This is a genomic window from Winogradskyella costae (assembly GCF_013403865.1).
GTDB lineage: Bacteria > Bacteroidota > Bacteroidia > Flavobacteriales > Flavobacteriaceae > Winogradskyella > Winogradskyella costae.
This window is the reverse complement of record NZ_JABFDK010000001.1, coordinates 1095757-1153427: the sequence shown is the minus strand read 5'-3', so window position 1 is coordinate 1153427 and position 57671 is coordinate 1095757. Positions and strand designations below refer to the sequence as shown.

Sequence of the window (57671 nt, the reverse complement as noted above, 5' to 3'; positions counted from 1 at the left end):
TACCATTGAGTCAATACTCGTAACATTTTGGTAGTTTTTATCTACACCTTTTAGGGTGGCGATAAGATTTTTATTTTCAGATTTAATAAAAATACGTTCTTCAATAATTTCGGAAGATGCTACAATACCTTCAATTTTTAAAAGGGAAGTATAATCATTTTCAGACCATTGAAACGATTTACCTTCCGAAGGTATCAATTTCAAATCTGGATCTATAAAAGTAGAAAAATTAAGACTATAATCTTTTAATCCGGCAAATACAGATAAGACAATAAAAAGCGCCGCTGAAGCAATAATAACTCCACCAGAAGCAATTAAAGTCATTATATTAATAGCATTATTACTGCTTTTAGAAAACAGATAACGTTTTGCTATATATAAAGGAAAATTCACTTAAGATTTTTTACGCTTACCTAGTAAATCAGGATTTTCTAAAGGATTATCTTCTCCTTTTAAGGAACGCTCAATACCATCAATATATTCTAAAGAGTCATCAATAAAAAATTCTAATTGAGGCATACGCCTTAGTTGGTGACGTGTACGTTGCGCCAACTCGTGCCTAATAAGAGGCTTATTAGATGTAATACCTTCGAGTAAAGGCTTTGCTTCTTTATTAGGAAAAATACTAAGATAAACCTTTGCTACAGAGAGATCTGTAGTGACATTTACTTTACTTACTGAGATAATAACACCTCGCAAACCACCATCAGTAGCCGCTTTTTGTAATACTTCTGCTAAATCTTGTTGGAGGATGCCTCCTATTTTTTTCTGTCTTTGTGTAAATTCTTCCATGATGATTATTATAACTAATCATCTGCAAAAGTAGAGGTTATTTAAGGATTATCTTATTTTTGAGTGTAAATAATTAATGAGATGTTCGCTTTTGCGAAAACTGAAACGGATATTTCCTTTTTTTAAGGGAACGAAAAAAAAATTATTCATGAAAAAAATAGAACATATCGGAATCGCAGTAAAGGATTTAGAAAAATCAAATTCACTTTTTAAAGCCTTATTTGGCGAAGACCATTATAAGATAGAAGATGTTGAAAGTGAAGGGGTAAAAACTTCATTTTTTAAATGTGGTCCTAATAAAATTGAATTGCTTCAGGCTACTAATGAGGATAGTCCGATTGCAAAATTCATTGAGAAAAAAGGAGAAGGCATGCATCATATTGCTTTTGCGGTTGATGATATTGAGCAAGAAATAGAGCGTTTAACGAAAGAAGGTTTTACCATGATTCATAAGCAACCAAAAAAAGGTGCCGATAATAAATTAATTGCTTTTTTACACCCAAAATCCACTAATGGAGTTTTAATTGAGCTTTGTCAAGACATAAAGGAGTAAAAATTCTTTGACAGTTTTAAAATATGTAGTAATATTGCAGACTCTTTTAAATAAGAGTAAAGATTAACAGCAATGTTAATTGGTCCCATAGCTCAGTTGGTTAGAGCACCTGACTCATAATCAGGTGGTCCTTGGTTCGAGCCCAAGTGGGACCACTAGTAAAACCAAGCCTTACAGAGATGTAGGGCTTTTTTTATGGATTATAAATGATTATAGAGCGTAAAGGCTTTGCTTAAAAATTAAATCATCCCTCCAAAAAACACATGACACCCTATAAATGCGATTACGGATAAAATAATACCAATTAAAAAAACATTAAACGACTTTCGAAGTAATTTGAATTTACGATCTATTGTTTTCCCTAAATGGTAAGTGTCTGTTGCAATGGTTTTATATAACTCATCGCCTTCATTCATTAAATTGGTAATGTTATTTACGTACTCATCTTCTTCCATATCATGAAAGTTGCCGTAAAACATTAAGTTTTTCGTCTCACTTTTTCCATGCACTAATTCTGGGCGTGTTGCAAAAATCGCAAATGCGATTGAAGCTAGATTCGTGAACAATATCATTACTACGGGAAAGATTAGATGAGGATCTGTACTTAATTGACTCATTACCGTACCTAGAATTAATGATAAAATTAAAGCGTTTATGGATATTAAAATATTAGATTTTGTATCTATCATTGTGTTCAGAGTATACTGATTTTTAGATAACAATCTAAATAATGTTTCTACTCCTCTTTCAGACCTTGGTGCAACTTTCGCCAATTTCTTTTTTAATTGTTTTAAGGAGTCTTTATCAATATCTAATTCTTCCATTAAATATTTATCCTCTGCCTTTACTTTTGATTTATCTCCCATAGTTGGATGTTTTATAAATTAGACCATATTTAAAAGTATGGTCTTTTTACAAATTTACGACTACTTAATTCTTAATCAATAATAGAAATAACAATTGCTCAGTTATATGATGTATAATTCTAGAATTAATAAGTAAGTAAAACAGAAATAGGGTACAATGACTTTAGTAAAAGTGATATTGAATGATTCAAACCTAATTTCCTTATCCTTTTCAAACTGCAGAACTACTTTATCTGCAATATTTGTAATCATTTTTTTGGATAAGCACCTTTCCATTCAATAAAAAGTAAATAAAGAAAATCAACATTTTTAGCACTGTTATGAGCTAATTCATCGCGATGCTTTTCTAACTTTTCTTTACTGCACATCGTTGCTATAAACTCATCAAAAGAGCTTGCTGTGTCACCACTTCTTCCTAATTGACTAAACGCAAATCAATCAACTACCATTCTAATGCTCAAGTGCGCTGATGCTATCTGGTGATTTCAGTTCTGGATACAATGCCTTCACGACTTTTGTAACAATATGATAGGTGTTTTCTGCAAAATGGCTATGATAAAAAAGTACAAACTAGTCCTTAAATAAAGGTGAAGGGATTATAAAATTAGGGTAGAGAAAATTAAGTGTGGGAACCGATTCTACCCTATTTATTAAAGCCTCAAATTATTTTTACTTTGGATTTGTAAACACCAATCTGTCATCTATGTATGATTATGACGTAATTTTCTTATTCACTATTGCAGCAACTACAATTCCGAAAAGAATATGCCCTATTAAACCTCCCATTAGGATCACTATCATATTACCAGAAGGAGTTGGCATTGTAGGGAATATTTGCATCATTAGACCCATACTAATTTGAGCCATGACAAAGGCAATTATTCCAAATACAACCCCTTTTCCTAAACTTGAAGTGATTTTCGTTAGCCAGTCTTTGATAATAAAACTATATATTAAGGCAAAAATAATTCCAATCATAAAATGCATAATCCAACCGATGGCGACCGAAGCGCCCATTGTTGTCGCTAACATTTTTGGAGGTTCCATTTTAGGCATTCCTAGTTGTGCTGCTATCATCATCATAGCGCTCATTGCTATTGTTGCTACTATTCCGGCAACAACACTTCGTAAAAATTTGTTATTCATAATTTTAGTTTAAAATATTAATCGAAAAAGGCCTTGAGTTCTTTTTTAAGGTTGTCCCATTGGTCAGCATCTCCAGAAATGATTTGGCTAACTTCTTTTAATTTTGAAGTTCCAAAGCCAACAGCTTCCTTCAGTCCGATATGTGGTGGTAGAGATAAGTCTCCACTACTTACAACTGCATCAATAATAAATGGCTTGGTACTTACTTTTGCGATCTTTATGGCATTTTCTATGTCTTTAGCTTTTTCTACTCGGACGCCTTCACCACCGCACAAACGAGCGTAGTCTGCAAAATTGACATTCTGCTGCTCTAAAGCATCCAAAGCAGGTGCGAGTCCAACTTCTTCCATTTCCAATTTCACAAAACTTAACTGAGAATTATTGAGAATAAGGATTTTAACAGGAAGATTATATCTTACAGCCGTAATAAAATCTTGCATTGCCATATTGAACGCTCCATCTCCAGAGATACACCATACTTCTCTACCAGGATTGGCCATTGATGCTCCCATAGCTGCAGGAAGTCCGACAGCCATAGAGCCATGATTAAATGAGCCCATAATTCTTCTATTGGTATGAAATGAAATATGGTGTGCAGCCCAAATGGCCGAGGTGCCTGTTTCAACAGTAAAAATGGCATCGTCTGAAGCATATTCATTAATATAACGTGTAAATATTTGTGGATGTAACGGTTCGTTATCGCGGTCTGGCGAAGCTTCCTCTAATTTACTTTTTTTCCATTTGGTGAATTTTTCGTTTAATGTTGAAAGGAATTGGTCATCAGTTTTTTCTTCAACTAATGGAGTTATTGCTTTCACAAAAGTATTTACATCACTGTGTACACCAATGTTTACACTTGTTCTATTTCCTATATTTTCTTCTCTTATGTCAACCTGAATAGTCTCTGTATCGTGAGGTAAAAAATCAGTGTACGGAAAATCAGTAGCGAGCATGAGCAACAAATCACATTTCATCACCGCATTATAGCCCGTTGGGTTCCCAATTAGTCCTGTAAGTCCAACCGTATTTTCTGTATCGTGGTCAAATATGTCGGTTGCTTTTAGCGTATGTGTAATGGGCGCTTTTAATTTTCTAGAAAGTTCAAGGATTTCGCTTCTGGCTTCTCTGCAACCATGACCTGCAAGAATAGCAACCGTCTTGGCATTATTAATGGCTTCTACGGCTTTCTTGATGGAGTCGTTACCAGGCATTAAAATAGCATCAGAATTATAAATAGGACGCAACATTTGTTCGTTTTCTGCTTCCATTCCAGCAACATCTGCAGGAAGCTCAATTCGGCAAACTGTTTTCCGGGAAACCGCAATCTGAATAGCACGTAAAATGACACGTGGTGCCATTTCTGGTGTTTTAATAATAGCTTGATAATCACAAACATCATCATATACTTTTGTAAGATCGACCTCTTGAAAATAATTTGTCCCCTGTTGTATTTGGGGAACTTGTCCTGTAATAGCGATTACTGGTGTTCGTGCTTTTTTAGCATTATAAAGTCCATTAATTAGATGTAAGGCTCCAGGCCCTACTGTTCCGGCACAGACAGCAAGCGAACCTGTAGATTCACTATCTCCAAACGCTGCAAATGATGCGTTGCCTTCATGCTTAAAGCCAATCCAATTAACGTCATCCGTTTTTTCGATAGCTTTTACAAAAAAGTTGAGGGCATCACCCGTAACACCATAGATATTTTTAACTCCTGTTGCTGTGAGTATTTCCAATAATTGTTCTGATACGTTTTTAGACATAGTTTTTTTTTTAATAAATGGTAAATAAGCCACCATTTGTAGTTAATATTATAAAGGCTGCTATAAAAAATATAATGTCATAATGCCAACCAAAGCCTTTTTTAGCGTAAAATCCTGTTTTCCACTCAAAAATTTTCTTATAAATGGCTCCAAGCATTATCAACATAATTAATAAGGCGCCCACTTGCGTGAAAATCCCTAAAATAATTGAGGCAGCAGCAAGCATTTCTACGATGCCCACTGCCATAGCGGCCGGCGCGGGCATTCCCATACTTTCTCCACGTTCTTTAGGATTGGTTGCGTGGCTCTTGCCGCTACTAAAAAACACCACTCCAACACTAATTCGAAGTAATAAAAGCGCTACAGGGCTTAAGAAGGTGACATCTATTAGTTCCATAATGCGACTTTTTACTGTTAGATTATCTAATAAATTTTATAGAATTGATTTGTTTAAAATTATATCAAATCAATTCAAATCAATGTAATGTTTAGTAACTCATCTTATTGACGCATATCAGAAAGAAAAGAGCTGTATTGCATTGTCCTCGTTAAATGATTTAAACAGCATCTCTATCGATACAATTTCTTTACAAATGCTCCTATGCTTAAGCCTTGTATAATTATTGAAAATAAGACGACTACATAAGTAATATATAAAATCAGCTCGCTCGATAGATCATTTGATAAGCTTAAGGCAAGGGCAATTGATATTCCGCCACGTAATCCTCCCCATGTTAATACAGCGACTGTTTTTATTGGCTTCTCTGCGTTGTGTTTTAGAAGTGAATAAGGAAGTAAAACAGAAATAAAACGGGCTACCAATACAATGACAATAGTAAGAACACCCAATAGCAAATGTGTGAGGTCAAATTTTAGCAAATGAATAGCCAATCCGATAAGTACGAATAAGATACCGTTAAAAACATCATCTAAAATTTCCCAAAAAGAATTGATGGCTTTTTGTACAGCGTTTTTATCTTCATTGACGTGGATTTTGTTTCCTATTAATAAACCGGCAACAACCATCGCTAACGGTGCCGATATATGCAGCATAAATGCGCCTGCCGTTCCTCCCATAACTACAGCAAGTGTGATCATTACTGCTAACTGTGGGTTTTCTTTTAATGATTGAATGCATTTTAAGCCAAGAAAACCGATGAGTAATCCGTAAAGTAATCCGCCTACTGCTTCTTCTAGAAATAATGTGCCTATTTCTGTTCCTATTTCAGTTGAACTGTGTTCGCCTGTTGCAGTAGCAATTAATAATATACCAGAAAAAACAACAACACCAATACCATCATTGAACAAGGATTCTCCTTCTATTTTTATACCTAAACTTTCAGCAATATTTGCTTCTTTTAAAATAGCCATCACGGCAATTGGATCGGTAGGTGAAATTAAAGCACCAAATAAAAGTGCGTGCAGAAAAGGCAATTCTAAACCAATCCATTGTGCGGCAAAAAATACTAAACCACCAACTATAAATGTAGATATGAGAACACCTAACGTTGCAAACAACAAAATTGATTTTTTCTCTTTTTCGAGTGCGGCGAGGTTAACATGCAGTGCACCTGCGAACAATAAAAAACTTAAAATACCATTGAGTAATAGTGTTTTAAAATCGGCGTTAACAATAATATCACAAAAGAATCTATAAAATTCTGGAAAAACAGATTCGCTTAACATTATAGGAATGATTAAGAGTAAGCTTAAAATCATCAACCCAATAGTTGTTGGAAGTTTTAACCACTTATAATTGATGTAGTTAAAAAGTGCTGCGATTGTAAATACAATACTGAAAGATTCGAACATGTTATTTTGATTTTGTATTAATATATTTCCCAACAAAAACACCGATAACAATGGCAAGGTAAAATTGCCTATGATGTTAATTTATAACTGCAACATAAGCAGAGTTAAAATCACTTAACATAAAATGAATAGGCGTTAAGAGAAAATTACAAATATTTAAAAGGGAGATTAACTATTTGCAATTCCGCATTAACCTTATTTACTGTATCTATCTATTGTTTAAATTATAACACTTTCATTTTAAAAGTGCTGTATTCTACTTTGAATATTATACTACTTTTTGGCTAATATTTTGAGTTTATATATAGAAAGTACAGAAAGAAGTACTGCAATAACAACAAGCATCATTACTGGTTCTGGTCTTGCAAAGAACTCCATTGCTAAACCGCCAATCATTGTTGCCAATAATAAAAAATAGGCCAATTTCCCTAAGTTATTTGTGTTCTTAATAGTATATATGATGAGAAGAATCGCAATTACGAGTTCCACGCTACCTGTAAACACTCTAAAAATATCTGGATCTATCGGTACTAACGATTTAAACTGTTCAAATCCTTTGACGCTTTTTTCAATTCCTACTAATTTTGGAATTGCAAAAAATAGCATAAGCGCAGCGGCTATTAAATTACTTGCTTTATTCATTGTTTTCATTTTTAGTTTGTTTAATATGTTTTATTCTTAAATTAAATTTACATCTGTAATGACCTCTAAAAGTGCAGGTCCATTATGTTCATTGAGTTTTTTCATTGCTGGTATTAAATCTTCCAGCTTTTCTACACGAATTCCTAAAGCACCACAATTTTCTGCATATTTTGCAAAGCTTGGATTGGTTAGTGATGTCTGCCACACGTCAACTTCTGCTGCACGTTGCTCTTTTGAAATTTTTCCTAGTTCAGAATTATTAAGTACAATGTGTTTAATATTCATATTGTATTTTACGAGCGTATTTATTTCAGCTAAATACTGACCTAATCCAGCATCTCCAGAAACAGACCAAATAGGTCTTTTATTACCTTCTGCTGCCCAGGCACCCATTGCCGCAGGCAAAGCGAAACCAATAGATCCTAAATATCCAGACATTAATATGGATTGACTTGTAGGCTCAAAATATCTTCCGAAGGAATAGGTATTGTTTCCTACATCTACAGCGATAACTGCATCTTTAGGTGTAATTTTATTCATTGCATCAAACACAGAAATTGAACTTAGTCCATCACCACAATCTTTCAGTCTACTCACTTTTTCTTCTTTCCAAAGGGACCATCTTTCTTCAATTTCTATACGTTGGTTTGTAGTATTAATCGTATGCTTTGTTTGCGCTATAATTACCTTAAGCGTTTCTGAAATTTCACCCCAAAGTGCAACATCAACTTTATGGTGCTTGCTTAACGCCATTGGATCAAAATCAACTTGAATGATTGGTTTTTTGGGTGTTATACCTGTATGGTTAGAGAAGGATGCGCCAAAAACTAACAATAAATCACTTTCATTCATAAACCAAGAAGCTATTGGTGTTCCGCTTCTTCCTAGTACACCACAGCCTAAAGGGTGATTATCTGCTATTAATCCTTTTCCTTTAAATGTTGTAATAATTGGGCAGTTTAATAATTCGGCGTAAGCGATTATAGCATCCATTTGAAAACGGGCGCCGTGACCTACAATAATGACAGGGCGTTTGGCTTTGTTTAATAAATTCACTGCCTCATCAACCATCTCTTTTGGAGGTGAAATATTGAAAGGTGTGATTCTATTTTCTGGTGTTTGTGCTTTTGCATTTTCTGGTTTTTCAGTAAAGGCTACCTCATCTGGAAATGTTAAATGAACCACATCTCTTTTTATTAAAGCAGTTTTAATTGCAAGAGACATCAATTCACTATGGTTAGAGTTTAAATGCACCGCGTGATTAAATTGGGTAACATTATCAAAAGCTTTTACTAAGTCTACTTCTTGAAAAGCGCCTGTTCCTACTACTTGCGTATTAATTTGTCCTGAAAGTGCTAAGAGTGGTGCTCTGTCAACCTTTGCATCCCACATTCCTGTAAACATATTTGTCGCACCTGGACCAGCGATACCAAAGCAGGCTGCGGGCTTCCCAGTTAACTTAGCATAGCCAGATGCTGCAAATGCAGCTGCACCTTCGTGCCTAATTCCAAAAAATTGTAGTTTTCCTTTTTCCTCTTGCCTTCTCATAGCATCTGCTACTGCTAGATTACTATGACCTACCATTCCAAAAACGGTATCGACTCCCCAATTCACCATTGTCTCCATCATTACATCTGAGATCGTTTCTTTGTGTGGCTCCTCTTCTGGAATCGCTACGTAAATAGCCTCTCCTTCTTCCTTTACTTCAAAGTTTTTAATTCCATCATCAAACCCTCCAGGTGACTGTCCGTTGCAAGGGTCAAAATCCCAACCGTGCCAAGGACAGCGCAACATGCCGTTTTCAATAGAACCTTCGCCTAGAGGTCCTCCTTGATGTGGACATTTATTATCTAATGCTGAAAATTTTCCTTTATAATGTGTTAAACAAATACCTTGGTGACCAGCAGTTACTGTTTGTACACGACCGTCTGGAAGCATTTTTCTATCGTCTAGAACCTTATACCATTTTTGTTTTTTCATAATAAAATTGATTTAGTTAGATCTGATTTTAAAACTGAATTTGATGAATATTCACAGATCTAACGGAATATATAATCAATAAAATAAGCCCAAACGTGGATACAACTATGACTGAAATTTCCAAAGATGTTGAAATATTGTAAATGTCATTACTACCGGTTATAACTCCTATTGAGAGTTATAACCGGTACTACATTTGTATGTATCGTTAGCTGTTTTTTAGCACATTTATTGCTTCTTCAAAAAAGGCTACACCTTCAGATTCTACGATTGTATCTGCATTAAGAACCGCACCTTTAAAGTCACCAGATTTCCATTCTCCAGATGGTAATTTCGGTAATTGTGAAGTGTCTATTGTACCACCATTTTTGTATCCAGAGATATATAAATAATGTTTGTCGCTAATAGCATCAGGAATTGCCAAACCTAATCCAATAGTAACATCAGAATCAGGTAATGCATTATAAATGCCAGAATCAAAGTGATGTGGCCAAACTCTAATTGATGTATTAAGATTATAGTTTTGATCTATTTTTTCAAGAACTGATTGCGCTAAAACACGTAGGTTTTTGAGTGCATTCAGTTGGTCAGAATCTAACAATTCAAACGTAAAAGAATTGTCGATTGCATAAGGTAAATCGTAGTGAAACGCGTAATGATATGTTTTATTTAAATGGGCTTTAGACGTGTCCGATAACCAACTTAAAACTTCAGCATGCATAGCACCATCTAACTCAAAAGTTGTAGTTCCTTTATTAGATTTCCATTGTAATGCGAACTTTTCATAATCTAAACATAATTGATCTCCATTCTCTGAAAGTGTATGCGTACAAAGACTTCCATTTTCTTTATCAAACCCTAAGTTAGTATGGCTATCGTCTGGTTGTTTTTCTAAAAAGCTTATTCCTGCTGCAGCTAAATATTGAGCCGCTAAATGCATTTGTTTTTCCATAGTCTGTTTTTTTATCTTATTCCTGCGTAATTAATTCCTGTAAGTTGATGTATATCTCTATCGTATGTTGACAAATCTTCTTGGTTAAATTTTGTAACATTATCATAACCACAAGCACGTGCAATAACTCTAATTAAATCGTTGCTTGCTTCAAAGTAGTTTTGTAATTGTTTAGCTGAAGAATCGATAATCAATCTGCTACGCAACGATTCTTTTTGAGTCGCAATCCCGACAGGACAATTATTACTGCCACAAGCACGCATCCCTAAACACCCAATAGCTTGTAATGCCGAATTAGATACCGCAATAGCATCTGCTCCCAACATCATGGCTTTTGCAAAATCTTCAGCGACACGTAGACCTCCTGTAATAACTAAAGTGACATCCGTTACACCAACTTTATCCATGTAAGCTCTTGCTCTCGCTAATGCCGGGATGGTTGGCACATTAATATGATCTCTTAAAATAGTAGGAGCAGAGCCTGTTCCTCCACCACGACCATCGAGAATAATATAGTCGACACCAACATCGAGTGCAAATTGAATGTCTTTTTCTATATGACTTGCTGCGATTTTAAACCCGATAGGAATGCCGCCTGTACGTGCTCTTACTTTATCTGCAAATACTTTAAAATCTTCAACAGTATGAAAATTTGGGTTTGCAGCTGGTGAAATTGCGGTTTCTCCTTCTTTTAATCCGCGAACTGCTGCAATTTCAGCACTTACTTTATTGCCTGGTAAATGTCCTCCTGTTCCTGTTTTTGCTCCTTGACCGCCTTTAAAATGAAAGGCTTGTACGTTATCTAATTTATCCCAAGAAAACCCAAATTGAGCGGATGCTAATTCGTAAAAATATTTAGAATTACTCGCCTGTTCCTCGGGTAACATGCCGCCTTCACCAGAGCAAATTCCTGTTCCTGCTAATTGTGCTCCTTTTGATAAGGCTATTTTTGCTTCACGAGATAAGGCTCCAAAACTCATATCACTTACAAAAAGTGGCATATCTAGTTCTAATGGCTTTTTTGCCTTTGGCCCAATCACTACTTTAGTAGCAACAGCTTCATGATCTAATAAAGGTCTTGAGGCTAATTGTGCAGGCAAAAACTGAATATCGTTCCATTTAGGAAGTGTATCTCTATCGACTCCCATAGAAGCAGAAAACCCATGATGTCCAATATTTTTTAAACCATTTTGAGCCAATTCTTTTATATAACCTGTGTATGGTTCTGTGTCTTCTGGATGCGTATCTGCGTAGGCTCCTAAATAGGCATCGCGATTAAAAGGTTGTGGACTATTGACTAAATAAGCATCAATTTCGAAGGCATCTACAAATAAATCATCACCTTCAATTTTGGTAGAAAACTTATGAAGGACTTCTTTGTTATTATATTCTGAAACTCCAGAATCTACACGATAATCCCATCCATGAACTCCGCATATAAGATTGTGACCATCTACATGACCGTCAGACATTAGTGCTCCTCTATGCAAACATCTTCCGTAGAGTACGGAAATATCGTCGTCAAATTTGACGATGACTAAGTCTAATCCGTTAACGAGTGCGTGTTCTGGTTGCTTATTTTCTAATGCGCTTACTTGAGCAATAACTACTGGTTTTTTCATGATTTAGGTTTTGATTTAATGTATAATATTTTTAGAATAATTAAACTGCTAAAAAGCAATAGAGAGTAGTAACACATTGGAGTACCTGAAGCTGTTTTTGGGCATTCGGCATGTCCTGTGAATTGCATGATTGAAGCCACTAAAGCAATGCTACCAGCAAGCCCTGTAAATAAAAAATACAAGACATTACCCTTTTTAAAGAGATGTGATATGAGTGGAATAATAAAGCAGATTAGAACAACCAAACACATTGGTATATGCATTATTTTAGGACAACCGTCCCCTGTTTTAAATTCTTCAATTACTAATCCTCCAGCACCAAATAATCCTATTATAAGAATCCCCAGAATACTGTAATATGTGATTTTGTTTGACATTAGTTTTTAATTGATACGCTACTGTTTTCGTTAAAAAAAACAAAAGCATATTAGCCTTCAAAATAGTGCTAATACTACTTAAGGTTATTGATAATAATTATAATAGGTAAGTTAAATCTTCTGTAAAGTACAGAAAAAACTTAATTATCAGGTAGTTATTAAGTAAGGCGTGCTACAAAATTTCTACGTTACTTATATCCTACAACTCTTCTTCAAGTATCTCTAAAGTTGATTTTTGCTTTTCAACTTCAGCTTTTAAATCGATAATAGTATTGATTTTTGGATTATCGATACTAATCTCATTATCGTTAGCCAACCAAACCTTTATGTTTAAAACTCTCGATTCTTTACCTAATCCAAATTGAAGTAATGCGGTTTGATCACTAGCCAAACCTTCTCCTGTAACTAACCATTCGGTCAGCGTTTTTGTTGGCGTAGTTACGGTTACTTTAGCACCTTGTACGTTAACAGACTCTCCTAAATCTACCTGTAGATAATTATTAGTTCCACCTTTATTTATATAGGCTAATGCTGGTGTATCAATATTTACCCAAATCATATCTAAATAGCCATCTTGATTAAAGTCACTTACTAATGACGTAATAGCAAAGTGCGGATTTGTAAGTCCACTCTCTTCTTCGGTAGGTGCAAATGTTCCATTTTCCTTTTGAATTAAAACACGACTCGGTAATTTAAATAATTTACTTGGAGGGAAGTCTACATAATTTTCGGCGACCATTAAATCTTGTAAACCGTCGTTATTAAGGTCTGCAAAAGTACAACCCCATGCAAATTCGTAATCTGCTATTTTAGCTTTTTCTGCTACATCGGTAAATTTAAAATTTCCTTCGTTTTTAAATAACATCCATTTATCAGTAAATAAAGAGGTGTCTTTTATATCTCCTTGTGCAATCTTATTAGGAAGTGTACTTCCTGTATTAGAGAACATAAAATCTACCAAACCATCATTGTTGTAGTCACCCACAGCGAGTCCCATTGGATACGCAAATTTCTTAGTCAAAGGATTGGCTTTCATGGTAAAAGTTAAGTCTCCATTATTTTTATAGGTACGTACCTCACCAGTATCATGTACCACCACTAAATCTTGCCAACTATCATTATCAATATCAACAAAAACACCTTGAAATGTATTATGTACATAATCTAGACCAGCAGATTTAGTAATACTTTTAAAAGTGTTATCACCATTATTAAGTAATAACTCGCTTGTAGAACCATAATTGTAATCTTCAAAAATATTTTGCCCTTCCATCAATTCTTTTTTAAGATAGGTAGCTAGAAATATATCTAAATCTCCATCTTTATCAATATCGGCTACCGTTATTCCGGCAGGATTAGATTTTTCATTGATTGGAGTATCAATAATAGTTTCTGTAAACGTTCCATTGGTATTATAATAAATGTGAAGTCCGTCTTCTCGGCCTAAAATAATATCCGTAAATCCGTTATTATCAAAATCAGCAGAAACCACACCAACAGTCGTTGTTGAGTTTCCTTTTATAGGTAAATTAACTTCCTTAGAAATATCTACAAATTCATTATTCCGATAGGCAAAAATTGCATCTTCTTGTTGCATACCACCACCAAAAAAGACTTCATCTATATTATCATTATTAATATCAATTAACGCTGAAGGAGCAATAGGCAATGATTTTTCGCCATTATATTGATGCACAAAATCTAAAGGGATAGGTGCAAATTTTGGAATATCTTTATCTGCAATCGTTATATCGTATTTATCAGAAACGGAATCTCTCCAAAAGAAACCAACTAAAAATAGAAGGAGCAGTAGTATGACAATACTTAATAGTTTTAAAAATTTCTTAATGAGTTTCATTTGATATAGTTTTTAGTTGGTAGAGTGATAGTGCAAATAAAATAAAGTGAGTTACATTCATTAGTATTGGTAGCATATGCTTACCTACTGAAGGTAGTAGTTTTCCTAAAACTACCAATAAAATAAGTACGACAATGGGATTGAAAATGGCCATCCATTTTTTATAATACGTGCCACCTTTTAGAATAGCAATAGCAAAAACAACAGAAAGTGTAGCTATAATTATACGAAGCGCTTTTACTAATATTTCCATGTGATCCGTGTAATGAGCTAATAGGTTTTGGTATGTTGAAGGATCTATAGTATCCTTTAATTGCACAATATTACCTATTGAGGCTCTAGAGCCTATCCAAACTCCACCAACAGCAAAAGCAACAAAACCAATAGCCAAAACCAATCTTGCTAAGGTTTCGTTACCCGATTTTAGCATTCTATATACGTGTATGTATCCAGCAAAATAGAAAGGCAGTCCAATAACGGCTAAGAAATGTCCTGTGGTAAGATGCTCTGAAGCTACAAATTTGAAAAACTCATAATCCTCAGAATGTTCTAAAATGGAAGGTGAATAGTGTAGGAAATATTCGCCTAATCCTACAAGAATAGCGGCGATAAGACCAAGGTAGCCTAAAATTTTGGTTAGTTGCATTTAGTTTTTGAATTGGTTGGTTTTTGAATTTGTCGAGATATGTTAAAATTCCTTTCAAAAAAATAAATGACTATATATAAGTTGGTTGTGTTGATTTTTTAATCCACTGTGAAAGCGTCTATTTTAAATTATGAACTAAAAAGACACGGGTTCTCTTGTAATGCTATTATTATTATTGAAGTATAGCCCACATTAAAAATGGCATCTACAATACTACAAGCTTGTGTGGATGGCTATTTTGTATCGCTTTATACATTGCAAAATTTTTTAGCAGATGAAATTAAGACATCAAAAATAGATATTAATCATCCTGAATTTAATAAGGTTGAAGAAGCTGTAAAATAACAAATGGAAGGGTTCTTGAGTACGAAAGGCCATAAAACAGCCGAAGAATTCAATAAATTATATGGAAGTGAATTGTATAATAGATGTATTTTGTCGCGTTCAAAAAAAGACTTAGAAATGCCATCGAAAATATTCTAAATTTATGAGAAGAATTTAGAAGGACTTGATTGTTCCTCGTGACGCTTCAGAAATTCACAGTGAATTAGAAAAAGCAGGACGTGTGTCAGATTACATGGAACTAACCGAACTAATGGTGGATACCGTGCAAAGAGAAGAATCTAGTGGTGCTCATTTTAGAACGGAATACCAAACGGAAGAAGGTGAAGCCAAATGGAATCATGCTAGTTTTTGTTGTTCTTCTGCATGGGGATGGAACAATAACCCTTCAAGCTCCATGTTGAATAAGGAAAAATTAATTGGTACTTTAACCCCTTCCGTACAAAGCTATAAATAAAAGAGGATGAAAATACCCCTAAAAATATGGCAGCAAAATGTGATGGTAAAAAAAACTCAATCTCAATAGTTTTACATATTTATGAAGCGATATAAAGTCGAATAGAATCCTTAATCAAATATAATAATTTGTCTAATAGCGTCTCCTGCTGCTAAGCGCTCAAAACCCTCATTAATATCTTCTAACTTGATGCGATGAGTAATCAATTTTTGAACGGGTAGCCTTCCTGCTTGATACATCTCCATAAAGTTAGGAATGTCTACTTTTGGCGAACCACTTCCCAAATAACATCCTTTTAAAGACTTTTCTTGTCCTACTAGAGTGAGTGGATTAAGAGATAATCTTGCATCAGGGCTAGGTAATGCACCAGTAACCGTTCTACCACCTCGCTTCGTGGCATTGAACGCAAAATCTAGGGCAGGCATTACACCTGCAAACTCTACAGCAATATCTGGCCCTTTATCAGTCATGCCTTTTACTTGATCCATCGCATCATCATCTTCTGAATTTACAACTTCATCCGCCCCAAAATCCTTAGCGAGTCCAAGTTTATAGGCGCTAACATCTGCACCAATAATTTTCGAAGCGCCTGCCGCATGTGCTCCCAAAACAGCAGATAAACCAACACCACCAAGACCTACTACCAAAATGGATTCTCCTGCTTTTGCTTCGGCAGTGTTTACGACCGCTCCTACTCCTGTTAATACGGCGCACCCAAAAACGGCAGCTACTTCAAAAGGAATAGACTTATCGATATTTACCAAGGAATGTATTGATGCTACAGCATAATCTGCAAAACCTGAAACCCCCAAATGGTGGTAATACTTTTCTCCATCTTTTGTTATTTTGATATCTCCGCTTAAGAGTGTACCGTCGGCATTGGCAGCTGCTCCAGGCTCACATAAAGCTGTTTTTCCTGATTGGCAAAATTTGCAATGGCCACAAGATGGTAAAAATGCAAAAACGACGTGATCACCTACTTCAAAACCTTTAACGTGGTCACCTACTTTTTCGATAATACCTGCAGCTTCATGTCCTAATACCATTGGTACTGGACGCGGACGGTTGCCATCCACTACAGATAGATCTGAATGACAAATACCTGCTGCTTTTATCTTTACCAAAACCTCTTCATGTCCAGGCGCTTCTAACTCTACGTCTTCAATGGTTAAAGGTTTAGACTTTGTGTAAGGTCTTTCATGTCCAATTTTATGTAATACTGCTGCTCTAGTTTTCATTTTCTACTGATTTTATTTATAATATTCTTTAGGACCTTTTTTGAACTTAGCCCACGCATCGGGATCATGTCCTGTTACCACCAAGGCATCATGAATGGAAGCTATTTCTCTTAATTTAGCAACTGAACGTACCGAATCTACCGCAGATGCTAGAAAACCGGGTAAAGCCTTATCTTCATAATGATCCGTGGTGTAGGCTGCATCTACCGTTAATAATATAGCACCATCTTCTGGTAAGGTTACTAAAAAACTACAATGACCTGGAGAATGACCAGGTGTTGGAATCATTTTAATAACTCCATCACCATACACATCGTATACTTCATTACCTTCAATTTCAAGAAAATTCCATTTCAAATTGGGGCGGTCAAAATCTTTGCGTATGTAACCTCCTGCAGCAAACCAATCTGCTGTGAAGGCATATTCATATTCTTTACGTTGAACGGTATGAACCGCATTTGGGAACCTTCCTGTAGCTCCGGTATGATCTAAATGCAAGTGAGATTGTAATACATATTTAATAGAGGCAGGATCTATCCCTAAATCTTTAACCACATTAACGCAGCCATCTTCTTCTTTCATCACTGGCCAATACACATCCGTAATACCACCCCAATGTTCTTTAGGATTTGTCGCGCACTCCACTGCATTTCCTCCATCAATAACAATTGTACCTTTTGGATGAGTAATTAGGTACCAAGGAACCGGGATTTCGTAAGGATCTTGTGAAGCATTCATCTTGATATTATTTTCCTTGCATTTCAGAACACCTGTTTGAAACATATATAACCTAATCTCATTTTTCATAGCTCTACTATTTTTTAAATTTTAAAAAAAGAATTATTCTAAATCTACTAAATTATCATGCGACTTGCAATATTCTCATTAATTTTATGATTTGTTTATGGATAATTTATTTTTAACGTGGTTTTGATAACAATAATCCTTAATTGGATTAGCTCATTAAAATAAATTTATGGTCTAAATGATTATGTTTTGCCATAATTATGCTCGTCATTTATATTTCGAACTTGGGTTAGGGTTATATTTAGTTTCATCACTATAGCATTTATTGGGTAGGAATAAATGCCAAAAAGAATAAAAAGAATAATAGATGAATATGGTGAATTATTTAGGAAAATTTTAGTGTCTTATTTGTAATACCCTTAAGGTTTCAAAACTTAATAGTTTTATTAAATGCAAAATCAATTAGAGTACTATCGACGTTTTGGATGTCGCTTATCAGTTCTTTGATAAAAAACACAGATTAGGATTCTTTTTCTTATGAAAAAATAATTAAGCTTATTTTAATCAATCATATCGTAAAAATACCTTTGTGCTCCTTCAGTGCTGTTAGCGTTGAAGTATAGCCTAAATTAAAAATAGCATCCATATTACTCATTCCAAAAGTGCTGTAATTCACCAATTCTTGAGGGTTTATCACCATATCACAATCAGCAAATTTATTTGAAGATTCTGCCGCTATTTTTATTTTATATGCACGCTCTATTATGGAGTAAGAATGTTTTAAATCTTTCATACTCACAATTTTTAAAGGGTTTACACAGACGCCAATAATTTTATCGCACTTGTTTTTTAGAGGTTCTACAGGAAAATTATTTAGAGTACCCCCATCCACATAAAATTTCCCATTAATTTCAGTAGGTGTAAAAACGCCAGGAAAAGAAGCAGATGCTATGATCGGTTTTATGAGTTGCCCTTTACTAAAGATTTTTGAAGTACCATCAACAATATTTGCAGCAGGAATGAATAATGGTTTTTTTAAATCTTCAAAACTATCATTTGGAAAGTAGGTTTTTAGGTCGTCGTAAAAGTTATCTGAATTTAAAAATCCTGGTTTTCTACGGGCAAATCTTTTGGTATGAAACAGTGGAATGATTTTAAAGAAAGTCAATATTTCAGACCAAGGTACACCAGCAGCATATAAAGCACCTACAATAGCACCAGAACTTGTGCCCGAAATATGTGTAGGAAAGATGCCGTGTTCTTCTAATGCTTTAATGACGCCTATATGCGCTGCTCCACGAGCACCACCACCAGAAAGTACTAATCCTAATTTCATGATATAAAGGTACAATGTTGCGTCGACTTATTAGCTGATTTTTATATGGATTGTCTGACAAAGAATTAATAAGGTTCTACATAACTACAATTCATTAATGCAGGTAATTAGATCGGTATTTCTAGAAAATAGTGGATAAGCTATAACAGATTATCATATTTTTTTGAAATAAAGGCAAATTCCTTAAAGAAATCGAAAAGTTTTGGGAGTAAATCTTTTATCGCTCAACTTATTTGAAAGCATCTGCAGCTTCTTTCGTCTATTGCAAGTATTAACCTGTAATCTAAGCAGATGTTGTTTTTAAAATAACATAGTATCGGGATACTTTCATGATACTTTAGGACTAGATTGCCCACAAAATAAATTGAAAATGGTTCAAATTCTAGTTGTTGAAGATGATGTGCATATCGCAGAATTGGTTACAATAAACCTTGAAGACGATCAAACAAGCGTAAAAAGTTGTTATAATGGTAACGAAGGTTTTTTAGAAGCCTCTACAAATGCTTATGATCTTGTTATTTTAGATTTAATGTTACCTGGTAAAAAAGGCTTAGATATTTGTCGAGAGTTGAGAGCTTCAAAAGTTAATACTCCCATACTCATGCTCACTAGTAAAAGCGATGAGATCGACAAGATTTTAGGTCTTGAAACTGGGGCAGACGATTATATGACTAAACCCTTTAGTGTTCGTGAATTGCAAGCCCGTGTAAAAGCGATCATTAGGCGCCAAAGCTTCGATACAATAAGTACGACTTCAGAAGAAGACCTAGATTTACCGGTATTAACGCGTAAAGATCTTGTGGTCAATCAGGAAATGCGAAAAGTAGAATTACAAGGTGAGCGACTTAATCTTACGCCCAAAGAATTTGAATTACTCTGTTTATTAGCCAATAACGTTGGTAAAACCTATAGCCGTGCGCAATTATTACACCGCATTTGGGGCTATGAGTTCGAAGGTTACGAACATACTGTAAATTCTCATATTAACCGCTTACGCGCAAAAATAGAACAAGACCCTGGAAACCCCGAATACATACTCACCACTTGGGGAGTGGGCTACCGATTTTCTGAATCTTAAGACCTTATGAAAACAAAAAACACCTTATTCTACAAAATTGCTGGTGTGCTCACCCTTTTATTTGTAGTACTTGCCTTTTTAATTACCAAAACATCTACACAACTTTCGGAAGATTATCACGATGAAATTACCCAAGGCTTAAATAAAAATGTCTCAGGGTTTATTGTTGAAGAAATCCAAGGACTCTACGACGGCGATTCGGTAGTGGGTGCTAAAATGAGCAGTTTAATGCATCATGTTATGGCCACTAATCCTGCGACTGAAGTCTACTTATTAGACTTAGAAGGGAACATTCTTAAGCATGTTGCCATGAATAAAGAGGTGAAAGCAAAACGCATTGATTTAAAACCTGTAACCGAATTTATCGCCCAAGATGGAGAGGTGTTTATTAAGGGTGACGACCCAAAATTACCGGGAACTAAAAAAATATTTTCAGCAGCACCTTACCTTTATAAAGATAAAAAAGTAGGTTACATTTATACAATCGTTGGTGGTAACGATTACGACTCGCTAATTAATAAACATGAGGCCAGTTATATTCGTAAACTCAGCATGCGTAATATTTTATATGCACTATTTGCAGCCTTATTGGTGGCGTTGCTTTCCATTTATATTATTACAAGAAATTTCAATAAAATCATTGCGGCGTTTACATCTTTTAAAAATGGGGATCATGATGCTCGCGTTGCAGGTGTGCAGCATGGCGAAATGGGATTATTGGCCAATACCTATAACGACATGGCCGATACCATTCAAAGTAATATTCAAGATTTGCAGAGCGTAGACAACTTGCGTAAAGAACTTATTGCAAATATTTCTCACGATCTAAGAACACCTATTGCGTCTATTCAAGGTTTTGTTGAAACCATCATGATTAAAGGAGACGGCCTAGAAGACAAGGAAAAGCAGCGTTACATGGAAATAGTGCTTAAAAACTCTGAACGTCTTAAAAAATTGGTGAACGATTTGTTTGAGTTAAGTGTTTTGGAAGCCAATCAAAAAGCCGTGCAGCCAGAGGCCTTACAAATGGCAGAAATTATTCAAGATATTGCCGATAAATACCGCATTATTGCCAAAAATAAAGGGGTGAGTATAAATACGGTGTATTCTAAAGATCTCCCTTTTGTATACGCGGATATTGCTTTAATTGATAGAGCGTTACAGAACATTATAGACAATGCGATTAAACATTGTCAGCAAGGCGATGTCGTTACCTTAGAGCTTTACACGGCAAATGATCAGGTGATGGTAAAGGTGTCCGATACCGGAAGCGGTATAGAATCTCAAGAGTTACCTTATATATTTGAACGCTACCGAAAAGGCAAATTCTATTCCGATGCCACAAAAGGTAGTGGACTAGGCTTGGCCATTGTTAAAAAGATTATGGACCTTCACAATTCAACTATCAAAGTGAATAGTATTTTAAATCAGGGTACCGAGTTTTATTTTAATTTGCCAGTGCTTAAAAGAACCGCTTCGTTATAAATTTTATATAAATAGTTTATACTATAGTTATGGCGTTGTTATAATTTGGTGATACTCTCGGAGGATATTTGTAGATATATAATCATTAACACATTTACAAATGAAAAAATTTAAATTTATTACACTTTTATCCGTTATTACCCTTTTTGCAAGTTGCGATAGTGACGACGACAGCACGATAGTAAACTTAACCCCGAGTGAAAATTCTAACTTTACAGTAAGTATTGAAAATATTGGAAGTGCCTATAGTTTTATAGACTCTGGAGTATTTAATACGCCCGTAGGCGATGCAAGTCCTGGGCCAGCAACGCCAGGAAAACGTTACGAATTCACGGTTGATGCCGGTAGAAGTCAAAAATTATCTTTTGTAACCATGTTAGCAGCAACCAACGATTTATTTTTTGCGCCTGATGGTAACGGCATTGCGTTTTACGATGACAATGGCGATCCTATTTCTGAAGACGTTACCGATCAAGTTTATTTATGGGATGCGGGTACAGAAGTCAACGAAGAACCTGCAGTGGGTCCTAATACAGTTGGCATGCAATCTGGTCCTGATACTGGAGCGGTAGAAAACGGAAACGTATTAAAAATTGCAGACGTTACCAATGGTTTTATGTTTGATTACCCAGCGGTAAACGAAATAATTTCTGTAAGCATCACTCATGTAGAAGGGACACTATTTACTGTTTCTATAGAAGATTTAATAACAGCAAGTTTAGAGACGAGTGCAGGAAGTTCTGTTGCCCCTTTATCACCTGGTGTTTATGTGATTCATGGTGGTGAAAATCCTTTGTTTACAGAAGGTGTAGCGGATTACGGACAAGGAGTTGAAGCGATTGCTGAAGACGGAAATGCAGCACCTTTAAGCGACTATACAGCCCAAAATACGGGAGTGACTTACCCATCGTCTCCTGGAATCTTTGTAGTTCATGAAGGAAATACGATGCCATTATTCACATCGGGAGTTACAGATTTCGATTTAGGATTAGAACATATCGCTGAAGATGGAAATACCGCTGTTTTAGCTGATAATTTAAGTGGGTTAGAAGGCCAAATTTCAGGTGCTGTGTTTAATACTGTAGATGGAGGTAGTGGTCCTGGGCCTTTATTACCAGGAAATACTTATACGTTTAGCTTTACAGGCGAAGCAGGAAATAGATTATCATTTGCAAGTATGTTAGCAGCTACAAATGATGTGTTGTTTGCAACTCAAGATACAGGAATTGAATTATTCAGTGCAGACGGAACTCCTTTAAGTGGTGATATTACAAATGAGGTGTACCTATGGGATGCTGGAACTGAGGTTAACGAACAGCCTGCTATTGGTCCTAATACAGTGACTAATCAATTAGCTGCCGATACTGGAATCGATGAAACGGAACCAGTTCAATTATTATCTAATGTTAACGATGGTTATACTTACCCAAATGTTGATACCGTTCTTAGAATTACAATTACCCCAAACTAAAATTTTAAAACCTAGTGTATAATCCGCGTTTCACTTAATTGTGAGACGCGGATTTTTTTATGTGACTTAAGACATCTAAACATATGATTTAAGGACGCAGCATCGTTTTTGCCAATCCAACAAAGAAGATATGCATCCTTTTTTGATATCGTTCGTGGCTAGTCTTTCATTGCTGTGTAACAATTGCTAAGTTTTTACGACTTATTATAATAAATAGCAATGTTTTGAATCTAACAGCAAATCCCATATCACCTGAAGACAAAGAAGCCTTAGTGCACGCAAAATCTAGCATGCAAAATTTAGGTTGGGCCATTCGTAATGTCAATAAAATTGGTAATACGGTAGAAACAGGCATTAGTTATGTGCCAGAAAAAGTATTAGTTAAAGTACAGAAGATTACCGAATCTGTATTATTAAAAATTATTAAAGCCAATTTACTGACGATTAAAAAGAACAAAACTTTTAAAAAGCCTTCAAAAAACACCTATAAAAGCATTGTCACTGGTACAGGAGCTTTAAGTGGTTTTTTTGGATCGTCTACGGGGTTTGGAACTGCTATTTTTGCATCAGAAGTCACACTTACCACTAAGTTTTTAATGCGTACCATTATGGATATCGCACGAAGCGAAGGTGAAGACATCTACACATTAGAAGGGCAAATGGCATGCCTGCAAGTTTTTGCGCTTGGAGGAGATTCATTAGATGATGATGGCATGGAAGCTAGTTATTACACCACACGTATGGCCTTAAATTCAGCTTTAAATAATGTGTCAGTAGCAGGCATAAAAATGAGTTTAGAGAGTTTAGTAAAAGGAGCTAGTGCTTTGGGATCTAACGCTGTGGGTAATTTTTTATCCAAAATTGCCACGAGATTAAGTCTTCTTATCAGCGAGAAATTTTTGGCGCAAGCTGTACCTATTGTTGGAGCCATTGGAGGAGGTGGTTTAAATTATGTTTTTGTAGATCACTTTCAGAATATGGCAACGGCACATTTTACGATACGACGTTTAGAGCGGAAGTATGGAGAGGCTGAGGTTAAATTAGTCTATGAGGCTATAGCCTTGGGTATTAAAGAGTAGTAGGATTTTTTATATAATATGCTTAGGACTTCAATAAAAAAAACCAACCAAGAATTTCTTCAAGGTTGGCTTTGCTATTAAATCAATTAAACTAGGGAACTTAAATTTAAGCGATTGGAATTGGGTAATTAGTTACAATTATTGTTTTTAAATTCTAAATCGTCAGTCGTACCAATTTCAAAACTGACTTCAACATCGTTATCATTGTCATCATTATCAAGTTCATCTAATATCCAAGTCGCATTGATATCATCAAAATCTGGAATATTAAAAGTTACGTTGATGTTGTTACCTGAGCCACTGGCAGTCCAAGTGCCATTCGCTGTATTTTCATCCCATGTCACGATAACCGTATTGTCTGCTGAGAAATTAAAGAAGTAACCTACATAATTGCTTTCTAAATCGCTATTGTTTCGTTCTAAATCTTCAATATACCAATCCGAACAAGCTGTTAAAATAGTTTCTAATTGTTCCGTCGTACAGGTATTACAATCGTCGTTAAGGTTATCATCATCGTCATTAGAACACGATAATAAGCTAAAAACTAGTAGAGCGCTTAATAAGATTTTGAATGTAAATAAGGGTTTTATAAAATGTGATTTCATATTATTTAATTTTAGGTATTAATTAATTTTAAGGATTAGTTACAATTGTTATTTTTAAATTCTAGTTCGTCATCATCTCCCATTTCAAAGCTGACTTCAACCTCGTTATCATCGTCGTCGTTATCGATTTCATGTAAATTCCAAGTGGTATTGATGTCATCAAATCCTGGAATATCAAAGGATACTGTGATGTTATTCCCATTTCCACTTGTCGTCCAAGTTCCATTGGCAGTGTTACCAGTCCAAGTGACTGTAACGGTATTATCTGTAGAGAAATTAAATAGGTAACCGGTATAATTGTCTTCTAAATCAGTGTCGTTACGTTCTAATTCGTCTATATACCAACCTGAACAAGCTGTTAAAATAGATTCTAATTGGCTTGGTGTACAGTTCGTACAATCGTCATCGTCATAGTCGTAATCATCATCTTCATCGCAATCGTCACCAAAATCATCAATGGCATCATCGAGCTGATTAAAATTGTTAATTACAATTTCATTACCATCAGCAATTATGATACTTATAGGAAATTCAAAACCAATTAAATCATCTTCGTCTATATCATCAATAAATTCATAAAGGTCATAATCATTGGTAAATGTGAGTGTTGCAATAACTTCATTATTGGTGTTAAAAACGGAAGCCGAAATTGGATATACAAAATCTAAACATTCTATATCATCATCAAATTCATTTTCATCATTACAATCATCAGCATAATCTTCTAGCTGATCTAAACTGTTAACTTGAATTTCAGAATAATCTGAAAAAATTATAGTGATAGGAAAATTGATAACAACCGTATCATCATCGTCATCAAATTCATCTAGAATATCTTCAAGATCATCATAATCATCAATATTAGTAATGGTTAATTCTACTCCATTTATGGTTGCTGTTATTGGCAGTTGAATGGTAAAACAATTGGCATTGTAAACGACGTTATCTACAGAACCATCGTTCATGGTGACTCTTTGAATTTGGCTTGCTAAAGCTGAATTAGCTTGTAACGTAGATTCTGCTGGTGGATCAATGCTTATATCATCTTCGGTTCTACAAGATGTCATCGTTAAGAATAAACCTAATAAGGCAAAAAGATAAGGTTTGATAGTTTTCATAATTAATTTGTTTTTTATGATCATGGTTAAGTTTTTCATTTAATAAGGCGCTTTAATTACTGCCTTTATACTTAGAACAACTCAGTAATTAAATGTCCCAAGAAATTTATTGTTTTTTTATTTAATTGAAATTTGAGTCGTTTCAAATTCTGAATGGTTGCTTTTACTTTTAATAGATTGATTCATGTGTTATGTGATTTTAAATTGAACTTATAGTTTTAAAACAATCACATATTAAAATCTCCCAAAATTATTTTAATTAAATTTTTTGATGGTGATTCTTTATCTAATTTTAAAATTTAAATTTCATGTTTTAGTAACATTATCTTTTGTATAATCTTTAAAAAAAAGCATACTTTTGGGGATTCAAACTACAAAAACCACTTATAATTGCCTAAGTCGCTCCACAAAGATATCTGTGATAAATTGCGCTTTTCTAAACTCTACGAAAAGTATGCGCAAAGCATGAGCACTATTTTGTACTATAAGTATGGTGATTTACTAAACCCTTCGGATAAAGTGCAAGATGCCTTTATTAAATTATGGGAAAATTGTGCTAAAGTGGCACCTGAAGCTGCAAAATCTTATTTATATACGGTTGCAAATAATATGATGCTTAACGAAGTAAAGCACCAAACGATTGTTTTTAAGCATCAAGAAGTAAAGCCAAAGGATTACACCAATGAGACTCCAGAATTTATGTTGCGTAAAAAGGAATTTTTAAAGCGTTACGAAACCGCTTTGTCAACATTAAAAGAAGAAGAACGTGTCGCTTTTCTTTTAAGTAAGGTCGATGGGAAAACCCATAAAGAAATTGCAGAGCTATTAAATATCACCAAAAAAGTAGCTGAACATAGAATTTATGCCGCCTTAAATAAATTGAAAGATCAATTGGAAGAACTGAATTGAAAATAATTTTGGGACAATTGAAAGTTGAGTTGTTTTATAAGTATAGCATCAAGTTATGGACAAAGAATATTTACTAAAAAAATGGTTGGACAACAACTTATCTGAAGCAGAGGCGGAAGCTTTTAATGCTTTAGAGGATGCAAAGCTATATAAAGAAATAGCAGAAGAAGCACAGCGGTTTAGTGGTCATCATCATGCAAAAGTGCCTGCGTTTGAAGCTTTAGAAAGCCAGTTACAAAATAAAAAGGCTTCGTCAATTAATTGGATGAAGATAGCGTCAAGGTTTGCGGCCGTTTTTGTTATTGGCTTAACCTTATTTTTGTTTTTGAATAGAGATAGCGCAAGTACAATTTCAACCGATTTAGCACAAAAAGAAACTATTACACTTCCTGATAATTCTATTGTGGAACTTAATGAGTTATCTGAACTTATGTACAGTCCTTCAAATTGGGATAAAGAAAGAGTCTTAAATTTAAAAGGAGAAGCCTTTTTTGATGTCGAAAAAGGAAAACAATTTCATGTCAATACGGAATTTGGAAAGGTCACCGTTTTAGGTACCGAGTTCAATGTGTTTACTAAAGATAGCATTTTTAAAGTCACCTGTTATGAAGGTTTGGTGCAAGTCAGTTATAATGATGAGGTTATAAAATTACCAGCCGGTTCAGAGTTTATTTTAAAATCAGGAACGGCTAAAAAATCTAATATTATTACAGCAAAACCGTATTGGCTTAAAAATATGAGTGTATTTAAAGATGCATCAGTACAAGCAGTGCTTTTAGAGCTCGAAAATCAATATAACATTGTAATTACGGATTCCATGGCTGCTAATACGTTAAGATTTACAGGTGCATTTGAGCATGATAACCTTAATAATGCTTTAAAATCAATTACACAGCCACTTGGCTTGACCTATGAAATTATAAATAATAAAGAGGTCGTAATAATCAATGCTAAAGATTAAGTATATAACTTTTTTTATAAGTGTATTAGTTTGTTTTTTAGTAAAAGCACAAGCTAATAATGGGAAAACTTCTATTATACAAGCGCTCAATGAGATATCTAAAACTCATAATGTTAATTTTAATTATAATAGTGAGCTTCTAAATGATCTCTATGTAATTCCTCTAGATGATGAATTAGATTTTAATGCTAAAATTGAAAATTTAGAACAACAGACCAATTTAATTTTCACCAAAATTAGTGACGTGGTCTTTAGTATCACCAAACCTGTTACAATTTGTGGTTATTTGCGAGATAACTTAGAAAATCCGCTTTATGGAGCAACCATCCATACAAAACACAATTATACAGTAACTAATGATGACGGCTATTTTGAAATCGAAGTACCATCGTTAAACGCTCTTGTTACAATCCGATTTATAGGTTTTAAGACTATAGAGCGCCAAGCCAAATATTTTAAATTAAATAGTTGTGACGCTATTACCTTAATTGAAGAAGCAGAAGTGTTTAGTTCTGTAGTGCTCAATGGTTATATGGTTAAAGGAATAGATAGGCAACAAGACGGAAGTGTTGTTATTGACTATAGTAAGTTTACGCTGTTGCCAGGTCTTATAGAGTCTGATGTATTACATACTGTTCAGGCATTGCCAGGAGTGTTAAGTGTAGATGAAACGGTTTCCAATATTAATATAAGAGGGGGTTCTCACGATCAAAACTTATTACTTTGGGATGGGATAAAAATGTATCAATCCAGTCATTTCTTCGGACTTATTTCAAGTTTCAATCCGCAAATCACGCAAACCGCAACCGTAATCAATAATGGAACTGATGCTTCTTATACCGACGGTGTTTCAGGAACAATTGATATGCGGTCTAATAATACTATTGAATCTAGTTTTAAAGGTTCCTTTGGTCTTAACCTTCTTAATACGGATTTATTTTTGAATGTTCCGATTGGAGAAAAGTCTTCAGTTCAAATTGCAGGGCGAAAATCTATTGATGAATTAATACGAACACCAACCTACAAAACGTATTTTGAACGTGTAACACAACATACAGAAGTCGAAGAAAATGCGTCTAATGTTAGCAATTCAAATCAGTCATTCGATTTTTATGATACCTCCTTACGATGGCTTTATAAGCCATCTGATAAGGATTTTATACGCCTAAATTTTATGTTAGTCCATAATGATTTAACCTTTGACGAATCTGCACTTTTTAATGGTGTCGAAGAAACACGAGAAAGTAGTATTTCTCAAAATAGTATATCTGCGGGTTTAAATTATAGACGACAATGGAATGAAAAATTTAATACAGTGCTCAATGTTTATAATACAGATTATAAGTTGCAAGCCATAAATGCCAATATTATGGCAGAGCAACGCTTTTTGCAAGAAAATATAGTATCTGAAACTTCGGTGAAGTTAAAAGTATTCTACACCCAGAATCAATGGCAATTTAATTTGGGTTATAATTTCATAGAATCTGAGATTACCAACTTAAATGATATTGATGTACCGCGATTTGTAAGACGTGATTCTGAGGTTTTACGAGAACAAGCTGTCTTTGCTCAAACGCAGTTTGGAAATGAAAACAAAGATTTTAATGTAAATTTTGGGGTTAGAGGTAATTATATTGAAAAATTTGATGAGTTATTAATAGAGCCACGTTTAAGTGTTAAAAAGGTTTTAAATAAACACTTTGAGCTGGAGGCTTTAGGCGAGTTTAAACATCAGAATACCTCGCAAATTATCAACTTTCAAAATGATTTCTTAGGAGTTGAAAAACGTCGATGGCAACTCACAGATAATGATAGCATACCTATTATTAAAAGTAAACAAGCCTCATTAGGATTGCTTTATAGCAACAAAGGCTGGTTAATAGATGCAAAAGTATATTATAAAACCGTTGATGGTATTACTTCTCAAAGTCAAAGTTTCACTACTAAATACGAATTTGAAAAAGAAAAAGGAAGCTATGATGTTTTAGGAGCTGAATTTTTAGCCCGAAAAAAATTCAAGAATCTAAGCGCTTGGTTAAGTTATTCATACATAAAGAATGATTATACCTTTGATACCTTTGATGAAATAGAGTTTCCTAGTAATCTCGATATTACCCATGCATTTACAATAGGCACAACATATAGTAACGAATCATGGAATATCTCTGCAGGATTAAATTATAGAGTGGGGAAACCTACATCGATACCATTATTAGAAAATGAAGTTACAGCCAACGAAATTAATTTTGATAGTGCAAATAACGAGAGACTAAAAGACTATTTAAGAATAGATGCCTCGGTGCTTTATAAGTTTAAAGTGAATAGAACCTTCCGATCAGAAGTGGGCATTTCTGTTTGGAACATCACTGATGTAGAAAATCCGATAAATAACTATTATAAGATTGATGCAGAGGGCGATGTGGTAAGGTATTCTAGATACTCATTGGGTATTACGACTAATGCGGTTTTTCGACTTTATTTTTAGAAACCATTGGTAGTTAAACGCTTATTTTGTTCGTTGAGCGAATACAGTATGTTGGTTATATAATTTTAATATTATATTTGCGTTAAGTAAAAATATAAATGTAGGTAACTTCCCTATTTAAACCTCATTTTATGCACTTTGTCGATAAAATTTACCGTTTAAAGATGTTTTTTAATTCATTTAATTTTGTTTACTCATTTTTTTTTATACTTTTACACCTTAATTTATAGCATGCACAAGAAAAATATGTTCGCCTCTATCTTAGTTGTTTTCGTTAGCTTTGCATCTATGGCTCAGGGCACTACCGGATCTGTTCCGCCGCCGCCAGCACCACCACCGCCTCCAGGTCTTCCAATTGATGGAGGAGTAGTGTTTCTATTTATACTTGCTTTAAGTTACGGTATCTACAAGACGTATAAAATGTCTAAAAAAACGGTTTAATTTTTTAAATCATTAAGGCGTTTCACATATTTCCCTATAACGTCAAATTCTAAATTTACAGTTGTGCCAATCTGAAACGTTTTAAACGTTGTATGATTAAACGTATAAGGTATTATAGCTACAGAAAAACGATTCAATTGAGAATTTACAACTGTTAAGCTCACGCCGTTTACGGTAATAGAACCCTTTTCTATAGTTATATTATTGAGATCTTTATCATATTCAAAGGTAAAAATCCAACTACCATCTTCCGTGAGAATATCAACACAAGTTGCAATTTGATCTACATGTCCTTGCACAATATGACCATCTAATCGGTCACCAAGTTTCATAGCGCGTTCTATATTTACAAACTCTTTTTCTTTAAGCAAGCCTAAATTAGTTTTATTGAGTGTTTCTTGTATGGCCGTAACAGTGTACGTATCTCCTGTAATGCCAACAACGGTTAGACAGACGCCATTATGAGCAACACTTTGATCAATTTTTAATTCATTGGTTATAGCAGTATGTACTGTAATATGGAGATTTCCATCAGCTCTATCTAGTTTTTCAATTGTTCCGAGATCTTCTATAATGCCTGTAAACATAATTTGTACTTTATTTAGTTAAATTTGCAGTTACAAAGTTAAAGACAAAAAATGAAAAAAGACGAAAAGATAATTGTAGGGATTTCTATTGGTGACCTTAATGGTATTGGTGCAGAAATAGTCATTAAAGCTTACGAAGATCCAAGATCTTTAGAACTAAATACACCGGTAATTTTTGCCTCGGCTAAAACAATGCAGTTCTTTAAAAACCATTTTAATAGTAAAATCAATTTTTTCAATATAGATTCTCCAGAAAAAGTGATTCATGGAAAAGTTAATGTTGTTGAGGTTTGGAACGAGCCTGTGAAAATTGAATTTGGTATAGAGAACAAAAAGATTGGTGAATACGCCATCAAATCTCTCGAAGCAGCAACTAATGCTTTAAAGGAAGGTACGATTGATGTATTGGTTACAGCACCAATTAATAAGCATAATATTCAATCGGAAAAATTTAACTTTCCTGGTCATACAGATTATTTAGCTAAAGCTTTAAACGGAAAAAGTTTAATGTTTATGGTTTCTGATGAATTGCGAGTTGGACTTTTAACAGACCATGTTCCGCTTAAAGATGCAAGTGATGCTATTACAGTCGAACTTATTAAAGAAAAAATTACCACGGTAACAAACTCGTTAACACAAGATTTTGGAATAAGAAAACCTAAAATTGCTGTTTTAGCTATAAATCCACATGCTGGAGATAATGGAGTTATCGGTAATGAAGATGACACTATTTTAAAACCTACCTTAACAAAAATAAAATCGGAAGGAACTTTAGTTTATGGCCCATACTCGGCCGATAGCTTTTTCGGTTCTAATACCTATAAAAATTTTGATGCTATAATAGCATCTTATCATGATCAAGGTTTAATTCCTTTTAAAACTATCGCTTTTGGGAAAGGGGTGAACTACACAGCGGGTTTAGATAAAGTAAGAACATCTCCAGATCATGGTACCGCATATGAAATTGCAGGGAAAGGGGTTGCAGATGAAGGCTCAATGAAGCAAGCTATCTTTATGGCTATTGACATATTTAGACATAGAGAGGACTATAATTTTTATAGTAAAAACCCGTTAAAAAAGGCATCTAGATAGTTATAAACAAAATTTGTTGATATCTAGGCATTAAGTAAGGAAAAATTTATATATTTGCACGCTCAAATTGAATGTGATAATGAAGGCATTAAAATCTTATACTATCCCTTTTGTAGGATTAAAAGAAGGAATGCATCATTTTGATTTTCAAATTGATAATACGTTCTTTCAGCATTTTGAATATGATGAATTTAATGCAATTGATGTTAAAATTGACCTAGAATTCGAAAAAAAATCAACTCTTTTAGAGTTGCATTTTTCGGCTGTAGGCTCAGTAAATGTGAATTGTGATATTTCAAATGAACCATATGACCAAGCGATTAACGACGATTTTAAGTTAGTTGTAAAATTTGGAAATGAGTATAATGATGAGAATGAAGATATCTTAATTATACCACATGGCGAGTACGAAGTTAATGTTGCACAATACATATATGAACTGATTATTTTAGCAGTTCCTATTAAAAGAATTCATCCAGGTATTGAAGATGGTACATTACAATCAGATATACTTTCAAAATTAGAAGAATTGAGTCCAAGTGAGGACCATAAAGTAAAATCATCAGAGGATATTGATCCTCGTTGGAATAATTTAAAAAAACTATTAACGGATAAATAACATTTAAAATGGCACATCCAAAGCGTAAAATATCGAAAACAAGAAGAGATAAAAGAAGAACTCATTATAAGGCTTCTGTACCTCAAATAGCAACTTGCCCAACAACTGGTGAGCCACACTTATACCACAGAGCACATTGGTTCGAAGGTAAACTATATTACAGAGGTCAAGTACTTATTGACAACTCTGTTGAAGAAGAAAACGCAGCATAAGTATTATGCATGCATACAAGAAAACGCTCCTATGTGAGCGTTTTTTTTGTTATTATTTTTTGAATAGAGCAAAAACCACTTACTTTGCATTACTATTTGCTAAAAAACGGGGAAATTGTATAGAACGTTACATTTTATATCAATTTTTCATACTTTTAATTAATCTAAAAGCTAATAATGAGTAAAATCACAGCAGCAATTACAGCTGTCGGAGGCTATGTTCCTGAGTATGTTTTAACGAACAAAATCCTCGAAACAATGGTTGAGACCAATGATGAGTGGATCACCTCTAGAACAGGTATAAAGGAGCGACGAATTCTTAAAGAAGATGGAAAAGGCACATCATTTTTAGCCATAAAAGCCGCAGAAGACTTAATTCAAAAAAAAGGATTAGATCCAAAAGAAATTGATTTGGTTATTGTTTGTACAGCAACACCAGATATGAAAGCTGCCGCAACAGCTGCATATACAGCAACGCAAATTGGCGCTGTAAATGCATTCTCTTACGATTTAGAAGCCGCATGTTCTAGCTTTCTTTACGGCATGTCAACGGCAACAGCTTATATAGAAGCAGGGCGTTACAAAAAAATCCTCTTAATAGGAGCGGACAAAAATTCATCATTTATTAATTACGAAGACAGAGCAACCTGCATTATTTTTGGTGATGGAGCAGGTGCGGTACTTTTTGAGCCTAACGAAGAAGGTTTAGGTTTGCAAGATGAACTATTGAGAAGTAATGGTGAAGGTCGCGACTTTCTACAAGCAACTTACGGAGGGTCTTCTTACCCCATTACTAAGGATACCTTTAAAGAGGGAAAACATTATATTTTTCAGGATGGAAAAACAGTATTTAAAAATGCTGTTTTTAATATGGCAGATGTTGCTGAGAAGATTATGAAAAGAAATAATCTTACTAATGATGATATTTCTTGGTTGGCAGCACATCAAGCTAACAAGCGTATTATTGATGCTACGGCTAATAGAATTGAATTAGAAAGTGATAAGGTAATGATGAACATTCAGAGGTATGGTAATACAACTTCTGCTACCTTACCATTATTATTATTTGATTACGAATCACAACTTAAGAAAGGTGATAATATTATATTTGCTGCCTTTGGTGGTGGATTTACTTGGGGCTCAATTTATTTTAAGTGGGCTTATAATTCCTAATTAAAAACTAACTAACAAAATATCTAAAATTATGGATATAAAAGAAATTCAGAACTTAATTAAATTTGTTGCTAAATCTGGCGCAAGCGAAGTTAAGTTAGAAATGGATGATATTAAAATCACCATTAGAACTGGTTCAGAAAGCGAAACGACAATTGTACAACAAATGCCAATGCAATCAGCTCCTGTAATGCAACATCAGATGCCTGCGCAGCCAGTAGCCTCACCTGTACAAGAAGCTGCTGCCCCTGCAGAAGATTCAAAATACATTACTATAAAGTCTCCAATAATTGGTACATTTTACCGCAAGCCATCACCAGACAAACCAGTTTTTGTAGAGGTTGGTACAGATATTAAAGAAGGAGATGTTCTTTGTGTTATCGAAGCGATGAAATTATTTAACGAAATAGAATCAGAGATTTCTGGTAAAATTGTTAAAGTACTCGTTGATGATTCTTCTCCTGTAGAGTTTGATCAGCCACTATTCTTGGTAGATCCATCATAACCCGATTTAAAATTCCAAAGTATAATTTCTCATATGTAGAAATTTGGAATTTGAAATTTTAAATACATAAAAGTTATGTTTAAAAAAATATTAATAGCCAATAGAGGGGAAATAGCGCTTAGAGTTATTAGAACCTGTAAGGAAATGGGCATACGAACGGTAGCTGTATATTCTACAGCGGATGCAGAAAGTCTTCATGTTAAGTTTGCGGATGAAGCTGTTTGTATTGGACCACCACCAAGTAGTGAGTCCTACCTTAAGATATCAAATATTATTGCAGCTGCAGAAATTACAAATGCAGATGCTATTCACCCCGGTTATGGGTTTTTATCTGAAAACGCAAAATTCTCAAAAATATGTGAAGAGCATGGTATAAAATTCATTGGTGCATCTGAAGAGATGATCAACAGAATGGGAGATAAAGCTAATGCAAAAGCGACAATGAAAGCTGCTGGAGTGCCGTGTGTTCCCGGAAGTGAAGGTATTATTGAAACTTTTGAAGACTGTGTAAAAGTCGCTAAAGAAACAGGGTATCCTGTAATGCTTAAGGCTTCTGCAGGTGGTGGTGGAAAAGGTATGCGTGCCGTTTGGAAACCAGAAGATCTTCAAAATGCATGGGAATCTGCACGTTCAGAGTCTAAAGCTGCTTTTGGAAATGATGATATGTATATGGAAAAGCTTATCGAAGAGCCACGCCATATTGAAATTCAAATTGTTGGTGATTCTCGTGGAAAAGCATGTCATTTATCAGAAAGAGATTGCTCTATACAAAGACGTCATCAAAAATTAACAGAAGAAGTGCCTTCTCCTTTTATGACTGATAAACTGAGAACTAAAATGGGTAAAGCTGCTGTGAAAGCTGCTGAGTTCATTAAATATGAAGGTGCTGGTACGGTAGAATTTCTAGTAGATAAACATAGAAATTTTTACTTTATGGAAATGAATACACGTATCCAAGTAGAACACCCAATTACAGAACAAGTTATTGATTTCGATTTAATTAGAGAGCAAATATTAGTAGCTGCAGGTGTGCCAATTTCTGGTAAAAACTATACTCCAAACTTGCATTCTATAGAATGTAGAATTAATGCTGAAGATCCATTTAACGATTTTAGACCGTCACCAGGTAGAATAACAACCTTACATGCGCCAGGTGGACATGGAGTGCGATTAGATACTCATGTTTATGCGGGTTATAGCATTCCTCCTAATTACGATTCTATGATCGCGAAATTAATTACAACGGCTCAAACGCGGGAAGAAGCTATCAATAAAATGAAACGTGCGTTAGACGAGTTTGTGATTGAAGGTATTAAAACAACAATACCTTTTCATAGGCAGCTAATGGATCATCCAGATTATTTAGCAGGTAATTATACGACTAAGTTTATGGAAGATTTTAAATTAGAAAAAGAGATTGAAGAATAGAAAAAAAACCCAAATGTAAATTTGGGTTTTTTTTATTTAATGATGTTTCTATGCGTATTCAACAGAGTACGGTTTATTATTTATAAAATTATTACCGTAACTTTAAGGATTATTTAAAAAAAAACAAATTATGTCTCAAAATTACGTAGCAAAATGTATAGCTATTTTAATGGTATGCTTTTCTATTTCAGCAACTTCGCAAACATCAGATGAATTGTGGAGTAGTATTAATGAATCAAAAGCAAAAAAAACAGAACAGGTTGTAAGAAAAATTAATCTTAAATCTGAGGTTTTTTTTCAATTAAGCATTGAAAAGTTAAAAAATGCGCTTCAAAATGTCGGAAACAGAGAAAATCCAGGAAATACTATAATTTCTTTTCCAAATTCGGAAGGTGAACTAAATCGGTTCAAAGTGTTTGAAGCTTCAATTATGGAGCCAGAACTACAGGCGGAGTTTCCAAATATGAGAACTTATGCTGGCCAAGGCATTGATAATCCTACAGAAATAATTAGGTTTAGTATTACACCTAAAGGTTTTCATGCCATGTTTTTAGGCACATCAAAGGGGACTCAGTTTATTGATCCATTTTCTAAAGAAGGGCATATATACACGGTTTATTCTAAGAGTGATTTAACAGAAAGTGATTTTCAATTTGAATGTGGTGTTATAGATGAAGACGCTGCCTTCGATGCTAGGACTTTTAATGCTCCTACAACGAAAAATGCTGATGATGGTATTTTGAGAAATTATCGTATAGCTATAGCTTGTACAGGGGAATATGCCGCTTTTCATGGAGGAACTGTTGCCGAAGCATTGGCAGCGGTAGTAACAACCATGACAAGAATAAATGGTATTTATGAAAGAGAATTGTCAATTACAATGACCTTAGTTGCTAATAATGCTAGTTTAATTTATACTAACGCTGAAACTGACCCATTTGATAATGATAATGGAAGCTTATTAATTCAACAAAGTCATAATCAAATTACCGCTCAAATAGGTACTTCTAATTTTGACATAGGACATACATTTAGCACCAGTTCTTCAGGTGGTTTAGCAAGTTTAGCATCTACATGCGTTGGTAGTAGAAAGGGAAGAGGTATTACTGGGTCTAATCAACCAATTGGTGATTCTTACGATGTAGATTACGTTGCTCACGAACTTGGTCATCAGTTTGGAGCACCACACACTTTTAACGGAACAGTGGGAAGTTGTTCAGGTGCAAATAGATCTAGTTCTACTGCCTATGAGCCGGGAAGTGGAACAACTATTATGGCCTATGCAGGTATTTGTGGTTCTGATAATATACAATTTGGAAGTGATGCTTATTTTCATCAAAACAGTTTAAATACTATATGGAGTCATGTGACTAGTTCAGGGGCTTGTCCAATAAATACTATCTCAACAGGGAATACGGAACCTGTAGCAAATGCAGGAGCTGATTATACCATACCTAGAGGAACTCCTTATAAACTAAATGGTAATAATTCTACGGATGCAGATGGTCTCGAAACATTAACTTACACTTGGGAACAATACGATTTAGGATCTGCAGGATTGCCAACAGAAACAACGTTCACTGGGCCTTTAGTAAGGTCTTACGAAGGTACTGATGATCCGATAAGGTATGTACCGAAGTTTTCAGATGTTTTAACTAATGGAGGGACATCAACAGAATGGGAAAAATTATCTAATTTAACCAGAAGTATTAATTTTATGCTAACTGTTAGAGATAATGATGCTAGAGGCGGACAAACAGATTCGGACCAAATGACTATTTCTAATGTTTTTACAGCGGGTCCATTTACTGTGACATCACAAAGCGCTAATGAAATCACTTGGACGCCTGGCGAAACAGAAACCATAACTTGGAATGTCGCTGGTACAACTGGTAACGGTGTTAATACGGCAAATGTTAATATTCGACTTTCAACAGACGAAGGTTTAACATATAATACTTTTTTAGCTACTAATGTGCCAAATGACGGCTCTCACCAGATTGTTGTTCCTAACGTAAGTGCAGCAAAATGTAGAATAATGGTTGAAGGTGCGGGAAATATTTTTTACAACCTTAATACTACTTTTTTCGCTATAGGTAATTATATTTATGAAGCTGTAGACGTATGTGAAAGTTACACCTATGATTTTGGGGGTTTAAGAGTACCAGAAAGCTTAGCGAATTACTCAGGCTATGGGCTTAATGTACCAGTTTCTTTAAATATCACAGATGCAAATATTTCAGTAGATATAACACACCCCAATAGTGGTGATTTATTATATGGTTTTAGGCACCCAGCTTATACCGGTACATCCCTTTATAACTTAGCGACCCAAGAATGTTCTGGTACTGCAAATCCAAATTTAATTTTTGATGATGAGGGTGGTGCTATCAATTGTGCTACTTTAAGTAATGGAGATCGCGTTATTCCACAAGATGCATTATCTGTTGTAGATGGTACAAACTCTCAAGGGGATTGGGTATTCTTTATTTTTGACAATACAGTTAACGGTACTGATAGTGCAATAAACACAGTAACAATTGAGGTTTGTGAAAACTCTGTTCAACCCGTATTGTCGGTGCAGGATAACGAACTAGATCAATTAAGTATTTATCCAAATCCAAATAATGGCACATTTAATATCCAATTTAATCCAAGGTCTGGAGAGGACGTTTCTGTAGCTGTTTATGATATTAGAGGGAGATCTATTTATGCAAAGAACTTCCAAAATGGAGGTAGATTCGAAGAGACTATTCAACTTAATAACGCACAATCTGGTGTGTATTTATTAACCATTGTAGATGGCGCTCAAAAAGTAACTAAGAAAATTATAGTTGACTAAACATTAAATTATATTTAAAAAAGCTCCTAACTTTAGGAGCTTTTTTTATGCTATGAATGTGTCATATTGGGAAATAAAAAATTGGTTAACTGACATCGATTATACAATTGTTGGCAGTGGCATTGTTGGTCTTAATTGTGCCTTACAACTCAAACAGCGATTTCCAAACGCCAAGATTTTAATTCTTGAAAAAGGAATACTTCCACAAGGAGCGAGTACTAAAAATGCAGGTTTTGCATGCTTTGGAAGTTTAAGCGAAATTATAAATGATTTAAACCACCATTCGGAAATTGAAATTTTAGACTTAATTAAAAATCGAATTGAGGGACTTCAATTACTTCGTAAAACAGTAGGTGATGACGCTATAAGTTATAGAAATCTTGGAGGTTATGAATTGTTCTTAGATTCTGATGAACGGTTATATAATTTATGTCTTAATAAGCAGGAATACATTAATCAACTTTTGCAGCCCTTATTTAATAAGGAGGTATTCTCATTCAAAGAAAATAATTTCGGATTTAAATATATACAATCACAATACTGTTTTAATTCATTTGAAGGCCAGATTGATACAGGAAAAATGATGGATGCTCTATTGTATAAAGTGCAATCCTTAGGCATTAAAATATTGAATAATTGTGTTGTTGAAACCTTCTCAGAAGATTCAAATTCTGTAAAATTAAAAACGAATCATTTTACGCTTTCAACCCAGAAACTTTTTATAGCTACAAACGGATTTGCTAAACAATTAAATATCTCTGATGTTCAACCAGCAAGAGCACAAGTTTTAATTACTAAACCTATTGATAATTTACATATTGAAGGAACATTTCATTTAGATGAAGGGTATTATTATTTTAGAAATATAGACAATAGAATCTTGTTGGGTGGAGGCCGAAATCTAGATTTTAAAACTGAAGAAACTACGGTATTTGGAGAAACACAAATCATTCAAAATAAACTAGACGACTTGTTAAAAACAACTATTTTACCTAATACTAAATTTGAAATAGACCATCGTTGGAGTGGCATAATGGGAGTCGGAAAGCAGAAAAAAGCGATAGTAAAACAATTATCAAACAATACGTATTGCGGAGTACGTTTAGGAGGAATGGGAATTGCAATCGGTAGCACCATTGGGAACCAATTAGCTCAATTATTAGATTAATTTATGAAAAAATTATTTCGGTTTTTAATAAAAATCCTTTTATGGTTTGTTGCGCTTTCTATAGGTTTCGTATTTCTATTTAAATACGTTCCTGTTCCTTTTACACCTTTAATGGTTATTAGATATGCTGAAAGTGATGAAGATTCTAAAATGTGGAAACACGATTGGGTGTCAATAGATAAAATAGCTAAAAACTTACAGTTAGCTGCTATTTGTAGTGAGGATCAAAAGTTTTTAAACCATAGCGGTTTTGATGTCGAAGCCATTGAAAAGGCGTATGAACACAATAAAAAAGGTAAGCGTATTAAGGGTGGAAGCACTATAAGCCAACAAACAGCTAAAAATGTGTTTTTATGGCCAGATCGTAGCTGGTTACGCAAAGGCTTAGAAACCTATTTTACATTTTTAATTGAAATGATCTGGAGCAAAGAACGCATTCTCGAAGTGTATTTAAATAGTATTGAGATGGGTCCAGGGGTTTATGGTGCAGAAGCAGCATCACGATATTGGTTTAAGAAATCGGCAGCGAATTTAGATGCTTATGAAGCTGCAGCAATTGTTTCAGTATTACCTAACCCAAGAAATTATCGAGCAAATCCGGCAACAGTATATATACAAAATCGAAAGCAGTGGATTGTAAAACAGATGCGATTTTATGGAAAATTAGACTTAAAGATTAAAGAATGAATATAAAAGAAGAATTGTATAAGTCCTGTTTAGAGTTTATTAATAACCGATTATTAACGGTTACAACAACGATTTCAGACATCCAAAATTCATTGCAATCTGAAACCAAAAGTAGTGCAGGAGACAAGCACGAAACTGGTAGAGCGATGTTACAGTTAGAACGTGAGAAAGCCGGTCATCAATTAGCTGAAATTGAAAAACAAAAAGAAATTCTTCAGAACATTAATATAGAATCAAAGCATCAAAGAGTCGCATTTGGCAGTGTGGTGTTCACATCAAAAGCCAATTATTTTATAGCTATTAGTGCAGGTGAAATCAGTTTAAAAGATTGTAAAATTTATGCCATTTCGGTGGCGACACCAATGGCACAATTATTACTTTCAAAAATGGTCGGTGATACAATACAATTTAGAGATGACGTGTTTACTATTACTAAAATAGAATAGAAAACGTTAAACTATTTTTCTTTTTTTGTATTCTTATGTAACTTAACAAGATAGATGTCATAGCAAATAATGTTATACCCTACTTAAAGATTCAATGAAGAAAAAACACTTTGATGTTATAGTTATTGGTGGTGGATTAGCCGGATTAACAAGTGCAATTCATTTAGCGAAATCTAAATTAGAAGTCTTACTCATTGAAAAAAATGAGTATCCAAAACATAAGGTTTGCGGAGAGTATGTATCTAATGAAGTATTGCCTTATTTAGAATTTTTGGGTTTTAATCCTTTTGAATTCGGTGCAAAACAAATTTCTAATTTCGAATTAACCACACATAACAATAAAAGGATTGTAGCTAATTTACCGCTTGGTGGTTTTGGTATGAGTCGCTATGAGATGGATTTTCAACTGTATCAATTAGCTATTAAAAACGGTGTTTCTGTACTTCAAGATTCTGTAGTGGATGTTAATTTTGAAGCGGACAACTTTCAAGTTAAAACAAAAACGAATCAAATTTTCCAAGCAAGAATAGTTATTGGAGCATATGGCAAACGCTCAAATTTAGATGTTCAGTTTAACAGAAAATTCATTAAAAAGAAGTCACCATATTTAGGAGTTAAAATTCATGTTTCAGGAGATTTTCCTGAGGATAAAGTTGCATTACATAATTTTAAAGGAGGTTACTGTGGTGTTTCAAAAGTAGAAAATAACCATATTAACTTATGTTACATTACTAATTTTGAAGCTTTCAAAACCTACAAAGACATTGCCACATTTCAAGAAGAAGTACTTTTTAAAAATTCCGAATTAAAGAGACTTTTTAAGACTACAATATCACAATTTGAAAAGCCAATAACCATTAGTCAAATTTCCTTCGAAACGAAACAACCTGTAGAAAACCATATCATAATGTGCGGAGATACAGCGGGTATGATTCATCCATTATGCGGAAACGGTATGGGAATGGCAATAAGAAGTGCGCAATTAGCATCTGAATTGATTATTGATTATCTTCAAGGAAAAATTGAATTGCGCAAAACACTAGAAAATCGATACACTAAAAGTTGGAAGAAAACTTTCGGTCTAAGGTTAAAAGCAGGACATAGCATTGCGTATTTGTTTAGACAAGATTGGTTGGCTCCAAAATTGTTAACGGTATTGAGATGGTTCCCGTTTTTAATGCCAATGATTATTAAAATGACACACGGTAAACCTATGAAAATAAAATGAGCTTATTTTTAGATACCAAATTAAGAAGTAACAAAACCGAAATCATGGACGATTTTTCTCTTAAGGGAGAATTGCTTCGGGATACTTTGGATAAACTCGGTAACATTAATAAATGGTTGGGTGGCAATCGGGTAACTCTAAATGGCATCGCTCAACTTTTAAAAAATCAACCTAAAGATAAAATCTACACCATTATAGATTTAGGTTGTGGTCATGGAGATATCTTAAGGTTAGTCGCAAACTATGGAAGAAAGCATCAGTACAACTTTAAATTAATTGGAATAGATGCTAATGCAGATGCTATTGCTTATGCCAACGAATTGTCAACTGATTTTCCGGAATTAAGCTTTGAAAGCATTGATGTTTTTTCAGATCAATTTGAAGTTTTAGAGTTTGATATCGCTTTAACCACCTTGTTTTTGCATCATTTTAAGGATAACGATATTTTAAGTTTATTAAAACGTCTTTCAACAAATGCTAACTTAGGAATCGTGGTTAACGATTTGCAGCGTAGTAAAATAGCTTATAGATTATTTCAATTATTAGGATTAACAATTTCTAACGATATGATAGTTGAAGACGGATTAACTTCAATTTTAAGAGCGTTTAGCCGAAAGGATTTGGAAACATATTCTAATACATTACATCTAAAATCAGAGATTCGTTGGCAATGGGCTTTTCGTTATCAATGGCTTATTCGAAGTTGAGTATTTATGCAGGTTTGTTTAAAAACGAAAAATAAAAATCGCCTTTAATAGAAAATATATGGCAGTAAAAATAACAGCAGTAGCAAAACAATTACCAAAATACAGCAGAGAAACTAAAGATATTTTACCCTTTGTTGAGTTATGGTTAGATGGGCAAGAAGAACGTTTTAAACGAAAAGTCTTAAAGATTTTTGAAAATGCAGCGGTAGATAAGCGGTATTCTATTATGGATCCTGAAGAGGTTTTTGTAAGTACCTCTTTTGAGGAAAAAAATGATATTTATATTAGAGAATCTATAAAATTAGCAGAAGCGAGTTTACAGAAAGTTTTAGATAAAGCAAATTTACAACCTACAGATATCGACTATATTATTACAGTAAGTTGCACAGGGATTATGATTCCGTCGTTGGATGCTTATTTAATAAATAGCTTAAAAATGAAACAAGACATTGTTCGTTTGCCAGTGACAGAAATGGGATGCGCAGCAGGAGTTTCAGGAATAATCTATGCTAAGAATTTTCTAAAAGCAAATCCAAATAAAAGAGCTGTTGTTATTGCAGTAGAAGCGCCAACTGCAACTTTTCAGCTCAATGATTTTTCTATGGTAAATATAGTCAGTGCAGCTATTTTTGGAGATGGCTGTTCAAGTGTAATTCTATCATCTTATGATCATGAAAAAGGACCCGAAATCATAGACGAAGCCATGTATCATTTTTATGATGCCAACCACATGATGGGTTTTAAATTGAAAAACACAGGCTTGCAAATGATTTTAGATCAATCTGTACCACAAACCATTGCAGATCATTTTCCAAAAATTATACATCCGTTTTTAGAACGAAATAATTTAACTATTGAAGATATTGATCATTTGATATTTCATCCTGGTGGAAAAAAAATAGTGCAAACCGTTGAAGATTTGTTTGGTGCTTTGGGTAAAAACTTAGATGATACCAAAGAGGTTTTAAGATTATTTGGTAATATGAGTAGTGCCACTGTTCTCTATGTTTTAGAGCGTTTTATGGATCGAGATTTACCAAAAGGAGATAAAGGAATTATGCTAAGTTTTGGGCCAGGTTTTTCCGCACAACGTATTTTGTTAGAGTGGTAATGATATGATAAAGGAAGACATCATAAAACGGCTACCTTACCAAGCACCATTCTTATTTGTTGATGGTATTGATGCTATTTCAGAAAATGGAATAACAGGTCACTACAGGTTTAAAGAAGATGAAAGTTTTTACGAAGGCCATTTTAAAGATCACCCAATAACACCAGGAGTGATTCTTACAGAATGTATGGCGCAGATTGGTTTGGTATGTTTGGGTATTTTTTTATTAAAAGATGAATTAAGCGAAGTTAGAAAACCTCAAATAGCTTTAACATCTCATCAAATGGATTTTTATTTGCCTGTTTTGCCCAATGAAAAAGTAACTGTAATTTCAGAAAAGGAAGTCTTTCGTTTTAATAAGTTAAAATGTAAAGTGAAGATGCTAAATGAAAAGGGAGAATTGGTTTGTAGAGGTACAATATCAGGAATGATTAAAGTTTAATTTATACGGAGTTGTCAGCTTTCAAAAATCAGATAGCTTTTCAGAATTATAAATTTTTCCCCTTTTAGAAAGGTTAAAACAAGATGAAAAATAGAGTAGTCATAACAGGATTAGGAGTTGTAGCACCCAATGGAGTTGGAGTTCCAGATTTTACAAAATCTTTAAAAGAAGGTACGTCCGGAATCACATGTCATGATAACTTAAAAGATTTTAAATTTTCATGTCAGATTGGTGGTGTTCCTCAAATTTCGGACGAAAAAAAATCACAATATTTTACAGATTTACAATTAAGAGGGTTTAATAGTTCAGGGATTTTATATGGATGCATCGCAGGTATTGATGCCTGGAAAGATGCCGGTTTTGATATGGATTCTGAAAGTCAATTAGATTATGATACAGGTTTAATTTTTGGTGCAGCAACCTCAGGCGTTGAAAAATTTAGAGAGGCAATTTATGGTGTGGACGATGGTAATGTAAGACGTTTAGGAAGTACAGTAGTTTTGCAAACCATGGCAAGTGGTGTAAGTGCTTATTTGAGTGGTATGTTGGGTTTAGGAAATCAAGTAACCACAAATTCTTCAGCCTGCACTACAGGAACCGAAGCGTTAATAATGGGTTATGAACGCATTCAAAACGGAAAGGCCAAACGTATGTTAGTTGGTAGCTGTAGTGATCATGGTCCTTATATTTGGGGGGGCTTTGATGCTATGCGTGTTATGACTTATAAACACAATGAAAGCCCAGAAGAAGGATCGAGACCAATGAGCGCAACAGCTAGCGGATTTGTACCAGGAAGTGGAGCGGGAGCTTTACTGCTTGAATCATTAGAAAGTGCTTTAGAACGTGGCGCTAAAATTTATGCAGAGGTTTTGGGAGGTGAAGTAAATTCTGGTGGTCAACGACAAGGAGGTACGCTAACAGCACCAAACGCAGAAGCTGTGCAACGCTGTATAAAAAAAGCAGTTGAAAACTCTGGAATTACAGCAAAGGAAATTGAAGTGATTAATGGACATTTAACAGCGACCTCAAAAGACAGTTTAGAAATTGAAAACTGGTCTAAAGCTTTGGAAAGAAAGGGAAGTGATTTTCCATATATAAACTCTACAAAATCTATGATTGGGCATTGTTTAGCAGCTTCAGGCTCTATTGAATGTGTGGCAAGTATTATTCAGCTGAAGAATCAGTTTGTAGCACCAAATATTAATTGCGAAGATTTACACCCAGAAATTGAAGCGCTTGTAGATTCAAATAAAATTCCAATAGAAAAAATGGATGTCAATTTTGATATTATTGCGAAGGCAAGTTTTGGTTTTGGTGACGTGAATGCGTGTGTAATTTTCAAGAAATTTAACGATTAGCAATATGTAATAATATCGCAATTAGATTTTAGAAATAGTTATTAAATTATATTGTAATCACTTTATGTAACTTTACAATACAGCATTACACAAAGTTTAATTTAGCCAACATTCTCTTTTGTAAAAGAAATAAATATGACGAACGACGAACTCATAACAAAATTAAAAGCCATCATTGCACCTTATGTTCAAGATGAAAAAGCTTTTGAAAATCTTACTGAAGACACAGATTTTATAAATGACCTAAAAGTTAATTCAGCAAATCTCGTAGATATCATTTTAGATATTGAAGATGAATTTAGTATAAGGTTAGAAAATGAAGACATGGAAAAAATGCTCGATGTTAAAGCTGCTATGCTAATTATAAACACAAAATTAAAGACCTAATGGTTGGCAATGATGTTGTAGATTTAGAGGAAGCAAAAAGGACGTCTAACTGGGAACGACCTCGTTATTTAGAAAAACTATTTACCTCAAAGGAATTGCAATTCATACATGATTGTAAAAATCCATTTCTTATGGTGTGGCGTTTATGGAGCATGAAAGAAGCAGCTTATAAATTATATACACAGCAAAATCCAAGCAGATTTTATAACCCGAAAAGTTTTGAATGCGATATTAGTAATCTCAACGGAATTGTAAAATTTAAAGATTTTGAATGTAACGTTAAAACTCAAATAACATCAAGATATATAATATCTGAAGCCCGATTTTTAGATTCTGAAATGACTTCAAAAATTATAGAATTAAAAGGTAATCTTCCAAAGAGCCACAGCGATATATTGAAAGAAGCATTGTTAATTCAGCTTTCAAAATCACATCAGCTTTCAAAAGAAAATTTCAAATTTCAAAAATCAGAATTTGGTATTCCTACAGTATTGTGTAATTCGGTAAAAATTCAGGTCAGTATAAGTCATCATGGTTATTTTGGTGCTTATGTGATTTAGCATAAAAAAAACCGAGCCTTTTAGAAAAGACTCGATTTTTTAATTTATAAAATTTTATAGCTTATTTAGCTTCTGCAAATCTGCGCTCAACTTCATTCCAGTTAATTACATTAAAAAATGCATCAATATAATCTGGTCTTCTGTTTTGGTAGTTTAAGTAATAAGCATGTTCCCAAACATCTAATCCTAAAATTGGTGTACCTTCACATTTAACACCTGGCATTAATGGGTTATCTTGGTTTGGTGTAGAACACACCTCAACTTTACCTCCTTCATGTACACATAACCATGCCCAGCCAGAACCAAATTGTGTTGCAGCTGCTTTAGAAAATGCATCTTTAAAGGCATCAAAAGAACCAAATTTTGCTTCAATAGCATCTTTTAATTCACCAGATAAACGGCCTTTTGCTTCAGGATTCATAACATCCCAAAACAATGAATGATTGTAAAATCCACCACCATTATTTCTAACGGCTTTGTTATCCATATCTAGGTTAATAAGAATGTTTTCTATAGTTTTTCCTTCTAAATCAGTTCCTTCAATAGCAGCATTTAATTTAGATGTGTAGCCTTGGTGATGTTTAGTATGATGAATCTCCATTGTGCGAGCATCAATATTTGGTTCTAAAGCATCATAAGCATATTTTAATTTCGGTAATTCGAAAGCCATAATTGTAATGTTTTAATTGGTTTATAAATTGTCTCAACCCAAATTTACAATTTTGTCGCTGATTTTCTCTTAATAAACTATTAAGATTCCCTATTTTGGTATAAAAATTATCTCTTGCAAAATTCAGCCTTCCAAATATATAATGCTTCTGCAGGTAGTGGCAAAACATTTACGTTAGCTAAAGCCTATTTAAAAATACTGATTCAGTCTAAAAGTCTCGATCAATTTAAATCTATTTTAGCTATAACGTTTACCAATAAAGCGGTTGGTGAAATGAAGGAGCGTATTGTAGATATGCTCAAATCTTTTTCTTCTAAAAACAGCTTAAGCAATCCACATCCAATGTTTGTTGCTATTTGTGAGGAATTAGCAATTAAGCCTGAAGTGCTTCATGCAAAATCAAAACAAATTTTAAAGCATATTATTCATAATTATGGTGCTTTTGATATTTCTACCATCGATGGTTTTACGCATCGAGTGATTAGAACTTTTGCGCACGATTTAAAACTGCCTATAAATTTTGAAGTTGAGCTCGATCAGGAAAGGCTTCTCAATGAAGCTGTAGATAGCCTTATCGCTAAAGCGGGAAGTGATAAAACGTTAACGAAAGTCTTAGTGGATTTTGCGATTGAAAAAGCAGATGATGATAAAAGCTGGGACATTAGTTATGACTTTAATAAAATTTCGAAATTATTAGTTAATGAAAATGACCTTTTTGCAATTCAGACTTTAAAGAAGAAAACGCTTGAAGATTTTAAAAACGTAAAGCAACAATTATCTCAGCAAATTCAACAACAAGAAGATTTTATTACAAATACTGCTGCAAAAACGCTAACCTTACTAGAGGAATCGGGATTACAATTTGATGATTTTAATAGAAGTTCATTACCAAAGCATTTTGAAAATCTAAAAAACAAACGCTTCAGTATTAATTTTGAGTCAGCATGGCAAAACGATTTAATTGAAGGTAATTCGTTATTTCCAAAACGTGTTTCGGAAACTGTTGCTTCAACCATAGAAAGTATTCAGTCGCAATTAGCAGGAGCTTTTGTCTCAACTAAAAAATCAATTTTCGAGCTAAAATTAAAAAAAGGATTTTATAGAAATATCACTCCTTTGTCTGTTTTAAATGCTATTAAAAATGAATTAGATGCGTTAAAGGCTGATCAAAATAAAATGTTGATTTCAGAGTTCAATACAATTATTAGTAAAGAAATTAAAAATCAACCCACGCCATTTATTTATGAGCGCTTAGGTGAAAAATTTAAGCATTATTTCATAGATGAATTTCAGGATACTTCAAAGATGCAATGGGAAAATTTAGTGCCTTTACTAGAAAATGCCCTTTCAGGCAGTAATGGTTCTGCAATGCTTGTTGGTGATGCTAAACAGGCTATTTACCGTTGGAGAGGTGGTGAAGCCGAACAATTCATAAAGCTGTATAATAAAATTGACAATCCATTTCAGCTTGAAGCCGAAGTTTTAGCTCTAGATACCAACTACAGAAGTGCCAAAGCGGTTATTGAATTTAATAATTCTTTTTTTGAGTTTCTTAGCGAGAATGTTTTTAGTGAACCTGCTTATGCAGAACTATATAAACTAGCTAGTCAAAACACGCATAATGCATCCGAAGGGTATGTGAATCTCAATTTCTTAAATGTCGAGAAAGAGGATGACATTCATGAAATGTATGCAAACCAAGTCTTAGAAACCATAGAACAGTGCCAAACCAATGGATTTCCTTTAGATGATATTTGTGTTTTGGTTAGAAAACGAAAAGAAGGAGTTGCAATTGCTAAATACTTAAATGAAAATGGTATTAAAATCACCTCTTCGGAAACCTTACTTCTAAAAAATTCTGATAAGGTTAATTTTATCAATTCATTTTTAAAATTATTGATCCAACCTAATAACGACAGTCTTAAAGTGGTGGTGCTTTCTTATTTGGCCGATCAACTTCAGGTTGAAGATAAACATCAGTTTTTTATCACCTATCTCAAGGCAGATCTAAGCGACATGTTTTTGGGTTTAAAAGCGTTAGATCTGTATATAGATAATAATCAGTGTTTACAATTACCACTTTACGAATTGGTAGAGCATATTGTACGGTTATTCAACCTTAATGAGAGCTCGGATGCCTATCTTCAGTTTTATTTGGATGTTGTTTTAGAATTTACTCAAAAACAAAATTCGGATGTCGCTGCATTTGTTAATTATTTTGAAAATAAAGCAGATAAATTAAGTGTTGTCACTCCAGAAAATATGAATGCTGTTCAGATTATGACCATTCATAAATCTAAGGGTTTAGAGTTTCCTGTAGTTATATTTCCGTATGCAGATCTTGATATTTATAGAGAAATAGAACCCAAAGTTTGGTTTCCTGTAGATGCTAAAGATTATAATGGGTTTAATACACTGCTACTTAATTATAATAAAGAGGTGGCGCATTTTGAAGAGACAGGGGCACTGATTTACAACACACATCAATCGCAATTAGAATTGGATAATATCAATTTACTGTATGTTGTCTTGACTAGAGCTGTAGAGCAATTATATATTATTTCAAAAAAAGATATTAGTGCAAAAGGTGAGGTTAAAAAGAACACCTATGCAGGTATGTTTATTAATTTTTTACAACATCAAAATAAATGGATCGACAACCAACTCACTTATAGTTTTGGAACTTTAAAACCGAACGACAATAGTTCCGAAAAGGAAATTAGTGCTAATCCTTTAAAATTAATTTCAGTACCGAAGGAGGCTCATAATTTAAATATTGTTACAAAATCTGGATTATTATGGGATACGCAACAAGAAGCTGCTATAGAGCGCGGAAATTTAGTCCATTTAATTTTATCTAAAATAAAAACGATTGAAGATATTGACTATGCCTTTAATGATTTATTGATTTCTGGAGATGTGACTAATGAAAACAAGGAAGCATTAATCGCTTTAGTTAGAAAGGTAATAGAACACCCAAAGTTAAAGACATATTATAAAGATAATTTTAAGGTGTATAATGAGCGCGATATTATAACAAGTTCTGGTCAACTTATAAGGCTAGATAGACTCAATATTAATGCTAATAATGATGCTGTAATTATCGATTATAAAACAGGTGTTGCTGAAAGATCTCATGCAGCACAATTAAATGGTTACGAAGCTGTCTTAAACGATATGAATTTAAAGGTAACTCATAAATTGGTGGTTTATATAAATGATACAATCGAAGTTCTTGAAGTCTAATTTTTCATAGTATATTTGTTTCATATTCAAAACCAAACGCAATGTACGGAGATATAAAAAATCATTTACAACAAGAAATAGAATCAATAAAAGACGCGGGTCTTTTTAAAGAAGAACGCATTATTACTTCTCCACAGGGAGCAGAAATAACGCTTACCACAGGACAAAAAGTTTTAAATTTTTGTGCTAATAATTATTTAGGCTTATCCTCACACCCAGATGTTGTGCAAGCAGCTAAAGATACTATGGATACGCATGGTTTTGGTATGTCTTCAGTTCGTTTTATTTGTGGAACACAAGATATTCATAAAGAGTTAGAACAAAAAATTGCAGACTTTTATGGTACAGAAGATACCATATTGTATGCTGCTGCTTTTGATGCAAATGGAGGTGTTTTTGAGCCGTTATTAACCAAGGAAGATGCTATTATTTCAGACTCCTTAAATCATGCTTCAATTATCGATGGTGTAAGATTATGTAAAGCGTCAAGATATCGTTACCAAAATAATGATATGGCAGATTTAGAAACACAGTTAATTGAGGCAAATGCTAATGGAGCGCGTTTCAAAATTATTGTAACCGATGGTGTGTTTTCTATGGATGGTTTAGTAGCACCTTTAGATAAAATTTGTGATTTAGCAGATAAGTATGATGCTATGGTGATGATTGACGAATGTCACGCTACAGGATTTATCGGTGAAACAGGAATAGGAACTCTTGAAGAAAAAGGAGTTTTAGGTAGAATAGATATCATTACTGGGACTTTAGGAAAGGCATTAGGTGGAGCTATGGGAGGTTACACAACAGCCAAAAAGGAGATAGTTGAGCTTTTGCGCCAACGTTCTAGACCTTATTTGTTTTCAAATTCTTTGGCGCCCGCAATTGTTGGTGCCTCAATAAAGGTTTTTGATATGCTCAAAAACGATACAACATTAAGAGATAAAGTCGATTGGAATACAAAATATTTTAAGAAAGGAATGAAGGAAGCAGGCTTCGATATTGTAGATGGAGATTCTGCCATAGTTCCAGTGATGTTATACGATGCCAAACTATCTCAGACTATGGCTAATAAGCTATTAGAAGAGGGTATTTATGTCATAGGTTTCTTTTTTCCAGTAGTTCCAAAAGATAAAGCTAGAATTAGAGTGCAACTCTCAGCTGCTCACGACAAAAGCCAACTCGATAAAGCCATTTCGGCCTTTGTTAAAGTGGGTAAAGAACTAAATGTTATCTGAAATGAATCAAATTTTAACCCAATCGCCTTATTTTAGGGCGATTTTGGAATAATTTTGTACATTTGTCTTTGTTAAAACAATTTAACAACTTATTTTTGCCAACAATTAACACTTAAAATTAAATTAATTAGAATATGAAAAATCTTAGCAGATTATTTTTTGTCGCAGTGCTTATCGCAAGTTTTAGCACTTCTAATGCACAAGACAAGAACAATCCATGGGCCATTACTTTTGGAGCCAACGCAGTTGACTTTTACCCAGTAGGAGAAGACGCACCACAAGGAGACTATTTTGATGAGTACTTTAATGCCACTGATCATTGGAGTGTTCTACCTTCAATTTCAACGCTTTCAGTATCTAGATACCTTAGTGATGGTTTTACATTTACAGCAAAAGGTTCTATAAACAAAATTGATAAATTTGGTTCTAATTTCGATCCTATTACAGGTGCTGAATCAACTAATAAAGTTGATGATTTAACATATTACGGTTTAGATGGTAGAGTTTCTTATAGCTTTATGGACATCATTGACTCAAAAACATTTGATCCTTACTTAGGTGTTGGTGGTGGTTATACTTGGGTAGACGAAATCGGTGCTGGAACATTAAACGGAACATTAGGATTTAAAGTATGGTTCTCTGAAAACTTAGGTTTAGATATTCAGTCTTCTTATAAGCATTCTTTCGAAGATTATTTACCAAAGCATTTCCAACATTCAGTTGGTCTTACATTTAAGTTTGGTGGTACTGATACTGATGGTGATGGTATATACGATCAAGATGATGCTTGTCCAGAAGAAGCTGGTTTAGAGATCTTCAATGGTTGTCCAGATTCTGATAATGATGGTATTCAAGATTCAAAAGATGATTGTCCAAACGTTGCAGGTTTAGCTGAATTTAACGGTTGTCCTGATACTGATGGTGATGGTGTAATGGATAAAGATGATAACTGTCCTGAGGTTGCAGGTTTAAAATCTTTAGCTGGTTGTCCTGATGCTGATGGTGACGGTGTTGCTGATGCTGATGATAACTGTCCTAATGAAGCAGGTCCTGCTGCAAACAGTGGATGTCCTTGGCCAGATACTGATGGTGACGGTGTTTTAGACAAAGATGATAAGTGTCCTAACGAAGCTGGTACAGTGGCAAACAATGGTTGTCCTGAAGTTAAGCCAACTGAAGAAGCGATGAAGACTTTAAATGAATACGCTAGATCTATCTTATTTAATTCAGGTAAGGCAACTTTCCAGAAGCAAACTGATCAAGTATTACAGTCAATGGTGGCTATCTTTAAAGAATACCCACAAGCTAACTTCTCTTTAGAAGGTCATACTGATTCTGATGGTGCTAAATCAATGAATCAAGCGTTATCTGAAAGAAGAGCAAATGCAGTTAGAGATTATTTAATCGCTAATGGTATTGATTCTGATAGATTATCGGCTGCTGGTTTCGGTGAGTCTAATCCTATCGCTAGCAACAGTACAAGTGCTGGTAAAAAAGAAAACAGACGTGTAGAGGTGAAGTTGAAAAACTAATCACATCTAAAATATATTAAAAAAACGCCCCGATATTCGGGGCGTTTTTTATTTTTATAGAATGATAAGTTTTATAAAATCGGTACTTGTAGATCTTCAGAAGAAACAGCTAAAACTAGAAGATTTATATTTTATTCTTCCAAGTAAACGTGCAGGTGTGTTTCTTAAACACCATCTCTCTACATTAATAGATAAGCCTATATTTGCCCCTCAAATACTCAGTAGTGAAGAATTTGTTGAAGCGTTATCTGGTTTACAAAATTTGCCCAATACAGATTTATTATTTAGACTTTATGAAACTTATAAAGAACTAACAAAAGCAGACGAACAAGAATCTTTTGAGTCTTTCTCTAAATGGGCTCAAATTTTATTACAAGATTTTAACGAAATTGATCGTTATCTCATACCTCAAGATCATATTTTTGATTACTTAAATGCCATCAAAGAGCTTCACCATTGGTCGCTAGATCCCAATCAAACAGAACTTATTAAAAATCATTTAAAGTTCTGGAAACAGCTCAAAAATTATTATACAGCGTTTACTGATAACTTAATTAAATCTAAGCAAGGCTATCAAGGTTTAATTTATAGGGAAGCAGTTGGTAATTTAGAATCTTACATGGCAAATTGTGAAGGGAAAACACACGTGTTTTTAGGATTTAATGCATTGAATACGGCGGAATCTCAAATTATTCAGGGTTTATTAAAAAATGAATTAGCTCATATTTATTGGGATATAGATAAAGCATTTATTGATGATCCGATACACGATGCTGGTTTGTTTACGAGACAACATAGAAAACAATGGGAGTACTTTGAAACGCACCCTTTTAATTGGGTCACTAACCATTATAACGAACCAAAGAACATTCAAGCAATAGGTATTCCTAAATTAATTGGTCAGGCTAAATATATTGGACAGCTGTTAGAAGAGTTAACCGAAAAGGAGAGTAATTTATCAAATATCGCTGTCGTTTTAGGAGAAGAACAATTATTACTTCCGGTTTTAAATTCAATCCCTAAAAACATAAGCAAACTTAATGTTACCATGGGTTTGCCATTACAATTTGTGCCTCTAGCCTCTTTTTTTGAGCAACTATTTAACGTTCATAAAAACAACGGTAAACAATTTTATTATAAAGATGTTATTAGCTTACTGTCGCACCCCTCGGTTTATCCGCTATTTGAAACAGAATCTGGGAATGTCTCAAGTTATATTGTCGCAGATATTCAAAAAAACAATACGGTCTATATTAAGGTAGAGGAGCTTATACAGCTTGCAACCTCACATAACGATCTTATTACATTACTTTTTAAATCCTGGAATAATACACCAGAGATAGGGTTAAAATACTGTTCTGACCTTATCTTAAGAATGAAGGCAAATTTTGATGGCGACAAGCAAAATCACAGTTTAGAATTAGAATATTTGTATCGTTTTAATGCCTTATTTAATCAATTGACGGAATTAGATTCTACCTATAAACATCTTAAGTCCGTTGCTGCACTACAGTCTATTTATAAAGAGCTACTAAGTTCAGAAACCTTAGATTTTAAAGGAGAGCCTTTAGAAGGGCTTCAAATTATGGGGATGTTAGAATCGCGTGTTTTAGATTTTGAAACGGTGATAATTAGTTCAGTGAATGAAGGGATTCTTCCTTCTGGAAAAACAAATAATTCCTTTATTCCTTTTGATGTTAAAATTGAAAAGAAGCTACCAACGTTTAAAGAAAAGGATGCCGTTTATACCTATCATTTTTACAGGCTTTTACAACGTGCTAAAAACGTATACATTTTATATAACACAGAAATTGATGCCTTAAAAGGTGGAGAAAAAAGTCGCTTTTTAACGCAATTGGAAGTAGAAGGGATTCACAATGTTAAAACAAGTATAGTATCTCCTGATGTTCCAATTATAGAACAAAAGTTAACTGAAATAATTAAAACGCCTTCAGTAATTAAGCAGGTTAAAGTACTATCGGGTAAGGGTTACTCGCCGTCTTCATTAACAAGTTATATTAGAAATCCTATGGATTTTTATTACGATAAAATTTTGGGAATTAAAGAATTTGATGAGGTTGAAGAAAATATAGCAGCGAATACGTTAGGATCTGTAATTCATAATTCACTTGAAGATTTTTATAAACCTTTAGAAGGAGTAATTTTAACAATTGAGCATCTTAAAGATTTTAAAAGTCGTACTAAGGGCATGGTAACCAAACATTTTGAGGAATTATACAATAAAGGGGGTTTCTCTCAGGGTAAAAACCTAATTATTTTTGAAATCGCGCAACGTTATATTTCTAATTTTTTAGATTTAGAACTAAATAGTCTGAAACAGGGCAATGAAATTAAAATTCTTTCTATTGAAGCCGATGAAGCTATAGATATTAAAATTGAAGGTTTAGATTTTCCTATTAAATTAAAAGGGAAAGTAGACAGAATTGATAGCTTTAATGGCATGACTAGAGTTATCGATTATAAATCTGGTAAGGTGGAACAAAATAAAGTTGAAATTGTTAATTGGGAAGACTTAACTTCGGACTATGATAAGTACAGTAAATCGTTTCAAATTTTGTGTTATGCCTATATGATGCGACAACAAAATTTAATAGAATTACCAATTGAAGCTGGAATTATTTCGTTTAAAAACTTAAGTGAAGGGCTTTTAAAGTTCGGAAAAAAAACATCCTCTCATGCCAGAACAAAAGACCAATTAATTACGAATGAAACTTTAGATAATTTTGAAATAGAACTTAAAAAACTGATTACCGAAATTTGTAACCCTGAATTACATTTCACTGAAAAAGAGCTCAAATAATGCACATTGATAAAAATATAAATTTAGAACGAGATAGAAAAAAACCTATTTTAATTGATGCGTTTTATGATGAATCGAAAACCAATCAGTCCATCGTTATATTTTGTCATGGCTATAAAGGGTATAAAGATTGGGGAGCATGGAATGTAATGGCAGAGCATATTGCTAAGGCTGGATATTGTGTTGTAAAGTTCAACTTTTCTCATAATGGTGGCACGATACAAAACCCTATGGATTTTCCAGATTTAGAAGCTTTTGGAAATAACAATTACACTAAAGAATTAGATGATTTAGATGCTGTTATTACTTGGGCTCAAAAACATTTTGAATCAAATTCTAATATAAACAGCAACAAGATATTTTTAATTGGTCACAGTCGAGGTGGTGGCATAACCATTCTTAAAGCTTCTGAAGACACACGGATTACAAAACTCATTACCTTAGCAAGTGTTAGTGATTTTGGGAATCGATTCGGTACAGATGATGAAATTAAAAATTGGAAAAAAGATGGAGTTAAGTATGTTGTAAACGGAAGAACGAAACAGCAAATGCCACATTACTATCAGTTTTACGAAAATTTTAAAGCCAATGAAAATCGACTTCATATTGAATCGGCAGAAAAACAATTAACCATTCCACATTTAATTATACATGGTTCTGAAGATACTTCTGTGAAGATCAGCGAGGCTGAAGCCTTACATGGGTGGAATTCTAAGAGCGAGTTAAAGATTATTGACCATGCCGATCATGTTTTTAATACCAAACATCCTTGGCATAAAAAAGAACTTTCAAATGAACTATATGAGGTTTGTGATTTGATAATATCATTTTTAAAATGAAATTTTTTAAGCAAC

At 34.0% G+C, this 57671-nt stretch carries 56 protein-coding genes and 1 tRNA gene (2 of these 57 only partly in view); 34 read left to right on the top strand and 23 right to left on the bottom strand.

Going from position 1 to position 57671, the window contains the following annotated elements:
• A protein-coding gene (locus HM986_RS04930; protein WP_179333942.1) for an ABC transporter permease crosses the window boundary here: on the bottom strand, window positions 1-393 show its 5' end (the start). The gene continues 810 nt to the left of window position 1, outside the view; only the first 393 of its 1203 coding nucleotides appear in the window; its start codon is at window positions 391-393; the stop codon falls past the left edge of the window.
• Window positions 394-792, bottom strand: coding sequence for a 30S ribosome-binding factor RbfA (gene rbfA, locus HM986_RS04925; RefSeq protein WP_020897400.1), 399 nt, complete (start codon window positions 790-792; stop codon window positions 394-396).
• Window positions 793-940: 148 nt separating this feature from the next.
• Here rbfA and mce point away from each other — a divergent pair, with 148 nt between their 5' ends.
• Together mce and HM986_RS04915 are read left to right on the top strand one after the other, a co-directional pair.
• Entirely contained in the window at window positions 941-1345 is a 405-nt protein-coding gene (gene mce / locus HM986_RS04920; RefSeq protein WP_179333941.1) for a methylmalonyl-CoA epimerase, read from the top strand.
• A gap of 81 nt (window positions 1346-1426) precedes the next feature.
• Window positions 1427-1500: transfer RNA gene (locus HM986_RS04915), tRNA-Ile, on the top strand.
• Between the two features lie 84 nt (window positions 1501-1584).
• Here HM986_RS04915 and HM986_RS04910 read toward each other — a convergent pair.
• The 13 genes from HM986_RS04910 to HM986_RS04850 all read right to left on the bottom strand — a co-directional run bounded on the left by HM986_RS04910 (window position 1585) and on the right by HM986_RS04850 (window position 15009).
• Window positions 1585-2211 carry a Pycsar system effector family protein gene (locus HM986_RS04910; protein ID WP_179333940.1) on the bottom strand — a complete coding sequence of 209 codons (627 nt, stop codon included), beginning with the start codon at window positions 2209-2211 and terminating at the stop codon, window positions 1585-1587.
• Between the two features lie 102 nt (window positions 2212-2313).
• Window positions 2314-2463, bottom strand: coding sequence for a hypothetical protein (locus HM986_RS04905; RefSeq protein ID WP_179333939.1), 150 nt, complete (start codon window positions 2461-2463; stop codon window positions 2314-2316).
• A gap of 459 nt (window positions 2464-2922) precedes the next feature.
• Complete coding sequence (locus tag HM986_RS04900; RefSeq protein WP_179333938.1) at window positions 2923-3357, bottom strand: DUF6789 family protein; 435 nt, start codon at window positions 3355-3357, stop codon at window positions 2923-2925.
• A 17-nt stretch (window positions 3358-3374) separates the two neighbouring features.
• Window positions 3375-5120, bottom strand: coding sequence for a thiamine pyrophosphate-dependent enzyme (locus HM986_RS04895; protein ID WP_179333937.1), 1746 nt, complete (start codon window positions 5118-5120; stop codon window positions 3375-3377).
• Window positions 5121-5130: 10 nt separating this feature from the next.
• Window positions 5131-5517 carry a DoxX family protein gene (locus HM986_RS04890; protein WP_179333936.1) on the bottom strand — a complete coding sequence of 129 codons (387 nt, stop codon included), beginning with the start codon at window positions 5515-5517 and terminating at the stop codon, window positions 5131-5133.
• Between the two features lie 173 nt (window positions 5518-5690).
• Window positions 5691-6932, bottom strand: coding sequence for a cation:proton antiporter (locus HM986_RS04885; protein ID WP_179333935.1), 1242 nt, complete (start codon window positions 6930-6932; stop codon window positions 5691-5693).
• Window positions 6933-7205: 273 nt separating this feature from the next.
• Entirely contained in the window at window positions 7206-7583 is a 378-nt protein-coding gene (locus tag HM986_RS04880; protein ID WP_179333934.1) for a DoxX family protein, read from the bottom strand.
• A 27-nt stretch (window positions 7584-7610) separates the two neighbouring features.
• A complete protein-coding gene (locus HM986_RS04875) occupies window positions 7611-9554 on the bottom strand; it encodes a thiamine pyrophosphate-binding protein (RefSeq protein ID WP_179333933.1) in 1944 nt (647 codons plus the stop codon).
• A 208-nt stretch (window positions 9555-9762) separates the two neighbouring features.
• Window positions 9763-10506, bottom strand: a complete 744-nt coding sequence (locus tag HM986_RS04870) for a hypothetical protein (protein ID WP_179333932.1) — start codon at window positions 10504-10506, stop codon at window positions 9763-9765.
• A gap of 11 nt (window positions 10507-10517) precedes the next feature.
• Complete coding sequence (locus tag HM986_RS04865; protein WP_179333931.1) at window positions 10518-12128, bottom strand: glutamate synthase-related protein; 1611 nt, start codon at window positions 12126-12128, stop codon at window positions 10518-10520.
• Window positions 12125-12505, bottom strand: coding sequence for a hypothetical protein (locus HM986_RS04860; RefSeq protein ID WP_179333930.1), 381 nt, complete (start codon window positions 12503-12505; stop codon window positions 12125-12127). The genes HM986_RS04865 and HM986_RS04860 overlap by 4 nt, the downstream gene beginning before the upstream one ends.
• Before the next feature lie 199 nt (window positions 12506-12704).
• On the bottom strand, window positions 12705-14363 hold the full coding sequence (locus tag HM986_RS04855) for an FG-GAP repeat domain-containing protein (RefSeq protein ID WP_179333929.1): 1659 nt from the start codon (window positions 14361-14363) through the stop codon (window positions 12705-12707).
• Window positions 14350-15009, bottom strand: coding sequence for a DUF6796 family protein (locus tag HM986_RS04850; protein ID WP_179333928.1), 660 nt, complete (start codon window positions 15007-15009; stop codon window positions 14350-14352). Before HM986_RS04850 ends, HM986_RS04855 begins: the two co-directional genes overlap by 14 nt.
• 198 nt (window positions 15010-15207) lie before the next feature.
• On the opposite strand from HM986_RS04850, the gene HM986_RS04845 reads away from it, so the two are divergent.
• Complete coding sequence (locus tag HM986_RS04845; protein WP_179333927.1) at window positions 15208-15354, top strand: hypothetical protein; 147 nt, start codon at window positions 15208-15210, stop codon at window positions 15352-15354.
• 163 nt (window positions 15355-15517) lie between these two features.
• Window positions 15518-15808: a hypothetical protein gene (locus HM986_RS04840; protein WP_179333926.1), complete on the top strand. Its 291-nt coding sequence runs from the start codon at window positions 15518-15520 to the stop codon at window positions 15806-15808.
• A gap of 110 nt (window positions 15809-15918) precedes the next feature.
• Here the strand turns inward: HM986_RS04840 and HM986_RS04835 are convergent, their stop codons facing one another.
• The 3 genes from HM986_RS04835 to HM986_RS04825 form a co-directional block, all read right to left on the bottom strand.
• On the bottom strand, window positions 15919-17046 hold the full coding sequence (locus tag HM986_RS04835; RefSeq protein ID WP_179333925.1) for a zinc-dependent alcohol dehydrogenase family protein: 1128 nt from the start codon (window positions 17044-17046) through the stop codon (window positions 15919-15921).
• A gap of 12 nt (window positions 17047-17058) precedes the next feature.
• Complete coding sequence (gene attM, locus HM986_RS04830) at window positions 17059-17853, bottom strand: AttM family quorum-quenching N-acyl homoserine lactonase (RefSeq protein ID WP_218841392.1); 795 nt, start codon at window positions 17851-17853, stop codon at window positions 17059-17061.
• Between the two features lie 508 nt (window positions 17854-18361).
• A complete protein-coding gene (locus HM986_RS04825; RefSeq protein ID WP_179333924.1) occupies window positions 18362-19129 on the bottom strand; it encodes a patatin-like phospholipase family protein in 768 nt (255 codons plus the stop codon).
• A 370-nt stretch (window positions 19130-19499) separates the two neighbouring features.
• On the opposite strand from HM986_RS04825, the gene HM986_RS04820 reads away from it, so the two are divergent.
• The 4 genes from HM986_RS04820 (at window position 19500) to HM986_RS04805 (ending at window position 24242) form a co-directional block, all read left to right on the top strand.
• Complete coding sequence (locus HM986_RS04820) at window positions 19500-20207, top strand: response regulator transcription factor (RefSeq protein WP_179333923.1); 708 nt, start codon at window positions 19500-19502, stop codon at window positions 20205-20207.
• Between the two features lie 6 nt (window positions 20208-20213).
• Complete coding sequence (locus HM986_RS04815; RefSeq protein WP_179333922.1) at window positions 20214-21692, top strand: HAMP domain-containing sensor histidine kinase; 1479 nt, start codon at window positions 20214-20216, stop codon at window positions 21690-21692.
• Between the two features lie 100 nt (window positions 21693-21792).
• Window positions 21793-23163: a spondin domain-containing protein gene (locus tag HM986_RS04810; RefSeq protein WP_179333921.1), complete on the top strand. Its 1371-nt coding sequence runs from the start codon at window positions 21793-21795 to the stop codon at window positions 23161-23163.
• Window positions 23164-23387: 224 nt separating this feature from the next.
• On the top strand, window positions 23388-24242 hold the full coding sequence (locus HM986_RS04805) for an EcsC family protein (RefSeq protein ID WP_179333920.1): 855 nt from the start codon (window positions 23388-23390) through the stop codon (window positions 24240-24242).
• A 128-nt stretch (window positions 24243-24370) separates the two neighbouring features.
• On the opposite strand, the gene HM986_RS04800 is transcribed toward HM986_RS04805, so the two are convergent.
• Complete coding sequence (locus HM986_RS04800) at window positions 24371-24847, bottom strand: hypothetical protein (RefSeq protein ID WP_179333919.1); 477 nt, start codon at window positions 24845-24847, stop codon at window positions 24371-24373.
• A 35-nt stretch (window positions 24848-24882) separates the two neighbouring features.
• Complete coding sequence (locus HM986_RS04795; protein ID WP_179333918.1) at window positions 24883-25965, bottom strand: hypothetical protein; 1083 nt, start codon at window positions 25963-25965, stop codon at window positions 24883-24885.
• Window positions 25966-26355: 390 nt separating this feature from the next.
• On the opposite strand from HM986_RS04795, the gene HM986_RS04790 reads away from it, so the two are divergent.
• From HM986_RS04790 to HM986_RS04775, 4 genes are all read left to right on the top strand, one after another.
• A complete protein-coding gene (locus HM986_RS04790; protein WP_179333917.1) occupies window positions 26356-26874 on the top strand; it encodes an RNA polymerase sigma factor in 519 nt (172 codons plus the stop codon).
• A gap of 55 nt (window positions 26875-26929) precedes the next feature.
• A complete protein-coding gene (locus HM986_RS04785) occupies window positions 26930-27835 on the top strand; it encodes a FecR family protein (protein ID WP_179333916.1) in 906 nt (301 codons plus the stop codon).
• On the top strand, window positions 27822-30320 hold the full coding sequence (locus HM986_RS04780) for a TonB-dependent receptor (protein WP_179333915.1): 2499 nt from the start codon (window positions 27822-27824) through the stop codon (window positions 30318-30320). The genes HM986_RS04785 and HM986_RS04780 overlap by 14 nt, the downstream gene beginning before the upstream one ends.
• Window positions 30321-30566: 246 nt before the next feature.
• On the top strand, window positions 30567-30761 hold the full coding sequence (locus HM986_RS04775; protein ID WP_179334395.1) for a PID-CTERM protein-sorting domain-containing protein: 195 nt from the start codon (window positions 30567-30569) through the stop codon (window positions 30759-30761).
• On the opposite strand, the gene HM986_RS04770 is transcribed toward HM986_RS04775, so the two are convergent.
• The gene (locus HM986_RS04770; RefSeq protein WP_179333914.1) at window positions 30758-31348 is read right to left on the bottom strand and encodes a riboflavin synthase; all 591 of its coding nucleotides are present in this window, start codon (window positions 31346-31348) and stop codon (window positions 30758-30760) included. The genes HM986_RS04775 and HM986_RS04770 overlap by 4 nt on opposite strands.
• A gap of 51 nt (window positions 31349-31399) precedes the next feature.
• Here HM986_RS04770 and pdxA point away from each other — a divergent pair, with 51 nt between their 5' ends.
• From pdxA to HM986_RS04685, 17 genes are all read left to right on the top strand, one after another.
• Complete coding sequence (pdxA, locus tag HM986_RS04765; protein WP_179333913.1) at window positions 31400-32440, top strand: 4-hydroxythreonine-4-phosphate dehydrogenase PdxA; 1041 nt, start codon at window positions 31400-31402, stop codon at window positions 32438-32440.
• Window positions 32441-32519: 79 nt separating this feature from the next.
• The gene (locus HM986_RS04760) at window positions 32520-33059 is read left to right on the top strand and encodes a YceD family protein (RefSeq protein WP_179333912.1); all 540 of its coding nucleotides are present in this window, start codon (window positions 32520-32522) and stop codon (window positions 33057-33059) included.
• Window positions 33060-33067: 8 nt separating this feature from the next.
• Window positions 33068-33271: a 50S ribosomal protein L32 gene (gene rpmF, locus HM986_RS04755; RefSeq protein ID WP_092466088.1), complete on the top strand. Its 204-nt coding sequence runs from the start codon at window positions 33068-33070 to the stop codon at window positions 33269-33271.
• Window positions 33272-33448: 177 nt separating this feature from the next.
• Window positions 33449-34444 carry a beta-ketoacyl-ACP synthase III gene (locus tag HM986_RS04750; protein ID WP_179333911.1) on the top strand — a complete coding sequence of 332 codons (996 nt, stop codon included), beginning with the start codon at window positions 33449-33451 and terminating at the stop codon, window positions 34442-34444.
• 31 nt (window positions 34445-34475) lie between these two features.
• Window positions 34476-34949, top strand: a complete 474-nt coding sequence (gene accB, locus HM986_RS04745) for an acetyl-CoA carboxylase biotin carboxyl carrier protein (RefSeq protein ID WP_179333910.1) — start codon at window positions 34476-34478, stop codon at window positions 34947-34949.
• Between the two features lie 75 nt (window positions 34950-35024).
• Window positions 35025-36377 carry an acetyl-CoA carboxylase biotin carboxylase subunit gene (gene accC, locus HM986_RS04740; RefSeq protein ID WP_179333909.1) on the top strand — a complete coding sequence of 451 codons (1353 nt, stop codon included), beginning with the start codon at window positions 35025-35027 and terminating at the stop codon, window positions 36375-36377.
• A gap of 130 nt (window positions 36378-36507) precedes the next feature.
• Window positions 36508-39219, top strand: a complete 2712-nt coding sequence (locus HM986_RS04735; RefSeq protein WP_179333908.1) for a zinc-dependent metalloprotease — start codon at window positions 36508-36510, stop codon at window positions 39217-39219.
• 52 nt (window positions 39220-39271) lie between these two features.
• Window positions 39272-40387 carry an NAD(P)/FAD-dependent oxidoreductase gene (locus tag HM986_RS04730; protein ID WP_179333907.1) on the top strand — a complete coding sequence of 372 codons (1116 nt, stop codon included), beginning with the start codon at window positions 39272-39274 and terminating at the stop codon, window positions 40385-40387.
• 3 nt (window positions 40388-40390) lie between these two features.
• Window positions 40391-41074 (top strand): monofunctional biosynthetic peptidoglycan transglycosylase, encoded by a 684-nt coding sequence (gene mtgA / locus HM986_RS04725; RefSeq protein ID WP_179333906.1) that lies wholly within the window; start codon window positions 40391-40393, stop codon window positions 41072-41074.
• A complete protein-coding gene (locus tag HM986_RS04720; RefSeq protein WP_179333905.1) occupies window positions 41071-41520 on the top strand; it encodes a GreA/GreB family elongation factor in 450 nt (149 codons plus the stop codon). Before mtgA ends, HM986_RS04720 begins: the two co-directional genes overlap by 4 nt.
• Before the next feature lie 94 nt (window positions 41521-41614).
• Complete coding sequence (locus tag HM986_RS04715; protein WP_179333904.1) at window positions 41615-42748, top strand: NAD(P)/FAD-dependent oxidoreductase; 1134 nt, start codon at window positions 41615-41617, stop codon at window positions 42746-42748.
• Entirely contained in the window at window positions 42745-43455 is a 711-nt protein-coding gene (locus HM986_RS04710; protein ID WP_179333903.1) for a methyltransferase domain-containing protein, read from the top strand. The genes HM986_RS04715 and HM986_RS04710 overlap by 4 nt, the downstream gene beginning before the upstream one ends.
• 58 nt (window positions 43456-43513) lie before the next feature.
• Window positions 43514-44566, top strand: coding sequence for a type III polyketide synthase (locus tag HM986_RS04705; protein ID WP_179333902.1), 1053 nt, complete (start codon window positions 43514-43516; stop codon window positions 44564-44566).
• Window positions 44567-44570: 4 nt separating this feature from the next.
• Window positions 44571-45008: a 3-hydroxyacyl-ACP dehydratase FabZ family protein gene (locus HM986_RS04700; RefSeq protein ID WP_179333901.1), complete on the top strand. Its 438-nt coding sequence runs from the start codon at window positions 44571-44573 to the stop codon at window positions 45006-45008.
• 83 nt (window positions 45009-45091) lie between these two features.
• The gene (locus tag HM986_RS04695; RefSeq protein WP_179333900.1) at window positions 45092-46366 is read left to right on the top strand and encodes a beta-ketoacyl-[acyl-carrier-protein] synthase family protein; all 1275 of its coding nucleotides are present in this window, start codon (window positions 45092-45094) and stop codon (window positions 46364-46366) included.
• A 135-nt stretch (window positions 46367-46501) separates the two neighbouring features.
• Complete coding sequence (locus tag HM986_RS04690; RefSeq protein WP_179333899.1) at window positions 46502-46753, top strand: acyl carrier protein; 252 nt, start codon at window positions 46502-46504, stop codon at window positions 46751-46753.
• Window positions 46753-47313 (top strand): 4'-phosphopantetheinyl transferase family protein, encoded by a 561-nt coding sequence (locus tag HM986_RS04685; RefSeq protein ID WP_179333898.1) that lies wholly within the window; start codon window positions 46753-46755, stop codon window positions 47311-47313. Before HM986_RS04690 ends, HM986_RS04685 begins: the two co-directional genes overlap by 1 nt.
• A gap of 61 nt (window positions 47314-47374) precedes the next feature.
• Here HM986_RS04685 and HM986_RS04680 read toward each other — a convergent pair whose 3' ends face one another.
• Window positions 47375-47983, bottom strand: coding sequence for a superoxide dismutase (locus HM986_RS04680; RefSeq protein ID WP_218841391.1), 609 nt, complete (start codon window positions 47981-47983; stop codon window positions 47375-47377).
• Window positions 47984-48097: 114 nt separating this feature from the next.
• Between HM986_RS04680 and HM986_RS04675 the strand changes: the two genes are divergently transcribed.
• From HM986_RS04675 to HM986_RS04655, 5 genes are all read left to right on the top strand, one after another.
• Entirely contained in the window at window positions 48098-51229 is a 3132-nt protein-coding gene (locus HM986_RS04675) for a UvrD-helicase domain-containing protein (protein WP_179333897.1), read from the top strand.
• A gap of 41 nt (window positions 51230-51270) precedes the next feature.
• The gene (gene kbl / locus HM986_RS04670; protein WP_179333896.1) at window positions 51271-52464 is read left to right on the top strand and encodes a glycine C-acetyltransferase; all 1194 of its coding nucleotides are present in this window, start codon (window positions 51271-51273) and stop codon (window positions 52462-52464) included.
• 134 nt (window positions 52465-52598) lie between these two features.
• The gene (locus tag HM986_RS04665; protein ID WP_179333895.1) at window positions 52599-53996 is read left to right on the top strand and encodes an OmpA family protein; all 1398 of its coding nucleotides are present in this window, start codon (window positions 52599-52601) and stop codon (window positions 53994-53996) included.
• Window positions 53997-54057: 61 nt separating this feature from the next.
• Window positions 54058-56817 (top strand): PD-(D/E)XK nuclease family protein, encoded by a 2760-nt coding sequence (locus HM986_RS04660; protein ID WP_179333894.1) that lies wholly within the window; start codon window positions 54058-54060, stop codon window positions 56815-56817.
• On the top strand, window positions 56817-57656 hold the full coding sequence (locus HM986_RS04655; protein WP_179333893.1) for an alpha/beta hydrolase family protein: 840 nt from the start codon (window positions 56817-56819) through the stop codon (window positions 57654-57656). The genes HM986_RS04660 and HM986_RS04655 overlap by 1 nt, the downstream gene beginning before the upstream one ends.
• A gap of 6 nt (window positions 57657-57662) precedes the next feature.
• On the opposite strand, the gene HM986_RS04650 is transcribed toward HM986_RS04655, so the two are convergent.
• Window positions 57663-57671, bottom strand: the final stretch of a protein-coding gene (locus HM986_RS04650) for a hybrid sensor histidine kinase/response regulator (protein WP_179333892.1). Its footprint extends 2355 nt past the window's final position; only the last 9 of its 2364 coding nucleotides appear in the window; its start codon lies beyond the right edge, outside the window; its stop codon occupies window positions 57663-57665.

Coding starts and splice junctions, on each gene's coding strand:
- accB (WP_179333910.1), top strand. CDS start 34,476: ATGGATATAAAAGAAATTCAGAACTTAATTAAATTTGTTGCTAAATCT.
- HM986_RS04810 (WP_179333921.1), top strand. CDS start 21,793: ATGAAAAAATTTAAATTTATTACACTTTTATCCGTTATTACCCTTTTT.
- HM986_RS04855 (WP_179333929.1), bottom strand. CDS start 14,363: ATGAAACTCATTAAGAAATTTTTAAAACTATTAAGTATTGTCATACTA.
- HM986_RS04700 (WP_179333901.1), top strand. CDS start 44,571: ATGATAAAGGAAGACATCATAAAACGGCTACCTTACCAAGCACCATTC.
- HM986_RS04800 (WP_179333919.1), bottom strand. CDS start 24,847: ATGAAATCACATTTTATAAAACCCTTATTTACATTCAAAATCTTATTA.
- HM986_RS04795 (WP_179333918.1), bottom strand. CDS start 25,965: ATGAAAACTATCAAACCTTATCTTTTTGCCTTATTAGGTTTATTCTTA.
- HM986_RS04775 (WP_179334395.1), top strand. CDS start 30,567: ATGTTCGCCTCTATCTTAGTTGTTTTCGTTAGCTTTGCATCTATGGCT.
- HM986_RS04850 (WP_179333928.1), bottom strand. CDS start 15,009: ATGCAACTAACCAAAATTTTAGGCTACCTTGGTCTTATCGCCGCTATT.
- HM986_RS04905 (WP_179333939.1), bottom strand. CDS start 2,463: ATGATTACAAATATTGCAGATAAAGTAGTTCTGCAGTTTGAAAAGGAT.
- HM986_RS04835 (WP_179333925.1), bottom strand. CDS start 17,046: ATGAAAACTAGAGCAGCAGTATTACATAAAATTGGACATGAAAGACCT.
- HM986_RS04720 (WP_179333905.1), top strand. CDS start 41,071: ATGAATATAAAAGAAGAATTGTATAAGTCCTGTTTAGAGTTTATTAAT.
- accC (WP_179333909.1), top strand. CDS start 35,025: ATGTTTAAAAAAATATTAATAGCCAATAGAGGGGAAATAGCGCTTAGA.
- HM986_RS04845 (WP_179333927.1), top strand. CDS start 15,208: ATGGCATCTACAATACTACAAGCTTGTGTGGATGGCTATTTTGTATCG.
- HM986_RS04785 (WP_179333916.1), top strand. CDS start 26,930: ATGGACAAAGAATATTTACTAAAAAAATGGTTGGACAACAACTTATCT.
- HM986_RS04900 (WP_179333938.1), bottom strand. CDS start 3,357: ATGAATAACAAATTTTTACGAAGTGTTGTTGCCGGAATAGTAGCAACA.
- HM986_RS04690 (WP_179333899.1), top strand. CDS start 46,502: ATGACGAACGACGAACTCATAACAAAATTAAAAGCCATCATTGCACCT.
- HM986_RS04910 (WP_179333940.1), bottom strand. CDS start 2,211: ATGGGAGATAAATCAAAAGTAAAGGCAGAGGATAAATATTTAATGGAA.
- rbfA (WP_020897400.1), bottom strand. CDS start 792: ATGGAAGAATTTACACAAAGACAGAAAAAAATAGGAGGCATCCTCCAA.
- pdxA (WP_179333913.1), top strand. CDS start 31,400: ATGAAAAAAGACGAAAAGATAATTGTAGGGATTTCTATTGGTGACCTT.
- HM986_RS04730 (WP_179333907.1), top strand. CDS start 39,272: ATGAATGTGTCATATTGGGAAATAAAAAATTGGTTAACTGACATCGAT.
- rpmF (WP_092466088.1), top strand. CDS start 33,068: ATGGCACATCCAAAGCGTAAAATATCGAAAACAAGAAGAGATAAAAGA.
- attM (WP_218841392.1), bottom strand. CDS start 17,853: ATGAAAAATGAGATTAGGTTATATATGTTTCAAACAGGTGTTCTGAAA.
- HM986_RS04870 (WP_179333932.1), bottom strand. CDS start 10,506: ATGGAAAAACAAATGCATTTAGCGGCTCAATATTTAGCTGCAGCAGGA.
- HM986_RS04875 (WP_179333933.1), bottom strand. CDS start 9,554: ATGAAAAAACAAAAATGGTATAAGGTTCTAGACGATAGAAAAATGCTT.
- HM986_RS04665 (WP_179333895.1), top strand. CDS start 52,599: ATGAAAAATCTTAGCAGATTATTTTTTGTCGCAGTGCTTATCGCAAGT.
- HM986_RS04735 (WP_179333908.1), top strand. CDS start 36,508: ATGTCTCAAAATTACGTAGCAAAATGTATAGCTATTTTAATGGTATGC.
- mce (WP_179333941.1), top strand. CDS start 941: ATGAAAAAAATAGAACATATCGGAATCGCAGTAAAGGATTTAGAAAAA.
- HM986_RS04860 (WP_179333930.1), bottom strand. CDS start 12,505: ATGTCAAACAAAATCACATATTACAGTATTCTGGGGATTCTTATAATA.
- HM986_RS04710 (WP_179333903.1), top strand. CDS start 42,745: ATGAGCTTATTTTTAGATACCAAATTAAGAAGTAACAAAACCGAAATC.
- HM986_RS04750 (WP_179333911.1), top strand. CDS start 33,449: ATGAGTAAAATCACAGCAGCAATTACAGCTGTCGGAGGCTATGTTCCT.
- HM986_RS04890 (WP_179333936.1), bottom strand. CDS start 5,517: ATGGAACTAATAGATGTCACCTTCTTAAGCCCTGTAGCGCTTTTATTA.
- HM986_RS04885 (WP_179333935.1), bottom strand. CDS start 6,932: ATGTTCGAATCTTTCAGTATTGTATTTACAATCGCAGCACTTTTTAAC.
- HM986_RS04655 (WP_179333893.1), top strand. CDS start 56,817: ATGCACATTGATAAAAATATAAATTTAGAACGAGATAGAAAAAAACCT.
- HM986_RS04705 (WP_179333902.1), top strand. CDS start 43,514: ATGGCAGTAAAAATAACAGCAGTAGCAAAACAATTACCAAAATACAGC.
- HM986_RS04780 (WP_179333915.1), top strand. CDS start 27,822: ATGCTAAAGATTAAGTATATAACTTTTTTTATAAGTGTATTAGTTTGT.
- HM986_RS04820 (WP_179333923.1), top strand. CDS start 19,500: ATGGTTCAAATTCTAGTTGTTGAAGATGATGTGCATATCGCAGAATTG.
- kbl (WP_179333896.1), top strand. CDS start 51,271: ATGTACGGAGATATAAAAAATCATTTACAACAAGAAATAGAATCAATA.
- HM986_RS04715 (WP_179333904.1), top strand. CDS start 41,615: ATGAAGAAAAAACACTTTGATGTTATAGTTATTGGTGGTGGATTAGCC.
- HM986_RS04895 (WP_179333937.1), bottom strand. CDS start 5,120: ATGTCTAAAAACGTATCAGAACAATTATTGGAAATACTCACAGCAACA.
- HM986_RS04865 (WP_179333931.1), bottom strand. CDS start 12,128: ATGAAAAAACCAGTAGTTATTGCTCAAGTAAGCGCATTAGAAAATAAG.
- HM986_RS04880 (WP_179333934.1), bottom strand. CDS start 7,583: ATGAAAACAATGAATAAAGCAAGTAATTTAATAGCCGCTGCGCTTATG.
- HM986_RS04760 (WP_179333912.1), top strand. CDS start 32,520: ATGAAGGCATTAAAATCTTATACTATCCCTTTTGTAGGATTAAAAGAA.
- HM986_RS04685 (WP_179333898.1), top strand. CDS start 46,753: ATGGTTGGCAATGATGTTGTAGATTTAGAGGAAGCAAAAAGGACGTCT.
- HM986_RS04815 (WP_179333922.1), top strand. CDS start 20,214: ATGAAAACAAAAAACACCTTATTCTACAAAATTGCTGGTGTGCTCACC.
- HM986_RS04695 (WP_179333900.1), top strand. CDS start 45,092: ATGAAAAATAGAGTAGTCATAACAGGATTAGGAGTTGTAGCACCCAAT.
- HM986_RS04770 (WP_179333914.1), bottom strand. CDS start 31,348: ATGTTTACAGGCATTATAGAAGATCTCGGAACAATTGAAAAACTAGAT.
- HM986_RS04660 (WP_179333894.1), top strand. CDS start 54,058: ATGATAAGTTTTATAAAATCGGTACTTGTAGATCTTCAGAAGAAACAG.
- HM986_RS04825 (WP_179333924.1), bottom strand. CDS start 19,129: ATGAAATTAGGATTAGTACTTTCTGGTGGTGGTGCTCGTGGAGCAGCG.
- mtgA (WP_179333906.1), top strand. CDS start 40,391: ATGAAAAAATTATTTCGGTTTTTAATAAAAATCCTTTTATGGTTTGTT.
- HM986_RS04680 (WP_218841391.1), bottom strand. CDS start 47,983: ATGGCTTTCGAATTACCGAAATTAAAATATGCTTATGATGCTTTAGAA.